The following is a 50,671-nucleotide window of genomic DNA, read 5'->3' on the forward strand; positions in this document are numbered from 1 at the left end:
AGAACTTATCTTTCCAAGCCCTCAAGCTAGCAAACACCTCGGCCCCAGTGCGGTTGTCGCGACCATTCCGTTCGTCCGCTTTTTGTTTAACGGATGTTTCGGCGGTACGCAGAAAAGGGTTAGTACGTTTTTCCAGGGCCAGGTTGGACGGCAGCGTCATCTCGCCACGGGCGCGTAATTGCTTGACGCTTTCGACGCGTTCGGCAATATCGGCGTTGCCCGGCTCCACGGCCTGGGCAAATGTGAGGTTACTTTGCGTGTACTCGTGAGTGCAGTACACCAGCGTGTCGGCGGGCAGGGCGGCCAGGCGCTCAAGGGAGGTGTGCATCTGTTGCGGGGTGCCTTCGAACAGGCGCCCGCAGCCGGCGGCAAACAGGGTGTCGCCACAAAACAGCACGCCCTGGTGGTAGTAGGCGATATGGCCGAGGGTATGGCCGGGCACGCTATAAACGTCGAAGTCCCAGCCGAGTGCGTTGATGCGCTCGTTATCGTGCAGGGCCACGTCGCGTGCCGGGATCTTCTCGTTCGCCGGGCCGTAGACCGTGGCGCCGGTGACCTGTTTGAGCTGTTCGACGCCGCCGACATGATCATGGTGGTGGTGGGTGATCAGGATGTCGCTGAGCCTGTACCCCGGGTTTTGCTTGAGCCAGGCCAGCACCGGCGCGGCATCGCCGGGGTCGACCACGGCGCAGCGTTGGGTATCAGGGTCTTGTAACAACCAGATGTAGTTATCGGTGAAGGCGGGCAGAGCACTGATCTGTATCATTCTTCGATTCGCCAAGCTGAACACATTGGTGCATCTTAGAACGTCTAGGCGAGTTGGAGAATGCAATGACTGATAAAGCGTTCGCCCAGGCTGATCCTGAATGGCTGGCCCTGATCAGCGCAGCCCGTGATTGGCTGTCCGGGCCGATCGGGCAATTTTTGCTGGATGAAGAGCGGCGCATGCTCGAAGACGAGCTGGGCCGGTTCTTTGGTGGCTACCTGGTGCACTACGGCCCGTCGGCCCAGACGCCGCCCGCTGCGCCGCAGGTGCAACGCAATGTGCGCCTGGGCGCGCCGTTGCCTGGGGTAGAGATTGTGTGCGAGGAACAGGCCTGGCCGCTGAGCGAACATGCCGCCGACGTGGTGGTGCTGCAGCATGGCCTGGATTTCTGCCTGTCGCCCCACGGTTTGCTGCGCGAGGCTGCCAGCAGCGTGCGCCCAGGTGGCCATTTGCTGATTATCGGCATCAACCCCTGGAGCAGTTGGGGCCTGCGCCATGTGTTCGCCCATGACGGCCTGCGCCAGGCGCGCTGCATCGCGCCGTCGCGGGTGGGCGACTGGTTGAACCTGCTGGGCTTCGCGCTGGAGAAACGCCGCTTCGGGTGCTATCGTCCGCCGCTTGCGTCTGCCAAGTGGCAAGGTCGTCTGGCCGGCTGGGAACGCCGGGCGGGTGCCTGGCAACTGTCGGGCGGCGGCTTCTATTTATTGGTGGCGCGCAAGATCGTGGTCGGGCTGCGGCCGGTGCGCCAGGTCGCGCGTCAGCCCATGGGCAAGCTGGTGCCGATGCCGATGGCCAAGGTCAACCGCAAGCAAAGCGAACCGTAAAACCCTCTTTTTGATTTAAGACCGAGCAACTGATGACCGATACCGTAGAACTCTTCACCGATGGCGCCTGCAAGGGCAACCCTGGCCCCGGCGGCTGGGGCGCGTTGCTGGTGTGCAAAGGCGTGGAGAAGGAACTGTGGGGCGGCGAAGCCAACACCACCAACAACCGCATGGAGCTGATGGGCGCCATTCGCGGCCTGGAAGAACTCAAGCGTCGCTGTGACGTGCTGTTGGTGACCGACTCGCAGTACGTGATGAAGGGCATCAACGAGTGGATGGTCAACTGGAAGAAGCGCGGCTGGAAAACCGCGGCCAAGGAGCCGGTAAAGAATGCCGACCTGTGGCAACTGCTCGATGAGCAATGCAATCGCCATAACATCACCTGGAAATGGGTACGCGGGCATATCGGCCACCCTGGCAACGAGCGCGCCGACCAGTTGGCCAATCGTGGCGTGGATGAAGTGCGGGGCTACAAACAGAGCTGAGCCGGCTGACGTGTTAACATCGCGCCCCTTGATTCACACCACACTGCACACCACCGTTGAGAGCTGAACCCTGATGGCCATCCGATCTGTTGTACTCGATACCGAAACCACCGGCATGCCGGTGACCGATGGTCACCGGATCATTGAAATCGGCTGTGTCGAATTGATGGGTCGCCGTCTCACCGGGCGTCACTTTCACGTCTACCTGCAACCGGATCGTGACAGTGACGAGGGCGCGATTGGCGTCCACGGTATCACTGATGAATTCCTCAAGGGCAAGCCGCGCTTTGCTGAAGTGGCGGACGAGTTTTTCGAGTTCATCAACGGCGCGCAGCTGATCATTCATAACGCGGCGTTCGACGTCGGCTTCATCAATAACGAGTTTGCCCTGATGGGGCAGACCGAGCGTGCGGATATCTCCCGGCACTGTTCGATCCTCGATACCTTGATGATGGCCCGTGAGCGTCACCCCGGCCAGCGCAACAGCCTGGATGCCTTGTGCAAACGTTATGGCGTCGACAACTCCGGCCGTGAACTGCACGGCGCCTTGCTCGACTCCGAGATTCTTGCCGACGTTTACCTGACCATGACCGGCGGGCAGACCAGCCTGTCCCTGGCCGGTAACGCTTCCGATGGCAGCGGCTCGGCGGAAGGCTCGGGCAACCGGCCTTCGGAAATTCGTCGTTTGGCGGCCGATCGCAAGCCGACCACCATCATCCGTGCCAGCGAGCAGGATCTGGCCGAGCATGCGGCGCGCTTGGAAGCGATTGCCAAGTCGGCGGGTGCGCCGGCGTTGTGGTCGCAACTGACCCAGCAATAATCACGGTCGAGCACGGTTGAACATGTGGGAGCAGGCAAGCCAGCTCCCACAGTTGATTTGCGGTGTCCTACAATCTTCATTCGCCACATCCACTCCCAGCTTCTACCCTGAGTGCATAGCCCTCAGGACTCCAAGCACTCATGTACAAAGACCTGAAGTTCCCTGTTCTGATCGTGCACCGTGACATCAAGGCCGACACCGTTGCCGGTGATCGGGTTCGAGGCATCGCCCACGAGCTGGAACAAGAGGGCTTCAGCATATTTTCCGCGGTGGATTACGCCGAAGGCCGGTTGGTGGCCTCTACCCATCATGGGCTGGCGTGCATGTTGATCGCCGCCGAGGGCGCTGGCGAAAACACCCACCTGCTGCAAAACATGGTCGAGTTGATTCGCCTGGCGCGGGTGAGGGCGCCCAACCTGCCGATCTTTGCCCTGGGCGAGCAGGTCACCCTGGAAAACGCGCCGGCCGACGCCATGAGCGAGCTCAACCAATTGCGCGGCATTTTGTACCTGTTTGAGGACACCGTGCCATTTCTGGCCCGCCAGGTCGCACGCGCCGCGCGCGCCTACCTTGATGGCTTGTTGCCGCCGTTCTTCAAAGCGCTGGTGCAGCACACGGCCGACTCCAACTATTCCTGGCACACCCCTGGCCATGGCGGCGGCGTGGCGTATCGCAAAAGCCCGGTGGGCCAGGCGTTTCACCAGTTCTTCGGTGAAAATACCCTGCGTTCGGACCTGTCCGTGTCGGTGCCGGAACTGGGGTCGCTGCTCGATCATACCGGGCCATTGGCCGAAGCCGAGGCCCGTGCGGCGCGTAATTTCGGTGCCGATCACACGTTCTTCGTGATCAACGGCACCTCGACTGCCAACAAGATTGTCTGGCACTCCATGGTGGCACGCGACGACTTGGTGTTGGTGGATCGAAACTGCCACAAGTCGGTGCTGCATTCGATCATCATGACCGGCGCCATCCCGCTGTATTTGTGCCCCGAACGCAACGAGCTGGGGATTATCGGCCCGATCCCCTTAAGCGAATTCAGCTCTGAATCGATCCGCGCCAAAATCGATGCCAGCCCCTTGACCCGTGGCCGGCCGGCGAAAGTGAAGCTGGCGGTGGTCACCAACTCCACCTATGACGGCCTGTGCTACAACGCCGAGCTGATCAAGCAGCAATTGGGCAACAGTGTCGAGGTGTTGCACTTCGACGAGGCCTGGTACGCCTACGCGGCCTTTCACGAATTCTTCGCCGGGCGTTATGGCATGGGCACTTCGCGCACCCCGGACAGCCCGCTGGTGTTCACCACCCACTCGACCCACAAATTGCTCGCGGCCTTCAGCCAGGCTTCGATGATTCATGTGCAGGATGGCGGCGCGCGCCAGCTGGACCGCGACCGCTTCAACGAAGCCTTCATGATGCACATCTCCACGTCCCCGCAATACAGCATCATCGCCTCGCTGGACGTGGCTTCGGCGATGATGGAAGGCCCGGCCGGGCGCTCGCTGCTGCAGGAGATGTTCGACGAAGCCCTGAGCTTTCGCCGTGCCCTGGCTAACCTGCGCCAGCATATTGCAGCCGAAGACTGGTGGTTCTCGATCTGGCAGCCGCCGTCGGTGGCCGGCATCGACCGCGTCGCCACGGCGGATTGGCTGTTGCACCCGCAGGACGACTGGCATGGCTTTGGCGATGTGGCCGAAGACTATGTGTTGCTGGACCCGATCAAAGTCACCCTGGTAATGCCCGGCCTTAACGCCGGCGGCGCCTTGAGCGACTGCGGGATTCCCGCCGCCGTGGTCAGCAAGTTCCTCTGGGAGCGCGGGCTGGTGGTGGAAAAGACCGGTTTGTATTCCTTCCTCGTGTTGTTTTCCATGGGCATCACCAAGGGCAAATGGAGCACCTTGCTCACCGAATTGCTGGAGTTCAAGCGCAACTACGACGCCAATGCCAGCCTGGCCAGCTGTTTGCCTTCGGTGTTCAAAGAGGGCACGGCGCGCTATCAAGGCCTGGGTTTGCGTGACCTGTGCGATCAGTTGCATAGTTGTTACCGCAGCAACGCCACGGCCAAACACCTCAAGCGCATGTACACGGTGCTGCCGGACATTGCGATGAAACCGGCCGATGCCTACGACCATCTGGTCAGGGGGGAAGTCGAAGCCGTTTCCATTGATGCCTTGCCAGGACGCATCGCAGCCGTAATGCTGGTGCCTTATCCGCCGGGCATCCCGTTGATCATGCCGGGCGAGCGCTTTACCGAATCAACCCGTTCAATCATCGATTACCTGGCATTTGCCCGCACGTTCGATAGCAGTTTCCCCGGTTTTGTCGCTGATGTGCATGGGTTGCAGCACGAAGATGACGGCAGTGGTCGTTGTTACACCGTCGATTGCATCAAGGGTTAAGGATGTTTATGCAAGCTGTAATGAACCCGAAGTATCCGGGGCTCAGCGTTCGAGTCGCCGACGAGGGCTTTGACGCCTATGTGTGGGGCAATGACTTCAGCTTTGAGGTCGGTGCCTACGGCGTGCCGGAGATGGGCAAGCGTGTCGACCAATGGGCGGTGGAGCGCATCCTGCCGTACCGCAAGTGTTATGGCATCGACCCGGAAGAATTCGCCAGTTTTCGCGATGTCCCCGACAGTGCGATTTTTATGGCGTATCTGGATGATCGCGCGGTGGGGCACGTTGTGGTGAGCACCAACTGGAACGGTTTTGCCCATGTCGACGAACTGGCGGTGGCCTTGCCAGCGCGGCGCCATGGCGTGGCCAAGGCGTTGCTGGATGTAGCGCAGTTCTGGGCGCGCAAGAAAAACCTGCCGGGCATGATGCTTGAAACCCAGAACAACAACCTCGGTGCCTGCCGCCTGTATGAGCGGTGCGGGTATGTGATGGGCGGGATCGACCAATTGCGCTATCGCGGGATTGATCCGCAAACCCGTGAAGTGGCGATTTTCTGGTATCGGTTGTTCAAGTCGGAGTTGCAAATGGCCTGAACACCCTGACGGCTGATGTTCAGGCCAAGTTGACGTGCGGCAGGTCAGGTCAGGAATTGATCCACGAATGTTCGGCGCCGATGTTGATCTGTAACTGGTCACGGAGCGCGCGGTAGTGCGCCTTGGCCTGGGCCACACTCTGTTTGAGTCCATCCGGCTCAGCCAGGCCTTTATCGAGATAATACTGGCGAGTGTCGTCTTCCAGTTTGAACGGTTCGCCGGGCAGGAACCTGTTATTGCGCGTTTGCATTTTTTCTTTGCTCATCCCATCAAAGCCGGCATCGTAGATGTCGGGTCGCTTGGTTTTCAGTACATCGTCAAACATGCTCGGGCCGACGGTTTCAAAGACCTTGCCTTCGTATTCCAGAAAATCTTCGGTGTAGGTGAGCCCGCCGTTTGCCTCTCTGGAAAGTGTTGGGCGATGGGCCTCAAAGTACGCTTTGTTTTTAGTGAAGCGCCGGTTCATCTCTGCGATCATTTCGGTCACGACCGGGTTATCGGGTTGCGTGGCGAAGTTACTGGTATTGAAGAAGGGTTTGTAGTCGGTGATTTTGTGCGCGACCGGTTTGCTCACCAACATATCCGAGTCGCCTGCGTTCAAACCGGCGGTTCCCACGGCGCCTTTGATTGTGTCGTCGGTGTCGAGATAAATACCGCCATATTTGTTCATCAACGGATAGCGAGCCACATCAGAAGTGGCGGCAAGGTTTTTTCCCTGGCCCCTGCGGAAGTAGGTGTACAGCTCTGTGTTTTTCAATGGCTGGAAAAAGTCTTCGTCATGCAAGTTCATGACGGTTACGCCGGGTGCATTCTTGTCCAGCTTGAGCTTGATGGCCTGGAGCAACTCTGGAGTGTCGGCGTCAACGTGCACAATGGATGTGAAGCCCGGCATTTTTTCCGCATTGGTCGCGATGTTCTTGACCAGCTTGTCGGGTATTTCGCCGCCGGCCCAGAAGTAGTGAATGTTGGTAGGGATGGGTTTGATATTGCTGGGCATCTGCAAGATGGCCGGCGGGGTTATCTCGATAAACCTGAAATTGTGCTCGGGGATCTTCGGGGCTTTTTTAAGTTCATCCAGTGGTCCCATCTGCCACTTGTTCTTTGCGGTTCTCCAGAAATATTGGGTGTTTATGCCGTTGGCGTTACCCGAACCGGCCATCCAGGCGCCCGTCTTGGGATCAAAGGTGGTGACATAGTTCATGCCTCGGTAGTTGATGGTGTAGGGGTATGAAGGGCCCGAGTTTATTTTTACGTCGTCCACCGGCACGACGTAGGTGTTTTCGTTGAGTTTCCAGGGGGTGAGTGAGTTACCACCCAATAAGCGATTGGCGCTGGCGGAAGGCTCCCAGCCGGCGCTGCCCAGGTCCCTGACCACAATGTCGTCGCGCGCCCCGCCGGGGTGTTGGATAACCCGCTGGCCGTCCTTGACGCTGGACGGGTAGAGCTTGCCATCGACTTTTATATATTCTTTGTTGTTTGGGCCTATGTAGACATTGCCCTGCAAGCCTTTGACCTGCAATAACTCGGGCGATACGACGGCCTCATACTCGCGCAGAATGGGTTTGGTAGTGAGGACTTTGACTTCGCCGTTCGCCGCTGCCACGGTGGGTTGGAAATTTTTCAGCGGCGCGCCATAGGGCACCCCCTTGGCTGCGTCGAAGGCGTGCCAGTTGCCGCCGCGAAATACCGCACCCATTTCCAGGTCGTGACCGGCAACCTTTGAGGTACCCATGGCCGCCAGCCCATGCTGTGTGCTGGCCGTTTTGAGCAGGTCGTAGCTGCCGCTGGCGCCCCTGAGTGCGTTGAATGCTTTGGTGCCCTTGGACCAGGCCCAGCGACTGATGCCTTTTAGCACGTCGCCCGCACCGCCCAACGGATTGAGCGCTTCGATCGCGACGGTCCCCATAAACCGCGCCGTTCTCGCTGCACCCTTCAGGCCGGTCACGCCCTTGGCGAGCAATTTGCTGGCGTGGGCGGCCTTGCCTGCGCCCAGAGTCACCAGGCCTATCACATCCAGCCCGAGGTCAAGCAAACCGTCGCCGATATGGCCCTGCGTGAAGTTAATGATTGCCGACCTGAAGGGGATCATATTCAGGAAAAATTCGCCGATCGCCTTGTCAGCGGCACGGCTGGTGTCATAGGCGGTGGTTCCGCGGGCATGTTCGAGCAGGTCATCGCCGTGCAAATCCAGGCGTTTAGTGAGTACCTTGGCGATGTAGCGGGTGCGCTCGGAATCGAAGACCTGTGGCGTTTCAGCGGTTGCCGGTAGTTCCTTGGCGTGCGCGGTGTGTTCGTCTTCGAAGGGGTTGAATCGCACCGTTCTGTGCAGTGTGTTGTCGTCTCGGCTATCGAGCCGGGTGTAGGGGGGCGAGTAAATGTGGGCCAGGTAGTTGTGTTTGGAAACGGTTCCGGCGCGTGTATCGATGCGGTAAATATTGACCTGCCCTTCACGGGTGATTTTTACATCCAGGGTATGACCCTTTTGCGTCAGGGTTTTTGTCGACAAGTCCAAACCGATGAGGTAGTCATCGGTATGAAAAAATTCGAGTTTTCCGTATTCGAAATTTTTCCGATCCTCGGGTGGCAAGCTTGAGATAAGGTGCTGGGTCATGCCCGCATGGCCTTTCTCCAGCGCCGCTATGGCCGGCGTGTAGCGCTGCGTAAAAGTGTCTGCCACAGACAGTGCGCCGCTATCGGAAAGCGTGCAAAACTCAATGATGGGGATGCGCTTGTCACGGGTGACCCAATGTTCAAGGTCGTCATTTCTGACCTTATCGCCGTGCATCACCACATCCAGCATTGAATACGTCCCGGGGAAGCGGCCAGGTCGCCCGGGGAGCAACCAGGCTTTGGTGAGGTTTTTTGCCCGGAACACCTCGTCCGCAACGCCTGGAAATTTGGTCCTGAGCAATTCCATGCCCATGTCTTCGCGCATCGGGATGGGGGTTGCCAGTGCCAGGGTGGTTGCTTGCAACGCTTCTTGCTGGGCGATAAAGGCGTTCTGCACGGTGCGCATTTGAGCCGCGGTGGGCGTTGTGTCGGCCGCCAGATGGCCATTGACTACCCCCCAGTTGTGCAAGGCTTCGCGTTGGATATGTTGTGCGAGTGAGGCTCCGACATCGGTCGTATCCGCAGCGGCGAGTACTTCGCGATAGCTCATGGTGAGCACGCGGCCGGGTGATTCGACTTCCAGCTTGGCTGCGGCGATCGCCAGTTGGGTCCAGGGGACGCTGCCGTAGGTCACGGTGGGCGGTATGTCTTTGACCAGGTATTCAGGCGCGCTGCGTGCCAGCAACATAAGGGCCGCCAGGTCTGCCGATGCTGCAGAGGCGCGGCCTTCCTTGACCAAGTGGTGGCCTAAACCCTCGATCACGACGCTGGCAGGTTGGTTCCAGTACTGTCGTTGCCCAAGATCAAAGCCGCCCACGCGGTTGCGTGCAGGTGAGCCCATGGAATCCGGGTTCAGCCCCAGATGAATCGCTGCCAGCAAGTAGTCGTTAACACTGGTATTCGTTGCAATGCCACCCAATCGGGTTTGAATGGCCTGGCCCAGCGCTTGCGCCTTGGCCGATCCCAGCAGCGTCTCGACTGCGCTGCTGGTGAATTTAAAGTCGTTGGCGGACAGGCTGCAGGCGGACAACAGATAACCCAGCACGCTGGTTTTATCTGTCAGCGGCAGGTCTGGCAGGGCAGGGTCAGGCGCGTTCAACAGGTCGAGGATGGCTTGTTTGTCCTGCGTCGAGAGCGGAATCGGCCAGGACAGCGCGCCGCTGAAATTCCCCAGCGGCAGGGTCTGCAAGTGTCGGGTTGCCACCTGATAAAGGGCAAGCAGCGCGTCCAGGGTTTTGGGGACAGGCAAACCGCTGCCGTTGAGGAATGTGCCGAGTTTGACGACGCTGGTGGGCGCCAGGTTATGTTTCTGGTAATAGCTGGAGCCTTCGCAGACCGGCACTGAGGTGCTGTTCAAATGCGCTGCCAGTTGCGCTTCCATCAGGTTTTGCTGGTCGCTGGCGGTGTCGTCGGGGAAGGCGGTGTGCAGTGTTTCAATAACCGTGCGCAGTTTTGCAGTCAGGGTTTCCCAGTTACAGCGCTCGGCAAAGGCTTTTTTAAGCGCCGCCGGGTTGTCGAGTTCGTCAGGGGCCGTCGCATCGTTGGCCGGGGCTGCAGTCAGAACCGGTGGGGCACCCTTTAATGCACTGGCGTCCTGTATCGGGGGCAAACTGAAGGGGGGGAGTGCCGGCGGTTGAGTCAGGGTGTGCTGGAGATGGGTCATAAAAATCGCTGTCCTTGATTAGAGTATGTCGTCCGGTAGAAAGCGCGCGGCGGTGCTTTCTGCCTCTGTGAGTGCGACGTCTCTGGAGCAAGGTTCCACGCTGACCTTTAAGGAGTTGTGTCAGTGAACGGGCCATACGAGGGGAGGGGGCGCGATTATTCTGCTGGAGTACCCGGTGCTGTGCCGGTCAGCAAGGCTTGAGCCTTGTGTGCGACGATTTCCAGCAGTGCGTTCAGCGCTGAGCTGGGTTCAGATTCCTTCAACGTCAGTGCGTAAAGGGCTACAGGCACAGGCGGCGATAACGGACACGCATCCAGCCCGGCCTCCCGCGCACCAAAGGCGGTGAACGGGTCGACAATCGCCAAGCCTTCCCCGGCTTCGACCATGCTGCGCATCATTTGATAAGTCTGTACCCGCGTCTGCACCACCGGCAGCGGGCGCAGGGCTTGCAGCTTGCTGTCCAGCTGGCGGCTTAGCGGGTCGTGGCCTTCCAGCCCGATCATCGACTGCCCGGCCAAATCCTGCAGTGCAATGTACTTTTGCTTGGGTTTGAGCCAGCCATGGGGCGCGAGCAGTTGCAACTTGCCCTGGGCCAGTACGGTGCTCTGGATTTGCGGGTGTTGCGGGTCATGCAGGCTCAGGCCCACATCGGCCTCGTGCAACAACAGGCTCCTGACGATCTCCCGGGTCGGCTGGCTCGACAGGTTGCACGGTGTGTCCTGGAAGCGTCGGCGCAGCAGCGCCAGGCTTTGTGGCAAAAGTTGATTGGCCAGCGGCGGCGTGCACAACGCGCGCAGGGTCGGCGCGTGATGGTGTTTGAGGCGGCTGGCCAGGCGCTGCACCGGCTCCAGCGCCTCATAAAGCAGGGCAATACCGGCTTGCAACTCAAGGGTTTCGCGCGTCGCTTGCAAACGCCCGCGCACGCTGGCAAACAGCATGAAGCCCAGTTGCTGCTCGGCCTCCTTGAGGGTTGCGTCCACATCGCCCACGGAGAGTTGCAACCACTCGGCGGCCAAGCCTGGGTTTCCGGTCTGCAAAATGGCCTGAATCACTTCGATATGACGTAAACGCATCGCCGGAGTCTATGTTCAGTGCGGTGGGGTTTCAATGGCTGGGTAAAAAAGAGCACAGGCCTGGGTGAGTGTTGGCTACCGTCAGTGTGTATGTCACTGTCACGGGCAGGTTATACAAAGAATGTATCAATCGAGGGAAAGGGGAGTCTCATCATGCCGGCAAGTCTTATAACCGCAAAAATACCCACCCAGCGTGGCTTTACGCGCTGGGCGGTGCTGGTGGTGCTGGTCATCATCGGCTTGTTGGCCCTGGCATTGGGGCCGCGCCTGTTCGGGGATGTGACGCTGGCAGAGATCGCGACCGCCAAGGCTCAAGTGGCTGAGCTGGGCAAGGCTGTCGAGCAGTTCCATCAGGACACCGGCCGCTATCCTACGGATGAGGAGGGCCTGGAGGTGTTGACCGCGCAATCTGCGCCGTCGGCCAACGGCAAAGGCCCCTATATCAAGGAAGAGCTATTGACCGACCCTTGGGGCATCGCCTATCAGTACCACTACCCGGCGTCCCAGCCCAACACCGCCTTCGATCTGTTTTCATTCGGCAAGGACCGGACCCTGGGCGGCGTCGGCGATAACAAGGATATTACTTACGGCGACCACTGAATCACCTGGCATTCCCCATCGACCCGATTAGAATGACGCAGCTGATCATCAACGACCAATGCCGTTCGCACGGCACTTAAAACAACAACAGGTCTGGTCTCACATGCCTCTACCCTCGACGTTTTTCGGGGTAAGGGCCAAACAACTGCTGGTCTTGGTGACCCTTGGTTGCGTGGCTGCTTATCTCCTCAATAATCAAGACGAACGCACCCCGGAAAACCACGCCCTAGAGGCGTTTATCCGTTCCCAGGAACAGGTGAGCGAGCAGGTGGGGGCGGTGCTGGAGATTGCGCTGGTCAGGCAGGTGGTGGCGTATCCCGCCTACGGCACGCCGGGCTACAAACGTTCGCTGTATGCCGTCGAAGGCGAGCGGGGGCGGTTGCTGGTAACGCTCAAGCAACTGGACGGCGAGCAGGACGTGGAGGTGACGCAAATACGCCGCCCGTGATCCCCCCGGCCCAGTCAACGCCAGTGATGGCCAGGACTGAGCAGGTCGATAAGGCGGGATCTTATGAAGCGAGGATGGTTTGCGATTCGCGGGTGATGATGGTCCCCGACTGGATCAATTTGAATTCATCGCCTTCCAATTTTTCTACACGGTCGCCAATGGCCAGCTTGTAGGTGGTGGTAGGCAGCGAGCCAGCCTGGCTGTCCTGCGCCGGGTTGGATTCCTGGAACTCATGCACGGAATACACGCGTCCTTCCGCGTCTCTGGCATGGAACTGTCCGACAAGTACTGCAGCCATCTGTTTAGAACCTCTGGAGATAAACACTCGATTTGCGGTTCTGTAGACCGTCATGGAGCGGGGTAGTTTACCTATGGAAAAAAAATACTATTCTTTGATGTTTTCCGACGTTTCCTACACTGGTGAGTGCGTGGCAAACGGCGTTGAGATTATCAAAACTCACTGGTGAAGCTGTCGTGAAGTCTCTATAACTACAAGCTCCTTTAGTCAGACGTCGGGAAAACCTCATGAGCAAGGTCTACACGATTGCCGTCCTGGTTGGCAGCCTTAGAAAAGAGTCGATCAACCGTAAGGTCGCGTTGGCACTGGCCGAACTGGCCCCCGCCAATCTCAAGTTGAGCATTGTGGAAATTGGCGATTTGCCGCTCTACAACGAGGACATCGACGGTGCAGCACCGCCGGCAGCCTACAGTACTTTCCGTCAGCAAGTACGTTCATCCGACGCGGTGTTGTTTGTAACCCCGGAATATAACCGTTCCGTGCCCGCCCCGTTGAAGAATGCCATTGACGTTGGGTCGCGTCCTTATGGGCAGAGTGCCTATGGGGGTAAGCCTGGGGCGATCATCAGTGTGTCGCCGGGGGCCATTGGTGGGTTTGGTGCCAACCACCATCTGCGCCAGTCGCTGGTGTTTCTGGATGTGCCTTGCATGCAGCAGCCCGAGGCGTACCTGGGCGGGGCGGGGAGCGTGTTTGATGAGGCGGGTAAGGTGTCGGAGAAGACCCGGCCGTTTTTGCAGGCGTTTATTGATGGGTATGGTAAGTGGGTTGAGAAACAGTTGGGCTGATGGGGGGTAGGGCGTGGTGATTGAGTACATATCCGTTGCTGCGGTAACGGCGGCTTAGGGTTCCGCCCTTACGGCAGGTCACTTTTGGCAAACGCCCGGAATGCCGGCCCAGCCAAAAGTAACCAAAAAGTCTTCGCCCCACCACTCGGCACCTCGCTGTGGCTCGGTGTGCCAGAACGAAGGCTTGAATCCGTGGGCCGCCGCGATGGGCCATCCTTGGCCCAGCGCGGCTAACCCGGCGTCCTGCCGGGTTACCCACGGATTCAAGCCTGCGTTCGGCCATCGTGGTTGACGGGGCGCCTGAGATCAAAAGCAGATCAAGATCAAGATCTACAGCACGGCGGTGTAAGCGCGCGCCGGTTTTGGCACCGCTTCGCACGTTAATTGGCACTGACCATAACAAACAAAGCCGCCGGTTTTCGCAGTCTATTTGGCATCGCGTTACTCGGGGCTAACAGGCCAAGTTATCGCGAAAGGATATCCCTCCTGCTGCTCTATCCGATTCAAGTCCACGCTGTAACGCATCCAGGCAAGTAGAACTGCATTTTCTTGTTCTGTGTCCATCTTTAAGAACGCGGCGTGTTGCAGGGGGGCAATCCGCATTTGGGCGATGACCAGAAGCCCGTCGCGCTCCGCCAGCACCTGGAATACCTTTGCCTGCTTCTGGGCAGCGATATCCAGTTGCCATACTCCGGCGCGAAACACGTGGTAAGGGCCTGGAGGCGGCACGGCGGTGAGTCCTACGGGAACATCCCCAAGGGCTTCCCACTTCTGCTGGGCTCCTGTATCAACGTCATAGACGTCTCCTCGGTAATCCACCACACGCACCGGTGTGCCTTCAGCTAAGGCCCAAGCAAAACCGGGGCCGCACGCTGGCAATTCCTCTGCCAGTTCCACCGCGTCCTCTGGGATCTGTTCACCGTAGCCAGGTACAACTGGCAGTGTAACGGGACCGTAGAGCGCACCTGCCGAATCAACGATATAAACAATGCTCATAAATACCTCAGATCATTTTTATGCGGCCGGGGTAAGCAATATGACGGGGGTAATTCTCACTCCCGCCTTCAAAGCCAACAGCACCGGACGGAAGTTGCGAGCCAATAGTTGTGTTTGTGTAGGCCACCAAGCCGTTGCTGCCTGAAGCGCCGGTAAGACCAAGATAGGTACGTGCGGGATGTTCATGCTCCTTGTTCTGGCTGAGTTTGGAGCTGCCGGGCAAGCGTCCGACGTCTATCCCTCGTGACTCATCAAGAAAGCGTAAGAACTCCGCTCGCGCTTCGGGGCTGCGAAAGGTCGATACGCCGTCCCCGGACGTCCAGCCACCTTCATTGCCCGGCCTTTGCGCTTCGCTTGCGAGCATTCCAGAAGCTTTTGCATGGTCCCAAGCCCACGGCCATTCCACGCGACTGTAGAGCCAGCCGTTCAAACTCGCCCAGCCGCCTGGAGAAAACTCGACAGTGGTTTCAAATACCGGACGCCCTAACGGCGTGCTGTCGAATCGAGCAGTCGGAATCCATCCTCCTGCGCCGTCACTGTAAAGATGCCAATAGTCCCCGGCGCCCATCAGCACAAAAAACGGATACCCCTCTTTGCGTAAGTGCGTATGGAATTTGATTTTGTTGTTTTCCGCCGCCTGGATCACCAAACGGTTCCCCGTGTTGTCAGTTCGGCGTAACACCACCCCGCGAACTCCCAGCGCCGTGTCGGAGGGCGGTAACTCGACAGTTACAGCCGCCGAACTCGCGTCAATCAAAACTAGGCCAAGCTCATCAGCGCTCAGTGTCTTAGACGCCGACACGTTGGTAATGGTGATGTTGAGCGCAGTTGTGATTGCGCTCGCAGTTTCCTCTTTGGTGAAGGTGTTTGCTTTTTCAGCTTTTTCAGACAGAGCCTTAGTCATCGTCGTGGCAAAATTAGGGTCATTACCCAACGCTTGTGCCAGTTCGTTGAGGGTGTCGAGAGCCTCCGGTGAGGATGCAACCAGTTCTGCCAGCGCGGTTTTGACGGTGATTTCTGTTTCGGTTTTGGTGAAAACATCGGAAAGATGAAAGCCATCTCGGGTCGTCGGTTTGTCCTTGATTTGTGACCAGGTACTTTCGGCCTCCACCAACGCCATAACGGCCTTCAGCACCTGGCTGTCATCCGTTGGTGCCAGGGTTTGCCCTGAACCTTCCACCAAATTGCATAGCTCGCGCTGAATAGCGTTCAACCATTGGGCCTTTAGTAATGTAGCTGGCGCGCCTGCCGCTGGGTTGCCTTCCGTGAACTCGCCCGCTGGATTCGCTGTATTGGTGCTATCACTAATTTTTTGCATTAAATGTCTCCGTAACCGAAAAGCAAAATGGACTCTGCGGGTTTCATCTGGCCTAGACGACACTCAAGGGCTTTGTTGCCCCAGGCGGTTAGTGGGTCTCCCGCTCCAGTGATCCCTGCACGCGCATGGCTGGCGGTCACGGCGGGCGCGTTGACGCGCCAGGTGAAGTTCCAGTCGCCGCCGTTGATAGGGTCGCCAGCGCGGGCAACGCCTACCCGAGCGGGCCTAAAGGTGGTGATGGTAATGTCGTAGCCCAGGGACTTAGCCAGGGCGATGAAGAAGGGTTTGCTTTGGCCTGCGCGGCCGGGCAGTTTGCTGATAACAGCTTGCACTCTCTGCCCTACGGTCTGCGCTTGTCCGACCAAGCACGGATCGGGCAGGCCCAGTTCGCGCTCCCAATCGGCAAGGCCTTCGCCTGAGTCAGGAAATATCGTGCTGTAAACCACTCCAGCCTTGGCGTCGGCCAGGTTCAAGGCGTTAGCTTCAGCCTCAATAGTGGCCGAGAGGTAAGGCGCCGAACCGTCATAGGAAACAGGCGGCAGCAGTAGGCGGAGCTGATCGGCAAGCGTAGTCATTCCAGCAGCCCCAATGTGATGGTGCCGGGACGAATCCAGCCAATCAGCGTGGGATCATCTGACGCTTTGACGTTGCCGGTGGGTGCCGTGACGGCGCGGTCTGACACTCCGGCCAGGTTGTTGATCATGGCTTCGATCTGGGAGCGCTTGAGCGTTTCGCCAGGCTTCAAAGCGCCCAGGAGGATGTTGTAGGCCTTTTGCGCGGCGGCCTGCACGTCGGCCAGAATGAAGTCAGGAGCCAGTTCAATTTCGGCAGTGGCGTTAACAGTGCGGATGGTTGGCGCATAAACCCATACGTCAGCGTAAACCGAACACACAGCCTCAATATGCGTTTTGCATGCGGTGATAACTTCGGCTGACGGTGTTCCAGCTGTGCCTGTGATGACGATATCGATGGTCCCGCCGCCTCGGCGTTTTGGAATGACCAATGCGCTGGCAACGCCCTCAACCTCCAGCGCCCAGCGGCGGTAGTCGTAACTTGCTCCCCCGGCCGGAGGCGACTGGATGATGTCCAAGTAACGCGCCCGAAGGGACTCTATTTTTTCCCGGTCTTCGCCACCTGTAGTCTTGTCGATGAATGTGGCGTCAGGGCTCATACCAAGGGGCGGGCTGGTGAGCATTAAAGCACCAGTAAGGTCGTTGAGTGCCGTACCTACGGTTTGTGCCTCGACTAGAACGGAAGTGGTGCCGTCGGTGCCAATCTTCGCGCTAGACTTGGCCGTGAACAGCTCGCCGGTGATGACATGTTTCAGGGTGGCGCCTAGCAGCAGCTCCACACCTACCGTGCCCTTCAAGGCTGCTTTGCCACTGGCTGCAACCGGATTTTTGAGGAACACCCCACGCAGTCCGGCTGTGTGAAGCAGCTCCTCTTCGTCGGCGGTATCAGCGAATATCTGTCGATGTAGCCAGGCCAGTTTCTGATAAAGCCCTTCGATGGCTGATGCCACTGCGGCCGAGCGCACGTAGTTGTCGCTGTCCGGCCCGATATCGGCCTCAGCCTGTAGGTTGCGGATGTCGCGCAGGATGTCCCGCAGAATGACGTCCAGGGACCGACCGGAGTAGGCCATATCAATTCACCCTTACAGGTTGGCGAAACACCTGCGGATTGCCGGTGGTGTCGATGATTTCGATTTGCAGGTTGAGCCAGCCGTAATGCGGCTGATCGACAGTGATGGTGATGTCCTGGGCGCGGCCGTCATCGAGCAGCGGCTGGAGCGCCTGCTGGGCGTATTGCTTGGCGAGTTTGCCGACACGTGGCAGATCTTTGGAGCGTTTCAGCTCATGCAGACGGGAACCCACGCTGGTGTCTTTCCACCAGGTGCCGAGGGGTGTCATAAGGCGTATGTAAACGGCGTTGCTCAGCGTATTGATACGCTGGCCCGTCAAGTCGCCAGTGGTTGGGTTTATGCCTGCGTCCATGGAGATGGATGGTGCAGGCGTAAGCGCTGGGTGTGTGTTTCAGGAGGGTTTAAGGTTTTAGTAAGGTAGAGACTTTGCGGCGGTCAACTGCCTTTCGGAAAGCATAGAAATATGAACAAATCGGCCACCGGAATTTGGAGCGGGCTTCAAGTGAGGATATTCCGGGCTAGCTGAGTCTCGTATCCCATCAACCGGAAGCATACCCAGTACCTCGCCCGCACTAGTAAGTCCCCAAGCTGCAATGGGTCTAACTTTCCACTCTGAGGTGTGCTGGTCCTGTATCAGGTAGAACCAGTCCGTGCATGGTGTGATTTGAACAATTGTGCTCATTGAAGCCTCCGTGTTTGAGCATCCAAGTTACCACAGCTTATTGCTGGGGCGCGGGAGTAGGCCCAGCCCCATGCTTGTGCAAGTTATAGATATCCCGATCCGCCTGCATACTCCTCGCATGGTCGCTAATTTCTCCCATCGCCTTAATGTCTTCGCTCATTTCGACGACGGGTGTTTCAAAGCGGACTTTGGTCTTGGCCTTGACCACCAATGTGTCAGTTTCAATCTCGATCAACCGGCCGCGCTTCATGTGGATATGGTCGCCTTCATCGGTGTACAACGCCACCTCCCCATCCTTGATCACGACCCGATAACGCCCATCTTCACTGGCTACTACGACCGTGTGTTTGCTGTTCCCCCCAACAGGAATTGCGACAAATTCAGCGCCAGGTAATGGCGCCGAAGTGAACCCATAGTGCTGCATCAGCTCACCGGAAACCGACTCGCCCGCCAGGCCTTCCATTTCGATGCCAATTAACGTGCCATGGGTGTTACGTGCCGCCGTCCCCCGAAAGGCCTGGCGAATATTTCTCATAACTCTACGTGCCTCATCGCGCACCAGGCGCGCCATGTTACTCATCAGAGCCCCTTGATCAATTCGATAAACGCCGCATCGGGATTGGCCTTTTTGCCCTTACGTTTCTTGGCAGGGTTGCCATCCAGCACCCACATTTTGTCTTCACGCAGCCGTAACTCGGTGATACGTCCCTCGCTACGAGTCAGGCGCAAAGTGCGAGCCATCAGAAAGTAAGTCGCGTCCAGCCCATGGGGCTCGCTACGCACAATGACGCGCTGGCCAGGGTTCCATACCTGGCCGTTGTCGGCACGATGGCCCATAACTACGGCGCGAATCTCGAAACCTTCCAGGCGACTGTCTGCCAGCAGCTTGCGCGCACGGGTGGTGGCCATGTCCTGGTTCTCGCTGGAGCTGTCGATAATTACCTTCGGCCTGAAGATCCCCCGACGGGCCAGGGTTTCATCCTGGATGACCGAGCGCAGGTGGGCGCGCTTGGTGTCGAGGCCGTCATTGTCGTACTGGCCGTGCTGGCCCAAGACGGTGATTTGGCTGTATCGGTTGGCAATAGAGCGCCGCACGCTGAGGCGCTGCACGTTATTGCCGATGCCGTCTTCCCGCATGATCAGCGTTCCAACAGGTGCGGCGTTGTAGTCCGGCCCGCCAATAATCAGTCGGCCGTCAGGCTCGACCCACGGCCATAAGCCGTTGGCCTCGGCAACCTGGAGCAACGCCTCCCACGCGCTTTGACCTGGTTCAATCTGAACGCGGCGTCTGGTCTTAGCCTGAGCGGCACGAATCTCTATTTGAGTGATGCCCAGCGGCTTTACGACCTGATCCAGGATCTGCGCCAGTGTGGCCTCGCGCATCGAAACGAAGGGCGCGGAACAATCGACCAAGGGCGCCGCGCGGTCCCGGCCGGTGATACGCATAGAGATACCCTGACGCGAGATGTCGTGTTCGAATTCGTCGATTTGGCCCGTCAACACGCGATCCTTGCCCAAGGTCAGCGAGCAAGGCGCGCCCTCGGCCAGCACGCTTGGCAAGCGGGCGGCGTCCTTGGTGTACAACTCCAGCTCGAAACCGTCAGCGGCGGTCAACAGATCCGATTCAACCGACCAGCCATCCCATTCCTCATGGGCCAGGCCACCTATCGACAGGCGTATCGATTCGTCCAGGACACTATTTGGCGTAGGCACGCAGCACCTCACCGGCTTGAATGTTGTGCGGGGTTTTCAGGTCGGGATTCAAACGGATTAGCTCGTTGGCACGGGTATGGTCCCCGTACCAACGGTGGGCCAGCAGGCGCAGACTGGCCGGAGTTTCGACGATACGCTCAAGCATCGGTGGGCTTTGTAGAATGACCTGGCGAGCACGGGCTTGAATCAACGCGGCGACGTTGCGCAACGCGTCAATGATCGGCAAGGCCGTTTCCACGTCGTAGAGGTGTCGTTGCAGCAGGATGGAAGACTGCACCAGGGAGCGCACCAGGCTAACCATGGCTTCTAATTCCAGCGGGCTTAACGTCGGTGTGTCGGCCTCGTCTTCAATCACCAGGGCCACTGCCTGGGCGTGAGACAGCGCCAGTTCGGTGATGACCAGGACAACCAAGGCGAAGCCGCTGGCAGCCACCGGATCGTCCGGCATGCCATCGGGTAACAGCACAAGGCCGCTCGCTGCATGAGTCGGCGCGCCCTCGATCAATGGGCCGACCGCAGGCGCCACACCCTGACGGGCGCCGATCAAAAAGCCCGTGCCCGCACGCGCAGCAGCGGCCGTCAGGCTGGCACTGCCTGGCAAGGCAGCGGGAACGCCAGTACGAGCGAGCAGCGCTGTCGACGAGCTGGGCGTGCTGCCCTGAATAGCGCCTCGGATCTCCGAGGGAGTGCGCATCAGATCAACCAAGGGATCAAACGCCCCAGACGGCCGCCTGGCCATGGACGCGACACCAGACACCACACCCAGAATCTGCGAGCGCAGTTGTTGCAGACGCAGGCCAATGCCAGGCAAGCCAAGGGCCTTTTCGATCAGCCCAACCCAGCCGCCACCGGTCCACGATTGAATTTCTCCGACAAGGGAATCAATACGCCCGAACAGGTCGAAGATGCCATCCTGCCAGGTGTATTCATCCTCAAGCTCAAGCACACCAATATCAACGAACTCAAACTGCCGCTCGAAGAACGGCGCGTCGGGCGTGTCCTCCACAAACACAATGCTAATTTCGGCATAGTCCGGCCGCTCGGCGTGGTGTTTGACCTCGCCGGTGCTGCTGACGACGTTCATGCTGCCGTAGATCGGGTGGATCAACTCCCCCGTACCAGGTGTGTTCAGGGTACGGAGGATGTTCTGGAGTTCGATCTCATAGTTGACGCCGAACACCACCACTTGCATGGGAATACGTCGCGCACCTCGGCCCAGGTCTTTGACCCGGTCGCCATCCTTGAACGGCGTTCCATGTTCGGACAATGCGCGCTGCCATTGCAGGCTTTCACTTTCGACCTGGAGCGGGACGCCACGGAAAGAGGCGTCCAGTAAAGTCTCTGCCCAGCTCATCCGCCGCGCCTCATTTGAATGTCGGTTCGGCGCTCGACCTCGGCCTGGATCATCCGCGAGTCAGTACGCACCTCAATGACCAGAGGCTTTGCGAGCAACGAACGCAGACGTTCTTCGGCGGATTGCGCAGCAGGAGTGGCACCAGGTGCAGAACCGTTGCCGGCAATGCCTGGGAAGCCGGTGGTGTTACCGCCTGATAATGGGTTTGCCAGGCGTTGCGCCAGGGATGCGAACCAGGTGGACGACTGGCCCGTGCCGGATTGCGACATCATGTCCCGCAGACGCTGTTGTGCGGTGAAGGTGTCAGCACCCGCACTCAAGGCGCGATTGGCGATACCCTTCGCCCAGGTGTTGGCGCCGTTGATGGGCAGACCCGCAGCGGTAAGGCCGGTTTCATGGTGTGCCAGACGCCGGGCTTCGGTGGATAGCCAGTCAGATGACTGATCGGGGTTCTTCCCGGCCAAGGCCATACGGTTGCGGTAGAAAGACGTTTGGTACGTGCGCTGGTCATCGTTCAAAAGCTTGTTGCGTTGGGCATCACGCAGCCTGCCTTCGTCGGTACTCGCGCTGTCACCGCCTAATTGGGTGGCGCTTGCACCGAGTGCGACAGGCGCTAGCCAGGGAGCAACAAAACCACCTGGTTTACCCTTGGTTTTGTCACCTGACCCGTTCGGCAAATCCGATCCACCGCCACCAAGAGGAGCACCAGCGGGCCAGTTGGTAACGAATACCGATGTCACGCCTGTTGCTTCTTCCAGGACTTTACCCACAGCGATGCCTTTCAAGGTTTCAGGGCCGCCCAGGAATTTGTTGAGCAACGCACCTGCGCCCGCTTTGGCACCGCGTCCGGCGTAGTAGCCACCAACACCCAGTGCGGCGCCGCCAGCGAGCATTTGTTCGCCGGATAAGTTCAGATCATCAAGTAGATATCGCCCCATGTCGGCGAAGCCTTTATTCAGAGGTGTGGCCATACGGTCTATCGCCTCTGCGAGTGTGGCTTTCATCCTTGATGCGGTGCCGCTGGCGCTGTCGGTGTTTTCTTTTAGGTCTCGTTTGAAGATAGGGTCAGCCGCATCAAGCGTTTTTGATCCCGACTTAAAGTCGTTCAGTCGTTCACCCGTTAACATACTGCGCCAGCCTCGAACCGTGTCCAAGTCCATGCCTTTAAACACAACCCCCATGAACTTGGCGCGCTGCTCGTCAGTTTTCATGGCTTCATACTTGCGCTTCATATCACCGAATACTTCTTCGGCGTTGCGGGTGCTTTCATCTTTATTGAAGAACTTAACGCCAGTGGTTTTAGTAACTTGATCACGGTACTGCTTGTTTCCGAACACCCGTAAAGTCGACTCGGCCAAAGTGCCCAGTCGTTCAGGCTGCATCTCTACCTTGGATAAGCTTTCGGTAAATGCCAACGCTTGAGACAGCGACATGCCTGCTGCGGTCGAGGCACCGCCGATCCGTGGAAACAAGCTGGCCAGGTTTTCCAGTTCGGCACTTCCCAGGCGACCCGCTACTGTCATTTTCTGAAGGAAGTCGAGGGCGGCACCTTTTTTATTCAAATCAATGTTAAACGCAGAAGCACCGGTCATCAGCGCGCCGCCCAGTACACCAGTGCTAGAGCCGGTAACGGCAGAGGCCTGCCCGATGGCGTCCGCCGCTTCCTTTGATGCGTTGTAGTTAACACCCGAAGCAATCAACGTATTGAACCCCACGTCAACACCAGAGCGATCAACGCCATATGCCTTCGCAATTCTAAAACCTTCAGTTTTCCACTCACCTTTTTGTGCGCCCGACATATCGGCCGTTTGCTTTGTTTGGATCAACATTCGCTCAAGTTGAGCGTTGGCCTTGAGGCCAGAAACAACCCCGATACCCACACCCAACCCGGCGAGTTGCCCTTGCATGCTCCCGCCCAGGCCTTTGATGCGGTCGAACTCCTGACGCACACCCATGGCGATGGTTTTCAACGTTCGTAGGCTGCGCCCGCTGTTCTGCGCCATACGCCGGAAAGACGTTTCCGTCTTATCCACGCTCTGACGCAAGGGCTGTACACCTTGTCGGTCGGTACTTATCAGCTCGGTTTTTGCATCACGCGCAGCCTGGCGGGCGGTGGTGGCCATCTTCTTGAGTTCGGCTGAAGTCTTGCTGACCTCGATGCGCGTGCCGGAGCCTGCCTTGGCTGTTTCGCGCATGGCGCTACGGATGGTTTTATAACTGTTGGCCCCGACCTGGCCAACTTTGGAGATGGCCGAGGATGCCTTCCAGCTCTCATCAGCCAGGGATTTAGCGCCTTCCTTACCGGCTTTGCGTAAGTCGCGGTTGACCTGCTCGATCTCTCGACGACTGTTGCCCGCATGGGCTTGGATACGAAGCGCGACGCGTAAATCTGAACTCATTGGATACTCCCGAACGGGGCCTTACAGGTACAGGAAAGGTCCGGTGTTGGGCCTACCGTTTTGGCTTTGGCAACGCCTTGCGCTGGCGCTGACTGACATAACGAGTGCCCTTGACCTTGCCGATGACCAAATCAATGCGCGCATCAAGTTCGGCCCTGGTCATTCGGCGTAGTTCGTCTAGGCGGTAGCCGTATCGGACAAGGGCGTGTTCAATTCGCCGCCAATCCGCGTTTCTGCGCTCGGCGGCCTGAGCTTTTTTCCCAGCTCGATATCGGCATCCGCCAGCACAGCCAGGTCAATCTCGGTCAATGCCTCCCGCAACAGTTCGGTGGTCAGGTTCTCAGCCGGTATTTCGCCGAGAGTCAGTAACTGGCGACGGTACACTTCGAGGGTTTGCAAATGGAAAGGACCGTTGGGGTGTTGCTCCTGCGCGTAGACCCAATCACCTGCAACGCCAACGCGCAGTGTGAAGCGCTTGTGCCGAGTCCCTGCAAAGTAAACACCAATGGCCAAGTCGTCACTGGTGGTCAGTCCGTCCCACTGCTTATTCAATTGTTCAGTCATCGCATTATTCCGTGTAGTAGTTGAGAGCGGCGATGGTCAGGTCGCGAGTGGCTTCACCGTCAACCTGGTATTTGCTGCCCATCTCCATGAGGGAACACCCCGTCCAGGTCTGGCGCTCGCTGCCACCGTCCTGCGGATAAATCGTGAGCTTGGCGTCCATCAGGGCGCGCCAGTCCGGTTCGCCTTTTTTTGGAATAGGTACCGAGATTCTCAACTCATGTTCTTCAATGCCCTTTGCCGTGCCAGAGGGGCGGCCAGTGCGGTTCATGGCCTTGACCACCTTGCGCCCGGTCTTAAGGCTCGGCTCAACGCTGGACACCTCATAATCGGTGCCGTTGATCTCCAGGACGATCAGCCCTACGTAGTTATCAGCCATCTGAAATCACCTCTTACAAGAGCAGGTCAATGCGACCAGCGAACACGTGGAGCCCATTGACCACGTCAGCGGGAATACTGGAGTTGAGTCGGTTTGCATCTTGGGGCGAGCGCTCGACCACCAGCCCATTGGCGTTGGCCTCGACCTCTTCAACGATCTCCAGCTCCTGCGCCTTGAGCAGTACGTCCAACAGCTCACCGCGCACTGCGTCCGGGGTTTTTTTCGAGAGTTTGGAGCGCGGAAAGCGCAGGCGAATGCGCTCACGGCACGCCATGCGGATGTAATACAGAGTGCGGATGGTGGTCAGGTCCAGCAGCGACACATCCGTGGCACCGGCCGCAGATTTTGTGTAGGTGGTTACGGCGCGGACAATCTGGATGACGTCACCGGCTGCGACTTCCAGTGGCGTGACGCCGTTAGCCAGCGCGGTCTCCTGCTCGGTGCGGCCGAGGCGCTGCGAGATGGTCGGGACTTTAATTCCCGCCAACTCCAGCGTATTCAGCGGTCGCGCTGGATCTTCTTCCGAGGCAATCATCGCGGCATAGGCAGCGGCCACCTGGTGTGCTTTCGATGCAGTGCCTGGCAACACCGCCACAGTGATCGCGCCGGAATTCAGCGACGTAGCCAGTGTGGTGGCAGCCGACAGCGTGCTGGTCAAAGCCGCAACGCCGATAATGCCTTGCTGCTCCATAGAGTTGGTGTAGACCTTGATGTGTTCGCGCAACGCGGTCAGTGCTGTAGTGCTGTTCCAGGCCGGGACCAAAATGGTAAATCCACCCAATGCGGTCGCGTCCAGTGCTGCCTTGATGTCTGGCTCTGCATCACCCTCAACAACCACGCCCACGGCCGAGACGGCGGCGTAGCGATAAGCCGTGATAAAGGAGTCTGCCATTTCCCCAGCGATGGTGCCGCCGAACAACACTTCAGCCTCCGGCGTGCTGTAGAACGGCGTGGGCACATGGGCTTCAACGGTTGCACCTTCGCCCAGAGGAACGATAAAGCACACGCTTTGCCTGTTAGTCGGGAGGTTCCGTACTGCCAGGCTGGTGTTGAACTCCATGTAAACGCCAGGCTTACGGATAGACGCCGGGATCGTGTCGAATTCGATGTTCATTCAGCGGATTCCTGTGCGGTTTGTTTGGCACTGGCACGCGTTTTTTTCACGGTCAGCAACTCCTGCGCCGCAACACGGCGCCGGTAGTAAGAGGTGTCCGGCACGTCGACTGCCTTGGTCTCTTCGATGTACGTGTACGGATCATCTTCCGTGGGCACCCGATGACCAGGTGCAGCTTTAACGTGCATTACACGTCCCTCAGTTCGATGTTGTCGGTGGCCACCGGATTGGGGTTGTCCGATGGGGTGTGGTAGTCGAGGCTGATGCCCAGGAAGTCCGGCAGTGCCTCTTTGGGTTTCTCCCAGTCCAGTTCGATAACGAACGATTGGCCCAGGACTGAGAGGTGGTCGCTGGCAAACTTCCCGTTGACCAGGTTGGAAAGCTCAGTGGGTTTAATGGCTGCGCACTCCAACCAGGGTTGCCAGTCCACCAGTTGATGCATGCAGGCTTCCCATAACGCATAGGTGCCAATGTCCGTAGGCGTCGTACCGCGCCGGGTTTCTTTTTCGCCACGTGGGTGACGCGCCGCGATAACCAGTCGAAAGGTGATTGGCAGGGTGTAGCGAACGTTGGTTTTGCGCACGAACGTCACTTTGGGCACCATCAGTAAAATGGCGGGGCAACGTTTAAGCAGACCCGTCAACAATTCGGGGTCGCTTAGCTCGCCGCCGTAGCTGGCGACCGTCAGGCGCGGGAGCTTGGTGTTCAATTCACGCAACCGCGCCTCGATCAAGTCCTCCAGCTCGCCCAGCACTACAGGTTCCTCAAGGTGGTGCGGCTCATCAGCCGAGGCTGGTGGCTGATCTTAAGACCTGACTCGCCACCGTCCGAGGCGCCGCGCTCCTTGTCTTCCTTGGCAAGGGTTTCCAAGCGTCTGATAACGTCCTTGTAAAGCACTCGCACGGTGGACTCTTCCTTGCCTGCGTCGTCGTATAGGTGGTAGCGGGCGATCTCGGCCAGATCGGCAGTCACCCACTCGGGCGCTGCCTCAACCGACGAGCGAAACCGTAGGTAAAAAGACACCTCGCTACGCGCACGGGTTACGGCGTCGGCGATTCTGGCCAACGTCGCGACGGCAACCGCTACGTCCTCGGGCGGCCACTCGTTCAGGGGCTGGCCTGCGGCGGCCGCCACCACCAACGCTGGCTCGATAACACGTTCGGTGTCCGGGACGGCCACTTCGGTAATATCGCGGGCACCAAACCGGACCAGAAGTTGGCTGGCGGACGGTAGCGAGAGGTTCATTTATCGGTTCCCTTCGTCTTGGTGGTACGGGCTTTCTCTGGCTTCGCCACGGGAGTGGGCGTCGGCGATGAAGGCGGCGCAGCGTTTTCCTGGTCCTTCAATGGGCCGGTCTCAACCACGGAAATATCCAGGGATGGTCTTACAAAGCCAGGTCCAGGCTGGCTGTTGGGTTCGACGATGACCACCGGAGCAACCACTGGCGTAATGACTGTTTCAGGCGCTTGCGGCTCGGTGCCTGTAGTGGCATCGGACGCTTGCGGTGGTGGAGTTTGCGAGCGAGTTTCATCAAGCACGTCCTTTACCTGGTCGAATGCTTCCTCCACATAGCCGAGGATCAATTGAGGCTCTTTTCCAAGTGCCTCAAGCTGTTCATCCGTAAAGAAATCATCCGGGTAAGGCGTTGGAGTGCCTGGGTGGGCAATCCCGCAACGGCGGAAACCGTCGCGTTTTGAAGTAATAACGATGGTCATAACGCCCCCTTACGCTTCGCCAGTTGAGCCATAAGCCAGTTGCCAGAAGCCATAACCACCGGCCGCCCGCGCCTCTGCCCCGAACTTGAATTTCTTGCGGTTGAAGACGTCGTCAGCTTCTGGATCGGTCTGCTGGACGAAGTTCGGCGCTTCACGTTCCTGATAGATAAACGGCTTGACCGGCTTGCTGGTGTCCAACAGATACCAGGCGGTGTCCGAGGTGATGCGGGTAGAGACCACCAGCTCGGCGGTGCCTTTGTAGAGGTTGGCCTTGCCGTCCTCCAGGCGGTCACTGGTCAGCAAAGCGCGGGCGGTGTCTTCCAACCCAGGCCCAACCAACAGAACGGTTGGGTTTACGTCCAGCGGGCGGCCGTCGTCGTCCTTGAACTTGCGCATGGCGGTGCGGGCGGCACCGTAGCTGGCCTTCGCTGCGGCCTGTGTTGCTATAGAAAGAGCAGCGGTGCCCTTGTTGCTGACACTGCCCTTGCCGACGGGGTGGTCAGCGTCGAAGAAATATTGTTTGTCGTAGCACAGGTTGCCGAACGCACCGTTCACCAGTTCAAAGACAATTTCGTCTGGCAACTGCTTGGCCGAGAATCCAGCCATCTGCGCTTGGGGCGCATAGATCCCCAGTTGGTCATCCTTGATGTGGTTACGGTCGACCTCGACAGTGGCTTCCCAGTCCTCGTTTTCCACGGTGTAGCTGTAGGCCTTGAGGTTTTTTACATGCTTTTCCCCAACCCAACGGCGCATCTTCGGAAACGCCGACAGCCAGGCATACAGGTTGCTGCCAGTGGTGCTGGGCACCTTCATGGCGATCTTTTCCCAAGTACTGGGTGCCGATGAAAAAGCATTGTTGAACAGTGTTTTCAGCGCGACGAATGCCGCCTGAATAGAGGCTTTGTTGACTAACATGCGCGGTGCGCTCCTATGTATAAAGAGGGTTACTCAACCCACACGCCATCGGTATCAACACCGACGATGCGTCCAGCAGCGGATCGGGTGCCGTCTGCATCCTCTGCGGCGACGGTTTCGTCATCGACGATGTAAGCGGGCTTGAACAGATGCGCCTGGGTGACGGTGCCGTCATTGACCCAGCAGAATGCTTTGCCGTGGCGGATCTCGACCTGGGCACCGCCCGCAGCGCCGCCCCGGTTGTCGACTGATTCTTCGGCGCGGCCCAGGTAAATCAGCTCAAGAGCCGTTGAGCCGGGTGCAGCAAAACCGCTGGCAGTGACTACCACCAAAGAGCCTGCGAAGATGCGGACGTTGGCCGCGACAGGAACCACCAGGACCTCGGTGGCCTTCATGGGAGTGTTGCGATCTTGAGTCAGCGACACGGGCTAGACCTCGCTCTGTTTGGTTTTAGCGAACTCGACCTGATCAACACCCAATTGCAGGCACATGGCTTGCTCTTCAGCATTGAGCGCAGTGGTGGTTTCTTTGGGTTTGCGCTCGCCCAGGTTGGTGGGGTCAGCAACGACCGGAGCGGCGTCGACGAAGGCCTTGAAGCGCGCCAGGCCGGTTTCGTCCTGGCAGGCGGCGCGGTGGTAGTCCACTGTTGCCGGGGTGATTTTTCCGGCCTGGGTGGCCGAGGTAATCAGCGCGTCGACTTGCTTGGTGTGTTCGGTTTTCTTCTGGTCGGCCAGGGCTTGCTCAGCATTGGCGGCACGTTGCAAAACGCTGTCGTAGTCCGCTCGTGGCATGAACTGCTCAAGGTTGGGCTTCTCGGTGTTCACCGCTTGCGCGGTTGCTTTGAGTTGAGCGGTGGCCGCAAGCGCCTGTTCTTCGGTTGCTGTTGCAGGCAAACCGAGTGCAGTCAGAAGCGCAGGTGAAAGCGTCACAGGCGTGACCTCCATGTTTTCTTGATTGAGGGCGGTCAGCAGGAAGTTGGGTTTATTCGTCAGGCCCGCGCTGACCAGGCGAGCAATACGCGTGGTGTCCGGGTCGAAGTCGAAGACAGGGGAAAGGAAGCGGTATTCGCGGTTAACGACTTGCTCAGAGGCCCGAGGGGTCCAGTCAACCAGGCCCCAAAGCGAGCCATTGCGCAGCTCCAATTGCTTGATCCAACCCGCAGCAGGGGCCGACTCGCCTTTGGTGGCGCGGTGCTGGGTGGCGTGCTCCCAATCGATGGGCAGGTCGATGGCACGGCCGAGGAAACTGGATTGGACCAATATCCCGGCTTGCTCATCGAACAGCCATTGCCGACCATCGCGGCCGGTGACGTTGGGACCAGGGGGGATAAGTTCGACCCACTCCGGGGCCTTGCCGTCAGAGACGGTGGCGGAAAGGTCGGTGTTGAGTGCGAGTTGGGTTTTCATGCCGCCAGTGTGTGGGAACTGGCGGGATGAGGGAGTATCAGCGGGGTTTAAGGTTTATGTCGCGAGTTCTTACCAATGCATAGAAACTAGAATGGAATGGGGTCATCCCATTTAGGTGCAGGCACTTGTTTAAGAACGAAATGTTTCTTGTTGTCTATCATCCATTCCCAACCATCATGCGTGAGGCCGTATGTCTGATAGTCACCGTGCATGGTTTGCTCGACCCTGTGATTTGCCAACCCACGTTTCATTAAGGTGCGCAGCGCCATTGACGTTGCAATATTTGTAAAGCCCGCTTTCTCCATATCGCTTTTTATAATGCCGATACTAATGAAGTCATCTGGAGAATCAGCATTGCCGCCAATCGCGGCCATAACCACGACCTCAATTTGATCCAAACCTTCGACTGGCTGAAGGATCGAAGGATTAGCAGCGGTGTGAATTGACTCTTCTTTTTCAAGTAATGCTCTTAACTTCGCTGTAATGCTCTCTCTAAGAGAGACAAAGTCTCTTGGGGCACCTGTTTTATACGTAATAATTGTTCGGTGTTGAATGTCAAACGGGAATCTCGTAGTTCTTTCATCGGAGCAGACTAGGACAACCTCTTTGTTCAGCGCTATCGCGTAGCCTAACTCAAACCATACATTAGGGTTGTCGAGACTGATATCTGCGAGGCAGATGCGCGAGTCCCGAATACCTTTCTCAATGTCATGAATCGGGATAACTACCTGGGGGTCTCGGTCCACCCGGTATGGCTCAAGGTCCGCGTCATTGATGGCATGGGCGAAAATATCCTCGTATCGGCTATCGAATGCGCCGCCATCAAATGGTTGCATCACAAAACAGTGTGGCATCGTCGTCTCTCCCTAGATATTTATTAGCCTGGCGATGCAGCGAGCTTCCGACTTTTGGGCAAAGCGCCATGCGTTACCCGCTAGGATGCTTTATTGCCGGGCCCTGAGCAAATCTAACGCGGGTCTAACGCCTTCTTATTACCTTGGCTGACCATGCGGGCCGATCTGGCACGATCTCCGCCCCTACGAGATTTACGGTGTCATCCTTTTAACGGTTCCGTCAGATAGTTATTGATGATGAACAGCAGTTCGGTTTCATCGTCGGTAGATAGGCCCAAATACTCCCGCGCAGGAATATCACCCCATGGGATAGAGCTGCCCTTACTGGTTTTACCGGACGCACCTTTCTTTTGCCCGAACTGGTGAACCGCACCATAGGGCCGGTCTGTACCGAACGCCAACTCGACACTGGTGACTTGCTTACGCAAAGTGTCCTGGAGAGTGCCTTTCTCCCGAAGGATGCCTGTGCCTTTTTTCCTGGCCAGTGTCACAGGCGAGAGCGGCGCCCAGGGCGTGCCGTCGGGCGCGACCTTTTGGCGGAAGCGCTCGTCAGTGGACTGGTGGAGATATTCACCGATGTCATTAAGCGGTGTGGTGAAGTCGTCCAGACGGCGCGCCAAATCGTCCAGGGCTTTGCCAATCTCGCTGTTATCAATGACGACATCAAGCATTGCACCGGCCATGGTGATCTCCTATTCAGGGCGGCTGTATAGCAGGACGCCAAGGCGAACCTGCTCCATGTATTCGGGGCTGTCTGCCTCTGGCATAAAGGAACTGACTCCGGCCCAGCCATCGTCGCCGACTTCGAACACCGCCAGGGCCGTTGTAGGCTGGCCCTCGACTTTGAAGCGGCGCAGGTAACGGCGCCGGATTACGGCCTTGCTTTGACCCTCAAGCCACTCCAAACGGACCCAGATTTCGTCGGGGGCTTTCAAGGCGTCGGCCAGTAGAGGGAGTTCCCGCGCAATGCCGGAACGCTGTATGAGCAACGGACCCGTGGGAGTGTTGCTGAACAACCCCCGGCCAATCACCACGGCATCGCCAACCACGTCTTTGAACACTGCGGGCGCTGACTCTGTCGCGCCGAACTCGCCAAGGAATTGATCTAGGTACTGTTTGTCAGTTAGGCCTTCGGGTAACACCCGTGTTGCGGGAACTGTTCGAGGCGACGGCATGGCGGTTGATAGTCGACGGTTTGGAAGGCCCGATGTCGTGGCGCTGTATCTGGCACCTGGCACGGGATGGGGTATTGGGTCGTAGGCCCGCAACGGTGGCACGGCTGGAGCCAGGCGCGATTGACCAGGTGCGTACTCAAAGCCTGGGTCGATGCCCTTGGGCACCCGTACTGTGCGCGGACCATTAGGACTGTTTTTGCCGATGACACGATCTTCCCACTCAATAGCTGGCGCGGGACCAATCGTCAGGCCTTGGCGTTCCACATCTCTGGCCGAGGCCATGAACTTCTTGCACTTGCAGCCCCAGCCGTTTTGCGGCGTGTGCGTCGCCCACCATGGATCATCCAGCGGTAGCGTGATTCCGTTCCAGGACAAGTGCATTGGACGCGGGTGTGCGCTGTCACCATGCCGGTAGATGCCGTAGGGACGGCGCTTGCGTAACTCTGGGTCTGCCATCTGTTCTTCACGACCAGCGTTATAGGACTGACGCAAGTTGGTTTCCCAAATGACGTTGGTACGCCAACCATGCTCGCCCTGGTACTGCCAGCCATGTTTGCCCACGACCTTGTCGAAATCTTTTCGGAACTGTTCCAGGGAAGTGCCAGCGGCAATGGACTTTTCTACAGCGCCGCGCAGGTCGGTGAGCAGATCGCGCTTGGCGCCGCCGGCCACGACAAAAGCGTAGTCGTGCTCGGCAGCGTACACGTCCGTCCAGGAACGAGTAGGTAAATCAACTTTTCCACTGAAATAGTTAATTTGTTCTTTGAATGGAAGCGAGCCGTGAGAAACTGCCATTATGGTTACTCGCTCAAATACCTAAAGGAATGGAAAGTGATTACAAAAGACGACATCAAGGTAGCTCACGATTTGTGGTTTCAATCAAAGGAACGCACCCAGCTAGCCCTAGGAAAACTAGAAATTGTTCGGCGTGCCATGCGTGAACTTACTCAAAGCTTCAAGACCAACACCGTTACTGTTTCGTCTGTGAGTACGTTTGAACAGGCACTTGAGGGTGCAACTCAAGAGCTGCATAGTGCTGTCCAAGAACAGGACCGTACCGAGCGTCAATATTCATTGCTGCGTAATGAATTTGATGAGCAATCTAGCAACACGTCACAACCCTCTTAAGATGTCATCACGCCCAGCCAGGCTGGCAGCGGTAAGCCCATCAGCTATGGCATCTGCTAACTGGCTGGTGGTCATCGCCGGATAGGTTTCAATCAACCGATCCCGAAACTCTTCCAGGCTATGAACAGTGTCGAGCAGTTCCTTGATCTGCTCGACCATGTCATCCAGATACACCCCAACAGTTCGTTCCATCGTCCGCACCTGGTTATCCACGATATCCGGTATCACCACCGGCCTGGCGGGCGCCTGCTCTCTGTTGGCCGCCTGCGCGAGTACCGGAGCAGCAACTGGCGCAACAACGCCCAACAGATCAGCACCAGCGGCCGGAGCCGGGATATTCAACTTGTCGCGGATAACCGACTGTTCAACCTTCAACCCCAACGGCACCAGCTTTTCCAGCGCTTCGATCAGGATCTTGGCGTTTTCGGGTTTGGGTACGTCGAGAATCAGTCGTGGATACGGCCGACCTGGTGCAAAGTTCAGATCGCACCAGGGGCGCACAAAATAACGGTTCAGCGTATTGGATTCGGCCTTGGCGTCGGCTTGCAGCAGGTCCAGACGAACCTCGTTATGGATCGTCGCCTGGGCCTGGCTGGAGCCATCGTCAGTAGACATGGTTTGACCGACCACGGCTTTACTAACCTGCTTATCCCACCACTCGGCCAGCCCCTTGAAGAAGTCACCAGCGCCGGTCACGTTCGCCGCCTGGGTGAAGTCGATGCGCATGCTGTCAGGGATTACCGCCGCCGCATCGCTGCCCAGGTTGGCCACCGCCGACATGAGCGTGGCGATATCGTCCTTGCTGGCACCGGGTCCGTAGCGACCTACACGCATGGGCATGCCGAAGATATCGGCGAAGCCCATCCAATCCTTCCAGGTCCAGGCTTTACACATGTAGCCAACCGCTGCCAGGCGCGCCAGGCCGCCCCGGATCGGCAGCCCCGAACGGATGCGCGGCAGGTGGACAATGAACTTGTACGGTGCCAAAGGAACGCCATTGACCATGTCCACTTCATCCAGGAGACGCAGCTCCCGCCCGGTGTCGCGGTCGAATTGGAAGAAGCGCTGGTCCCGTGGTTCAAAGCGCGATGGGTTCCAAGTCTTGCCGCTCCGGTCCCACATGATTTCGGAGACGGCATAGCCTTTGCCCATAGCGTCGGTCAGGTCGGCTTGCAGTTCGCCGAACTCGGGGGAGTCGACTATCTCCTTGAGTTGGTCGGCCCGGCGCACGTCCTCGGCATCGTCGCTGGCGGCTTCCACGCGGATGGCCAAGCCGGACACGGCCAGTTTCCGAGTGCCTAACACTGAGGCGTAATGCAGGTCTCGTTCTTCCATTTCCTCGGCAAGGGTCAAGTAGTCGTGGGCTGAACCTTCGGCGGCCGCCTGCAGGATGGCGGCAAGGCGACCGGGTGTCAGGCCGCTGGCCACCGACTGGTGCCAAACCTGGCGTATGCCAGTAGTGCGGGCTGCGGCCAGCTCTTCGGTGAGTTTGTCGTATTGGATCGGTCGACCGAACTGGTCAACGATTTTAGATTCAGCCATTACCAAATGCCTTTTTTGGAGCGCCAACCGGCGCCGATCTGGATCTCGCGATCATGTTGGGACGCGGGCTGGACTCGGTGATACTCGATGATCTCGACTTCCTGGCGGGACGCGTAGTCGGCCAGTACGGCGGCGATACCGGCGTCGCCGTGGCGCTTGGGGCCAGCCTTTTCGCCTTTCTCGTTGGTGCGCTTTTCCGGGATGCGGGCCACGCCCTTGACCATACGAAAGGCGCGCACGTCGCTGACCACGTCTTTGTCGGCCGGGATGTCGTAGAAGGTGTCGTCTTCCAGGGCCGCCTTGAACGGCGGCATGTTGTCGCGATACCAGCCCTCGGTGAGCATCACCCGTTCAATACGGTTGAAGCCGAATTCGATGGCTGTTTCTTCCGACAATTGCGAGCCGTTACCCCTGGCATCGTCGGCACCCTTACGTAGATTCGGCAGGCGCCGAAGGATGTAGAACTTGATCTGCGACTGTTGCTTGAACGGGACGTTACGCAGCTCGACCACAAAGGGCGTGCGCTTGCGCAGGTTCTGTTCCTTGAGCAGCGGCCAGATGACAGAGAGGTCGCCGGAGCGAGCGAAGTCCATGCCATAGAAGCTCTCAACGTCCAGCGGGATAGCTGAAAGCAGTGGGAGCAAATGCTCCTCGCACCACTCCAGGGACTCGGCGAGCCGCAGGTGTTCAGGGATGGTTTCGTAACCTTGCGGATACGCCAGGCGCAGTACCGGTACGGCGCGGTTACTGCGTTTCTCGACCAGGGCCATGCTGAGAAAGGCGCCGCCGCCCTGGGACGGTACGCAATCAAGCTCCTCATCGGCAGCATCGCCGTAGAAGTCGTAGACGTCCTCAACCCACGCGGCTTCTTCCTCGGGCTTGTATTCAATGCCCTTGCGCAGGCATACCCGGTTGTAGAGCCCATCGGCGACAGCGTCGCGGAACGGACAACGGAACAACATGCCCTTACGCTTGCCTGCCCGGATATCGTTGATCAGTTCATTAAACGCGTTCTCGGTGCCATCGTGGGTGCTGATCACATGGACTTCACCGCCCCAGATCAACAGTGCTAACGCAGCTTTCAGCAGCTCGGCCAAGTCCTGGTGAAACGCCGCTTCATCAATCACGACCACGCCCTGACGCCCCCGAAGGTTGGACGGGCGGCTGGTCAGCGCGACGATGCGGTGGCCGGTGGGAAACGTAATGGTGTAGGTCTTGATGTGCTTGTCGGGGTCGCTGTCGGGCCAGATGCCTTCTTCTATTTCTTCCGCCGCGTAGTTGTAGGCTCGTGCCCACATGGCGCATGCCTGGATGTATTCCACGGTCATGTCCTGGTTGTAGCCCAGGTAGTAGACCGTCTGGCCACCCGCCGATTTTTCGCTGGCAGCCACCAGAACGTTGTCTGCCGCTTCGGCCCAGGTGAGGCCAATACGCCGGGACTTCTCGCCGACCTTGAGCGGGGCGCGGATACCTATCCATTTTTTCTGGTACTTGAGAAGGACTGATGGCGCAATGATGCTTGCAGTGTTTTCAAGCACAACGGGAAGGCTCATGCTATGCACCTTTTAACCCGTTGCACCATTCGGCTGATTAGGCTCAAAGGAGATGACTGATGATTGACTGGGTTGCTGCCGCATTTACAAGCGCGAAAACTGCGGGCGACATAGCCAAAAGCTTGATCACTTTGCGTGATGAAGACCTTGTAAGGGGTCGAGTAATGGATCTGACGAGCACCTTGATGGATCTGCAGCAGCAAATGATGCAGGGTCAGATGGAGCAAATTGAATTGATCAGTAAAATTGCGAGCTTGGAAGAGGAGCTTAGAACAGCCAAGCAAAAATCTGATGTACTCGGCCGCTATGAGTTGTTGGCCCTTAGTCCAGGACAGGTTGTTTACACTCTGAAGCCACAATTTAAAGATGTTGAACCCGACCATTTCTGCTGCACCAATTGCTACGATATGGGGAGAAGGTCTGTTCTCAAACCACAAAACCAACTTGGTGGTACATGGATAAAATACATATGCCCAGCATGTTCCAATGCAATTGGCGTGATTGTCGGAGCCCTGCCAGAATCGATGCGAGGTAAGACGAGATAACAAAATACTCATCCCGCCATCCCCAGAATTTCGCGGCGGATCTCGTCAACCGTCGCTTGATTCAAACCACCTTTCTTAGCGATTTTTTCAATACGAGATGCTGCCGCCTCGGCCTTATCTCGGAACTCGGCTTGCCATTTTTTCTGCACCACCGAGGCCTTGCCCAATTCAGCCACAGCCTTGGCCACCTTGGGCAAGTCCATCTGGTCGCCGTTGCTCATCAGCAGTTTGAACAGATGCTCCTGAACCAAACGCATCAGCGCCTCATTGACGGCGCCTTCCTCATCCGGCGCAGCCGCCACCACAGCACGGGCTTGCTCGCTCGCCATCTTCAAGGCCGAGAGCTTGGACTCGAAGTCCTGGCCATAGCGATGCAGCGCTGACTTGCTGATCGAAAAACCCTGGGTCGACAACTCGTTGGCCAGGGCTTCGTAGTCGCTGAAGTTGTTTTCGGCCAGAGCCTTGTCGAGCCAGTTTTTAACCGACTTAGGCAGACTGGCGACTTTGCTGCGCGGTGGCATGGGGTCAGCTCCAGTATTTTTCTGGGCGGGCAATGCCTGGATTACAGTCGATGGTGTACTCGGCCACGTCGACACCGTAGTGGGTCAAGCCGCAGATCCATGCGCCACTCGACTGCTTCTTCAAGGTTGCCAAGCTGCGGTCGGCCAGGTAGTCCAGTTCGCGTCGCAGTTCCAAGGTGGTGACGTCCGGGATGATTCCCTGGATGGCCGACAACACAAGCGCTTCATGGGGATCAATTGGGCGCGCCGTGTTAAGCGTCAGGATGATGTACCAACGCAGGGATTCCCGGCGCACCTTGGCTGGATCAATGTTCATGGGCGTAGTCCTTTGAGTTGAACGTTTTCTAGCTTGAGCGCCAGGCCATCAAGCTTGGATTCGATAATGGATTGGTTACGTACCCAGTCCTCGCGGCGGACGTAGTGCAAAGGCATATCGCCGCGCAGTCGCTCCATGCCGATCTCGACCTGGCGCAATCGCTCGCTATCCTTGTCCACGATGGCGAAGCGTTGATCCAGGCGCCGCTCCATTTGCACCAAGAGCATTTTCATCACGCCCACAAAGGCGCCGAGGATGGTCACGGCAATACTGATCATCTGCCACACCGGCATCTCTAGTGTCGTCATCAGCGCTTGCTCCTTTCGCGGTGCGTTTGGCACTGCGCGCAACGCTGCACACCTGGGATGGCCTGGCGCCTGCTTTCCGGGATGGGCATGTCGCAATCAGCTACCTGACAGAACTCGGCCGAGGGGCCTTCTAATACTTCTTGCTGTGCCAAATGAATCGCTAAAGCGCTTTCGTTGTGCAGAGCTTCCAGCTTGCTGGCGTAGTCACTTGCTTTCATTGCGGGTCCACTTGATCAGGTTTCTGAGCTGTTCCCGGCAAATCCCATACAGCTCGCCATTGCGCACCTGGTTAGTCAGGAGTTGTTCCTGCGTGATGCCTGAGTCGAGGTCGTCAGCGGTTCCGGGTCCACTGGCAGACGCAGGAGTTCGGCCGGAGCCATTCGGGGTTGGCATTGCGGGGGCGGAGGCGAATCCGTTGGCTGTGTTCCACACGCGGACAAAGCCATTAGTGAACACAGCAACAGGTAGCGGCTGTGGCTTCGCATCCAAGGCCTTGCGATAGAGTTTGGTAACACGGGTGATATCTCCGGTGAGTCGTTCGGTGGTTTGGCGCAGCGCTTCCTTGGCGTCAGCGAGCTGGGTGGCCAGCTCGTTGCCCCGGCCTTGTTCGGTGCGAAGCTGCGTCAGGGCGGCGTCAGAATCGCGCTGATTTTCTTCGGCGTGTTTCCTGCGCAAATCAGCGGCGACGGTTTCACCCTGGGCTTTCGCCAGGCCATAGCCTTCGTCATAACCGTCTTGCCGGATCAGGTGTAGGCCGTACACCACGGTGGCGATCATGGCCATGTACCAGAACAACGGCTTGACCAGGTCGAACAGGGCTTTCATTGACAGACTCCCTGGCCCCAGCCATCAGCGACGTACAGAGCTTCCCAGCGCAACAGAATCAGGCGCGGGTATTGTCGGTTTTCCTTGAAGGCTGCGGCCGAGCGGCCGTTGTTGAACTGCTCTACAGAGTTAAACCAGGTCAGCGGATCGGCCCCCTTAGCCAATGCCAACTTGCGGTCTTTGATCACCCACCCCAAACCGCCGTTGTAGGCTGAAAGGATCAGTGCCCCTTGTTCGCAAGGGCTGCGCGCCTGGATGCGATTCGCCAGCCAGCGGTCATAGCTGACAAGCGCTTGCATGGACCAAACCGGGTTATACGGCTCGACCTTGCCGAGGGCTTTGGGAAACAGCTGGGCAAGCCAGGTGGCGGTCGAGGGCATCACCTGGCCCAAGCCTTGCGCACCGACGGGCGACCTTGCGTCGAACTTCCAGCGGCTTTCCTGGTGGATCTGTGCGGCGAAGGTGGACACCGGGGCGTCCAGGCCCCATTCGGCCTGGGCGATGCGGGTCAAGTCGCGGCGGTAGCGGTCGGCTTGATCCGGGATTTCAGCCTTAGCCGGTGGGCAGAAAGCAGCGATGGCAAGCAAGCCCAGTGCGGCGACAGCCATGTATAGGAGAACACGTGAGCGCATTGTTAGAGCCCCAACGTCAGGCCAAGGACGCAGCCCAGCACGACCAGGGCGCGGCGTATGCCAGCCATGGATTGGTCACAGTTGGGAACCATGTCCGGCCGGGCATAGGGGAACAACGCTCGATCCAGCCAGTAACCCAGCACACAGCCGAGCGTGACCAGGCCGCATTTGTAGAGGACGACGGGTAGCTTGGTTGGGGCGACGATGGCCAGGCTGAATAGCAAGGCGATGCTGATTAACGCCCAAAAGGTCATACGCGGCGTGCGGGGTTGCCGCTTCGGTGCGGTGGAGGTCATTGGGATACTCGCGGTGAGTGATGGATGGCGGCGCGCAGTGCGGCCAGGTGTTGGGCAGCCACCAAGGTGTTGCCGGGCACGTGGGCGGGGGCGCGGTACTCGGCGAACGTTGGCGTGATGGTTCTTACAGCGGGGCGTAACTTTTCCTGTTCACGGACGTGCTGTTCGGTGCGGGCTTCGGCTTGCGAGATATGCGACTGAACCAGTTCCCGCCAGTCGGCTGGCACCTTGGCCCACAGCACTGCGCGTGCAGCGTCGTCCCCAGCGGTTTGAATGAGCTGTGCGAACTGGCGCGGCCGTCGGGGCCGGAAGACTTTCGGGGGCGTGGGAGCGGAATGCATGCTGCGAACCTGCCGTTGGGGGAACGGTGCCAGCTTCGCGTATAGGGGGGATTGGTTGAGTATCAGCGGGGTTAAAGAAAAAGCCCCGCTCGGTGGCGGGGCTTGAATTTTATCTATAGATAAACTGGGGAAGGATAAACAATGAGACCTTACAAATAATCCAGACGATAAGTGGTGCGTAATTCGCTTTTAAACGGCTGGACCTAATGTAAAGGTATACCGGAGGAATAAGGCACCACCAAATACTTGGCGGTTGGTAACCTGCTTGCCGTAGTTTCTGTGCGTCCAGGTTGCACAGAACAACTACCAGAATGATGCCAATGAATACAGCAACACTTGTATTCAGCGATACGTTTACAAAACCAAGCAACGGAGAGAATGCCAGAAGCCAGGCCCATAGATCCGGCACTGAGTCTTTGCTCAAAGGTGGTGGCGCTACTGTTAACTCTGATTTGAGTTCAGTCGCTTCGATTGGAATCCAAGACTCCATTCCCGTTTTCCAAACAAGGGTGCCATGGGTAATTTTGCGGACTTTCAAAAGCTCTTTGATATCATTTTCGGTGATTGGTCCTACACGAGAACCGCCATCGTCATAAAACCATTGCACCTGGGTCATCAGTGAACACTCCTTCCTTGATCGTCTTCGTAGCCAAATAGATCGGGCTCACTCTTGCGATGCAGCGCCCGCTGTCGGCGAATGATGTCATAAATGGTCTGGTTCGCAAGATCGTACTTGCTGACCAGGTTTGGAATTGGGGTGTTGTTATCCTTCCAGTCTCTATAGATCATCGCGTCTCGTAAGGCACGCTTGAGCGCATCCCCCCGTGGCAAGTACACCACTCGACCACCCATCACCGAACAAATCGCAAAGACAACATGCCGGGCCAGTGCTGCGGCTTCCACACCTGGCTTGATCTCAACCAGGAGTTTGGCCTCAGCGATTTCTACCATTTCTCGCAATGAACCTTCCCAGCGGGATAACACTGTAGGGTCCTGCATATTTGCCAGTACCTTCTTGGCGTCGAGTTGATCGATGTCATCGGGAAACAGTTCTTCGTTCATCGCTCTGGCCTCGCGTGGCGGCGGGCATCGTAAGTCAATGCAGCAACCATTTTCTGGAGTTGTTGAGGGGCCAGCCATTCCACACGCTCAACCTTGAACATACGCATGGCCATGCCATCGGCATACGCCCAGGAACGTTTTGCCTCGGCGAGAAAGGCCTCTATTTTGCCCACCAGCTTTACCCGGTCTGGCGCCGCCAATGGTGCTTTGCGGCCTTGCTTTTTCGCCGGTTTAGGCTCCCAGCCCAAACGGGCGAATTCGACCAGTACGGCGGCGGTCTGGCGTGGCGTCAGGTCTTTTGCCGAACGCACACCCGCCACGCGAACCAGCAAGGCGCGGTAGGTTTCGTCATCCAGCCCCAAGTCCTTCTTGGCGATATGGATCTTGCTCAATTGCAGGTTGCGTGTAGTCACTGTCTTCCTCCTTTTATCAGTCGCTGGAACGCTCTCGGGTTGGTTCGGGACAGTGCGGCGACATCATGAATGGTCATCGTGAGTGCATGCTCTGTTTCGTCGAACTGCCCGGCAGTGCGGATGTGTTCCAGCTCGGTTTGGGTGCCGCTGTAGATTTCCATCTTGAGCTTGCTGGCCCCCATAGCCAGGCGCTTGTTGCTGTCGCGCTTACGCTGGGCACGCTTACGCTCGCGTGTCAGGCGGGTTTTCCGCTGTTTGGGTGTTTCGTCTGTCATGGGAGGCTGCTCATCAGTACCGGACAACCACGTCCGGCAGACCGCCCCGGTAGACCAGGGTGGTTTCGCTCAGTGGAGGGTCGTGTTGCTTGATTGCCAACGGCAGGCCGGGATCGTGCCCAACATCTTTTCGCTGACGATCAGATCGAACAGCTTGTAGGAAAGCCGCATGGCTTCCGTCTGCCGAGGTGCGTCTAAAGGGGGAGCCGCTACACCTGTCATATCAACGGTGACGGAAGGCTTGCCGTTGCCTTGGTGGCGGTCTTCCAGGGTGATGGTTATTTTGGCCATGGGGCGTCCTATCGCTGAGTGTGAAAAGTGATGTGGTAATCGCGGGCAACCTGGCGCACGTATTTCTCAGTCATGTGGTGTTTGCGGGCGATCCACTTTGGCGAATTGCCCATGGCTGCATCGACCATGATCAACGCCGCGTGCTTGCCTGCATCAGGCTGGGAGTCGTAAACCTCGGTGGGCAAAACGGACTCCGGTGTTGGCACCGATGGAGTTGCCGCAAACAGGTGGGCATAAACCGGCGAACGCTCCGGGTTAATGGTGAATGTCGCCGGGGCGTTGCTCATCTGGTGGCCGACTTGCTGGACCTTGCCACCACGTCGCAGAAACTCCGCAGTCAGTTGGTCGAGGTTGGCACGCTCGATGTCGTGTTGCGGCGAATGCATCGGCAAGGGATCGTTTCGGGTGTCGTGATAGCGCTGCACAGTTACACCCCCGCAATATCAAGGCTGATGGGCTCGTATTGGTCGGTATCTCCGACACGCTGGTACACACGGATATAGGATTTTGAACCCACCACCTGGCAGGCATCGCCAATAGCTTTCATGGCGCGCTGCCAGCGCTCATCGGTGATTTCCATACGGCGCAGCGCAAGCACGCGGGCGGTGCGAATGTCACCTTTTTGGTCAGTCCGAAAGGCGTCATTTACCAGCGTGACCACTTCGGGACGTGCCCCGGTTGTCCAGTCCCGCAGGCATTCGTCGATCAATGCCCGTGCGGCCTGGAGGCGTTCGTCGAAGGCGATACTTTCCTGGACGGCGCGCATGATCTTGTAACGACCATCAAAGCTGATCAGGCTGACGTTGCCTTTTTTACCGCCGATGTGAGCGCCGTACTGCTCGGCACTGAGTTCTACGAATGCTTCGATATCGCCGAACGCCGCAGCCTTGAACTTAGCAAGTACGGTGCTGGCCGCTCTTGCTTGCTCGACCAGTGCAAGTACCAAGGCGTCTCGCTCCAGGTCGATAGGCTTGATGAGTGCCTCGGGAATCAAGCGCTTTTGCGCGTCTACCCGGTAGCCATCGGGGATGGTTTGTTGGTATGTCATTGCAAGGTTCCTCAGTGGAGAGTCGGACGCGACCAGTCGGCAGGACGGGTGGCGCTGATGGGTTCGCGCCATTCCAGGGTCACGCCCTGGTACTGCACGTTAAAACGGGTGCTACCGGCTGAACCGTGGCGCTGGTAGCCGTCGGTGTGGCCAAGGTTGATCAGGCGCTGGCCTGACTCGGGGCTGATCACCAGCCGGTTTTCGGATGGGTGAAACCCCTGCACACGGATGCCATGCGCCTGCAAGTTGCGAGCGGCGGCGTTGAATACCCGCAGGCGGTCGGCCAGGGTTGGGGTCAGGACTTTCAGCGGGGTGTGGTTAGTGGAGGCGAGCATGGGCGTTCTCCTGGTTGCAGCAGTCGGGGTTGATTGGGCAGTGTTGGCAGGCGCGCCAGTGCTGCATCGCCTGCGGGTTGTGGGTTGGTGCTGGTTTTTCGCGGTAGTTTTGGCACTGCTCGGTGGTGACGGTCTCGCACAGGGCGACACACTCAATGCGGCCGAGGGTTTCCATTACCCGACGCTCGACTCCGGCGGTGCTGGGCGATGCATAGCGGTTGGAAAGGATCAGGCTGACGGCCGTGCGGCTCATGCCGATGCGCTGGCTGGCCTTGGTCTTGTTGGTGGCAGCGACTTCTGCGGCGAGCAAGCGCACGAACAGCGGCGCGTCTTGGCCCCAGGCGGAAAGGTTGAGCTGGTTCATCGCGCCACCTCCTGGTCTGCCTTGCGCCATACCACTTGATCCAGGTTCGGGTCATATACTTGGTCAAAATCACGCTGGTAGATCGGGTGTTTGGGGCCGGTGTAGCGTGCCGAGACCAAGCTGAAGCGGGTTTTAAAGCCCGCTGTACCGCCTCTACGGGTCACGTAGCCAGCCTTTGCCAGACCCGACAAATACACGTGGGCGCCGAACTCACTGATAGAAGCGCCGTTGATGCTGGCGGCAACTGAAGCCTCGGCGGCGGAGAACTCGCCCAGGATGCGCAAAGCCCGCCAGACGTTTTCAACCCCCGCTGCATAGTTCGAAACCTTGCCGTTTTTGGTAACGCGAGGGGCTTCAACGCCTTCATCTTTAAGTAGGAACCATTCGGCATCGAAGCGACCGATGCTTCGTACCTTGCTGACAATCCCGGCCTTTTCCAGGTCGCGAAAATAAGCACGTACAGCTTCATCTTCGTGGTTGGATTTGCGTGCGACGGCATAGGTCGTCAGCTCTTTAGGGCTGGCGTTAACGGCGCGGATGGCTTCCCAAATATGCTGGCGTGGGGACTTGCCGCCCACCATCACCAAGTCAGCTCTGGCTCTTGGCATACCTCAACCCCTCCGCGACGGCGCTTCGCCGGTAAACCAGCTATCGGTGCCCCAGCCAGCAAGATCGATACGGTCAATGCAGCGTGCGCAGGCTTCGCTGTAGACCTTGTAGAGGTTGACCGCCACACGGCGCAGACAGCCATTTACCTTCTTGCGCAAGTCTTCCAGTAAGTCATCGGCGAAGTGCAATTCGGGGTAGCTGGACTCGGCCAAAGCCTGCAAATCTTCGAGGGTGGCGCGCTGTGCAGGCACCCACTCCAGCACCCGGTTATGCAGACGCTCCAGCTTTGCCAGGCTACCGGGCACACGTTCTTCGCCGATCAGGACGATGGTCCCTTCGCTGGCGTTGTAGATGTCGGTCAAAACGTTGGCTACCGCCTTTTCGAGCAGGTATTGCACGTCGTCGATCAACAGCGGGCGTCCGCTTTTGGACAACTGCTCGGCGATCTGGTCAACCATCACTGACAAGGTTGGGGCCGGTTGGATGCTCATTTCGCGCAAGATGGCATGCAGAAAAGCCTTCTTGCTCCAGGTGTCGCGGCACTCGACGTAGTAGGCGCGGTGCTGGTTTGCGGCGAAGGCGGCACCCACGCTTTTACCCAACCCGCTGGCGCCGTACATCACTACCAAGCCAGGCAGTCCGGCTGGGCGATTGTGGCTACGGGCGATAGCGGCGGATAAGAGGCCGACGTTGGTTAAGGGAACGATCTTAGTAACACTCATGATTCAACTCCTAAGGTCTGAGGTTAAGCACGGGCCTGCTCGGCGAACGCGAACATTTGCTGTATCGCGGTGAAGTCCGGGTGCTGCGGGTAACGGGCGTGCCATTGGGTTTCTTCGGGTGTCAGCGTCCCGCCCCTGGTGAGGCGGGCATTGAGCTGGTTCCAAAGGCGGTAGCGGGCGGTGGGGTCGGTTGGCAGATCGAAGGCTTTAGGCTGGGGCGCTGACAGTTCTGCGAAGCGGCGGGCTTCGGCCATTTGTTCAAGGCTGAGCTGAGCCGACGGCGCCGTGGTCGGTGCGATCATTTCCACGCGTTTGCCGGTCAGGGTTTCAAGCTTGTCTACGGCACGCTTCATCTGGCCGCTTTCGCGCTTGTCGTAGGCCTTCTCGATCATGGCTTTCGGCATGTAGTCGCTGGCGTTGCCATCGACGAGGGCTTCGCCGATCAGGTCGCCATCCAGGGTGCGAACCCACACGCGGGACGCGTCACGCACGTCATAGGCGAGGCGTATTTCTTCGCCATGAAAGTTGCGCAACGCATCCAGGAAGTAAGTTTCGCCTGACCAGGTGACTTCCCCACGACGGGTTGGGCGAATGACTTGTGGGCGCGCCAGGTCATTGAGTAGTTCTGCGGGGGCGATAATTGGCTCCCAGCCCTCGGCAAGTGCGGCCTCCCAAGCCTGGTTGGGGCTCATGTGTTTGAACTTGCCAGTCAGAGGGTCGCGCACCTTTGCGAGGCCCCGGTGGGGGCGTGCGTTGTAGGCTTCTATTTCGTAGTCGATGCCTTCCATGAACTCGGCAAAGGTTGGAATCAGTCGAGTTCGCCCCGTTTGCCGCAACTCTTTGCGGCCGACTCGATGCACTTTTGTCCCGGCCTGCTTATCCATGTCTGCACCGATATAGCTGGTCAGCTTCTTGGCAGCGTTGACCCATATAGTTTGGTGCGAGCGTTCGATAAGGCCGCGTGCCTGGCTGTTGTAAGGCAGCGCGTGGATCATGGACCCACCCAGGCGGTCGACCACTTCCCGTACTGTGTCGTTGGCAAACCCTGAGCCATTGTCGACATAAAACATCGCGAACATGCCCTGTTGCATGGCGACACGCAGTGCGTCCATAACGCCGATGGTGGATTCCGCCTCACCAATCGAGATGCCGATGGCTTTGCGGGTGGCGATGTCCAAAACGGTTGTGATTTCGGGGCGGTACGGCTTGCCGGTACGTGGGTTCAATACTTCGGCGTCGAACTTGTGGCCGTCAGCGGTGAACACATCGCACGGATATAGGTTTTTGGTGGAGCGCCGCTTGAACGGTTGCAGGGCTTTGAGTTCTTGCGGTGTACGGCGGCCACGCTCGCGGGCCTCGGCACTCAGCTTATTAAGGAAGCGACGAACCACGTGGATGCTGGGCCGTTCGACGGGATTCTTGAGGGCGAACTCCGCATAGGCCGACTCTACGCTGGGCTTGGTCGGGCGCTGGTAGCAGGCGAGGAATGCGGCCGACCATGCAGGTAGGCTCAAGTCCTTTTGACGGCGAGCAGGTGCCAGGCCGGTTTCACCCTGTTTGCGATAGTCGGCCAGCCAGCGCTTGAGCGTGCGCTCGCTTAGAGAGCGGTTGTCGGTCTTGCGGTCGTTGGCGCGCTGGACAAGGCCCGTCAGGTACGGGCTGAGCTGAGCAGCTTTTGCCAAGGAGACAATGCTGTCGATGGCGCGCTGCTGACTGATTGTCTGGCTCATGCGTTCGACTTCACGCACAAAGGCCAGGCGAGCCGTCATCACTGAGCGTTGATCTTCGTTCAAGCGTGACGCTGAAACCGTGTCACGCTGAGCAGATATTAAGTCTGGACCAGGCGCAGATTCCGACGCGGCATCGCGTACAGATGCCGCAATTAAGGCAGCTTGAGTTTCTGGCGGCAGTGTCGCAAAGCGGTACTCAACGGCCTTACTACCGAGACGGCCTTGACCTTCCCATCGTTCGCGTTTGGCGCGCAATTGAATTGCGCGCTCTGTTCCCGGCATGCCGGGTAGGCCAGCCAGTTCGCGGGCGGAGTACCAATTATGCATGGCCTTCACCCAGCATCTTTTTTAGCTCTCTGGCCTGTCGGGTCGCATCAGCTGCAACCCGTGACAAACGGCCAAGTTCTGCATTGAGTGCATCGCGACCGTAAGCCACACGCCCGCCGCGCTGCTCAACCAACCAGTCTGTTAGGACGTGACTGCTGCACACTTCCTCAAGTAGCGGCGCTCTATAGAAAGGTAGGTTGTGGTCTGTCCGGGCCGGGCTCGACCACGCGTCCAGCATATGTTTGCTAACGTCATCACCAGATAAACGCGACATGCGCGCACCGATCTCGTAACGGTCCAGATCGGAACCTTTCAGAATCTCGCTGATCAGTTCACTGACCTGCGCGGCATTGTTGCCATTCCCTGGGATAGCCAGAACTGGCTGTGGGACAGAGAAGATATCTAGCGTACGATCATCCCTTATACGGCGCATGTTTATATTCCTGTGCCGGTTTTACGGTGTCGAAGGGCATAAGCTGAGTTATGCTCTTGGCTAGAAGTTGCGTTGTGTTCTGCGCGCTGCGTCCTAATACGATGTGGGGTGCCATTGGCATTCCAACGCTCGGGCCATAGGTCAATTGGTTTAAGACCTAAAGCACGAGCGATGGCACGTTCCATTCGTGGGTATGCAGTGCGCTTGGCGTTCTTGACTGCAGTGTCTGAAACGTCCAGCTCACGCGCCAGCATCGCGAGTGAACTGCCTCGGGTGCGAAGTTGGTACTTGATCCATTCCCATCGCTGGGTTGGATCAAGGGGGATTTCGGTTTTGTTCATGCCTGGCGTCCATTCATAACCACCGGCAAGGGTGGTTTTTTTGGGATGTCTAACGTCACCTACGGCACAAACATAGCCATTAATAGCTACGTCGTAAAGCGAAAAATAGCGTTTCGCTTGTCGAATTTGACCTTATGGTGGTTGATTTTGTCTATCTCTTTGATCTGTATGGCTTTATCGAAGAAGCGAAATTTCGCTTTAACCAGGGATGGTGTTTCGGATAGATCGAGGGAGAAAGCGAAATGAGCGAGGGTCTTGCAGAGCGTATTCGGCAATGCGCCGACATAGCGGGAAGTGGCGATGAGTTAGCGCGGCTTACAGCGATACCCCGGCGTACCCTGGAGTATTACCTGACGGGGCAGAGCGAACCCAAGGTGGCGCGGTGTGTAGACATCGCCAAAGCTGTTGGCGTCAGTATCGGCTGGCTTGCATCGGGCGAGGGGGAGAAGCTGAATGGCGATGCGGCCCAGTCTGCCCAAGATGATAAATACGCCTATGTACCGCTTTACGATGCCCACTGTGATGCGGGGCATGGAGCCTGGAGTGAACGCGCAACCGTACTAAACCTGCTTGCGTTTACGGCGGATTCGCTTCGCAAGCAAGGCCTGGACACTACGAGGCTGTCGGCAATCCGGGTGGACGGCGATTCAATGGAGGGGCTGCTAAGCGATGGCGATACCGTGATGATCGATCACGGCCGCAGCTCGCTTGAGGGGGAGGCTGTCTATGTCATCCGCCTGGATGACCATCTCTATGCGAAAAGGCTTCAGAGGCAATTCGATGGCTCTGTTCACATCATCAGTGAGAACAAGGCCTACCGCGACATGATCGTCCCCAAGGATCAACTGAGCAACCTGGAGATAATCGGCCGCGTCGTATGGGCTGGCGGCTGGATCTGATAAGCAGGGTGTAATGTCACTCTACCGAGGTGTTGGTGATGTCCTGTGCCAAAGGTTTCGCTAAATTGGCACCGGCTCTACGCTTGGGCTGCATTTGATCTGTTTATTTCTTGGCAGCGCTTTGGCATTGGTTTGAGGCGCGGCTCTTTCCCCCAAACCCTTAGCCAGTCTGGCTCGTCGCACAATCTCCCGCTATATCCCGGTTCATCCCACCGACTTCCTGCCAGTGCCATATCTAGAACCTCCTCACAGGCGGCCTGAAAGCCGACCTGAGTGGTTGAAGCAAAAGCCAGATCAAGTGCAAAGCAACAGCCTATCTACCTGATGCCGCGGGGTCTAAATGTGGGAGCGGGCTTGCTCGCGAATACGGTGTGTCAGTCAATTTATCTGTCACTGGCCCACCGCATTCGCGAGCAAGCCCGCTCCCACCTTTGACCGAGTATGGCTTTGCTGGCGCTGTTGCTGTTGCTCCGGCTCTTACATCCTTTTCGATGACGAAGTCAGCGGTCTTTTGATCTGCGCTTTTGATCTTGATCTTGATCTGAAATCGCCCCGTCAAACACGATGGCCGGAATCTGACAGTGATTTGGGGGGTAAACCGGCAGGGATGCCGGTTTAGCCGCCCCGCGCCATGGATGGCGCGTGGCGGCGGCCCCCCAAATCAGTGTCGGATTGCGGGCATGCCGAGCCACAGCGAGGCACCGAGTGTTGGGGCGAGGACCTTTTGCTTACTTTTCGGTCCTTCGAAAAGTGAGTCGCTGTAAGAGCCATGCCTTTCAAGGTCTGCGTTTAAGAACTCATTTAAAGCAGTGTTTAAGTCTGTTTATCCGACTTGGCAGCCTTGAGCACCCGAGCTGTTGAGACATGGACCCGTGCAGCCTTACCTTCCAGCCACTCCTTAGGTTTTGCGACCTTAGGACCGCGAGGACTTTTTGCGACGGCCTTGGGTTTGATCAACCTCGCCAGGGCCAACAACCGCTCTGCCAGCCCTTGCGAGGTCTTTTCAATAGGGAAATTTTCCGTAGGCAATGCGATCTGCATTCCCTGATAATCACTGCGAACATGCACCGCCAAGTGGAAAATCGAAACTTCCCAACCCTGTGGCTGTGTATCTCGGTGCGCCTGCTCAACGCTACGCTTTAGAACCGACAAAACGTTGTAAGCCAGAACCGCCGAGGCGAAGCCCAGTAGCGCGGCTTTCGGGCTACCAAGGCTTGTAATTTCACTGTCCAGTACCGACTCAAGGCGCTGAAACATCCCCTCAATACTCCAGCGACGACGGTATAAATCGGCTATCTGCTGGGCACTAATGGTGTCAGGCAAATTGCTCCAGAACCACATCACTGATTCACCTGAGTCATTTGCCGTTTGCAGGCTTAACTCAACGCGCCGCCAGCGGCGGCCACCTTTCACTTCGATGATTTGTTCGCGAACGGTGCCGCTATCGACGATTCCTGACTCTTGCCAGTCGCTTTCCTGGATCAAGCGTGGATGCTTGCTGGGTTGGCGAACAATGAACGAAGCCCCTGTGTCCTCGCAGGCTTGTAGGACGGGCAGCGTGCAGTAAAGTCGATCAGCCATCCACAGCTGGCCCGCGCAAGCGCGGGCCAGCAACGGAAGAACACTGACCCGTTCGCTGGCATAGGCATCTTCCCAGGGCTGGAGATCAACGACTAAATCCAGATCAGGATCGTAGGCCACCACTGAAAACCCTGGGCGCGCTGCGCCGCGCTCAGTGCGCAAAGGGCCGAGGCGTTTTTGTGTGGCTGGCAGGTGATTGCCATCGACAATACGTAACTGCCAGCCGGGGAGAATCGATGAATGGCCGAGTGTTTTGACAGTGGGTTCCAAACGCTCCGCGCTGCCTGAAATCAGGGCCCGAAGCAGCTCGGGTTCGGTTCGATTGATCTTGTCATAGAGCGCTGTAAGGCTGACCGAAAGCCCCTCAGCCTTGCGCGCCGCTGCATGCAAGGATGGCCTCAAGCCCAATGAAACCAGGGACATCAACTCAACAACAGATGAAAACAGAAGCTCACGGGAGTACTGCCGTTGACGGTGATCATCGAACACCTTATCAACCCATTCGGCAGGTACGGCCTGCTCCAATACCAGCTTGGTCATGACACTGGCTGGTGCTTGTTTTTCGAACCGCTCTAGAACCTTTTCCCACATCGTTTCGTCATCCTGACTGAAGTTTTGGGGGATTTTAAACCAAGACCTTGAAAGGCATGGCT

Annotated in this window: 62 protein-coding genes and 1 other RNA gene (1 of these 63 cut by a window edge); 11 read left to right on the plus strand and 52 right to left on the minus strand. The window is 58.0% G+C overall.

Features of this window, described 5'->3' with window-relative positions:
- Window positions 1-766: the 5' portion of a hydroxyacylglutathione hydrolase gene (gene gloB, locus BLV67_RS21525; RefSeq protein WP_069788423.1), read on the minus strand. The gene continues 2 nt to the left of window position 1, outside the view; only the first 766 of its 768 coding nucleotides appear in the window; its start codon is at window positions 764-766; its stop codon straddles the left edge of the window (only 1 of its three bases is visible, at window position 1).
- Window positions 767-831: 65 nt separating this feature from the next.
- Here gloB and BLV67_RS21530 point away from each other — a divergent pair, with 65 nt between their 5' ends.
- From BLV67_RS21530 to BLV67_RS21550, 5 genes are all read left to right on the plus strand, one after another.
- The gene (locus BLV67_RS21530; RefSeq protein WP_017136933.1) at window positions 832-1,590 is read left to right on the plus strand and encodes a class I SAM-dependent methyltransferase; all 759 of its coding nucleotides are present in this window, start codon (window positions 832-834) and stop codon (window positions 1,588-1,590) included.
- A gap of 32 nt (window positions 1,591-1,622) precedes the next feature.
- Window positions 1,623-2,075, plus strand: coding sequence for a ribonuclease HI (rnhA, locus tag BLV67_RS21535; protein ID WP_003207474.1), 453 nt, complete (start codon window positions 1,623-1,625; stop codon window positions 2,073-2,075).
- A gap of 79 nt (window positions 2,076-2,154) precedes the next feature.
- The gene (gene dnaQ / locus BLV67_RS21540; RefSeq protein WP_163005484.1) at window positions 2,155-2,895 is read left to right on the plus strand and encodes a DNA polymerase III subunit epsilon; all 741 of its coding nucleotides are present in this window, start codon (window positions 2,155-2,157) and stop codon (window positions 2,893-2,895) included.
- Between the two features lie 140 nt (window positions 2,896-3,035).
- Window positions 3,036-5,291 carry an Orn/Lys/Arg family decarboxylase gene (locus tag BLV67_RS21545; RefSeq protein WP_069788422.1) on the plus strand — a complete coding sequence of 752 codons (2,256 nt, stop codon included), beginning with the start codon at window positions 3,036-3,038 and terminating at the stop codon, window positions 5,289-5,291.
- Window positions 5,292-5,299: 8 nt separating this feature from the next.
- The gene (locus BLV67_RS21550; RefSeq protein ID WP_074854517.1) at window positions 5,300-5,881 is read left to right on the plus strand and encodes a GNAT family N-acetyltransferase; all 582 of its coding nucleotides are present in this window, start codon (window positions 5,300-5,302) and stop codon (window positions 5,879-5,881) included.
- Window positions 5,882-5,930: 49 nt separating this feature from the next.
- Here the strand turns inward: BLV67_RS21550 and BLV67_RS21555 are convergent, their stop codons facing one another.
- Entirely contained in the window at window positions 5,931-10,154 is a 4,224-nt protein-coding gene (locus BLV67_RS21555; protein ID WP_069788421.1) for a glycosyltransferase, read from the minus strand.
- A 155-nt stretch (window positions 10,155-10,309) separates the two neighbouring features.
- Window positions 10,310-11,227 carry a LysR substrate-binding domain-containing protein gene (locus tag BLV67_RS21560; protein WP_069788420.1) on the minus strand — a complete coding sequence of 306 codons (918 nt, stop codon included), beginning with the start codon at window positions 11,225-11,227 and terminating at the stop codon, window positions 10,310-10,312.
- Window positions 11,228-11,380: 153 nt separating this feature from the next.
- Here BLV67_RS21560 and gspG point away from each other — a divergent pair, with 153 nt between their 5' ends.
- Both gspG and BLV67_RS21570 read left to right on the plus strand, forming a co-directional pair.
- Window positions 11,381-11,827 (plus strand): type II secretion system major pseudopilin GspG, encoded by a 447-nt coding sequence (gspG, locus tag BLV67_RS21565; protein WP_065931799.1) that lies wholly within the window; start codon window positions 11,381-11,383, stop codon window positions 11,825-11,827.
- 103 nt (window positions 11,828-11,930) lie between these two features.
- A complete protein-coding gene (locus tag BLV67_RS21570; protein ID WP_069788453.1) occupies window positions 11,931-12,275 on the plus strand; it encodes a hypothetical protein in 345 nt (114 codons plus the stop codon).
- A 61-nt stretch (window positions 12,276-12,336) separates the two neighbouring features.
- Here BLV67_RS21570 and BLV67_RS21575 read toward each other — a convergent pair whose 3' ends face one another.
- Complete coding sequence (locus BLV67_RS21575) at window positions 12,337-12,573, minus strand: hypothetical protein (protein WP_056859483.1); 237 nt, start codon at window positions 12,571-12,573, stop codon at window positions 12,337-12,339.
- A gap of 227 nt (window positions 12,574-12,800) precedes the next feature.
- Here BLV67_RS21575 and BLV67_RS21580 point away from each other — a divergent pair, with 227 nt between their 5' ends.
- On the plus strand, window positions 12,801-13,358 hold the full coding sequence (locus tag BLV67_RS21580; RefSeq protein WP_069788419.1) for an NADPH-dependent FMN reductase: 558 nt from the start codon (window positions 12,801-12,803) through the stop codon (window positions 13,356-13,358).
- 441 nt (window positions 13,359-13,799) lie between these two features.
- On the opposite strand, the gene BLV67_RS21590 is transcribed toward BLV67_RS21580, so the two are convergent.
- From BLV67_RS21590 to BLV67_RS21695, 22 genes are all read right to left on the minus strand, one after another.
- Window positions 13,800-14,354 carry a tail fiber assembly protein gene (locus BLV67_RS21590; RefSeq protein WP_069788418.1) on the minus strand — a complete coding sequence of 185 codons (555 nt, stop codon included), beginning with the start codon at window positions 14,352-14,354 and terminating at the stop codon, window positions 13,800-13,802.
- 7 nt (window positions 14,355-14,361) lie between these two features.
- Window positions 14,362-15,672, minus strand: a complete 1,311-nt coding sequence (locus BLV67_RS33155) for a hypothetical protein (protein WP_069788417.1) — start codon at window positions 15,670-15,672, stop codon at window positions 14,362-14,364.
- Window positions 15,672-16,247, minus strand: a complete 576-nt coding sequence (locus BLV67_RS21600) for a YmfQ family protein (protein ID WP_069788416.1) — start codon at window positions 16,245-16,247, stop codon at window positions 15,672-15,674. Before BLV67_RS21600 ends, BLV67_RS33155 begins: the two co-directional genes overlap by 1 nt.
- Complete coding sequence (locus BLV67_RS21605; protein ID WP_069788415.1) at window positions 16,244-17,314, minus strand: baseplate J/gp47 family protein; 1,071 nt, start codon at window positions 17,312-17,314, stop codon at window positions 16,244-16,246. The genes BLV67_RS21600 and BLV67_RS21605 overlap by 4 nt, the downstream gene beginning before the upstream one ends.
- A gap of 1 nt (window position 17,315) precedes the next feature.
- Window positions 17,316-17,666: a phage GP46 family protein gene (locus BLV67_RS21610; protein WP_069788414.1), complete on the minus strand. Its 351-nt coding sequence runs from the start codon at window positions 17,664-17,666 to the stop codon at window positions 17,316-17,318.
- A 367-nt stretch (window positions 17,667-18,033) separates the two neighbouring features.
- Window positions 18,034-18,576: a phage baseplate assembly protein domain-containing protein gene (locus BLV67_RS21615; protein WP_069788413.1), complete on the minus strand. Its 543-nt coding sequence runs from the start codon at window positions 18,574-18,576 to the stop codon at window positions 18,034-18,036.
- Entirely contained in the window at window positions 18,576-19,709 is a 1,134-nt protein-coding gene (locus tag BLV67_RS21620) for a phage baseplate assembly protein (RefSeq protein ID WP_244160744.1), read from the minus strand. The genes BLV67_RS21615 and BLV67_RS21620 overlap by 1 nt, the downstream gene beginning before the upstream one ends.
- Window positions 19,693-21,063 carry a DNA circularization protein gene (locus BLV67_RS21625; RefSeq protein WP_069788412.1) on the minus strand — a complete coding sequence of 457 codons (1,371 nt, stop codon included), beginning with the start codon at window positions 21,061-21,063 and terminating at the stop codon, window positions 19,693-19,695. Before BLV67_RS21625 ends, BLV67_RS21620 begins: the two co-directional genes overlap by 17 nt.
- On the minus strand, window positions 21,060-23,462 hold the full coding sequence (locus tag BLV67_RS21630; protein WP_083269441.1) for a phage tail tape measure protein: 2,403 nt from the start codon (window positions 23,460-23,462) through the stop codon (window positions 21,060-21,062). Before BLV67_RS21630 ends, BLV67_RS21625 begins: the two co-directional genes overlap by 4 nt.
- Before the next feature lie 177 nt (window positions 23,463-23,639).
- A complete protein-coding gene (locus BLV67_RS21635; RefSeq protein ID WP_069788411.1) occupies window positions 23,640-24,026 on the minus strand; it encodes a hypothetical protein in 387 nt (128 codons plus the stop codon).
- 4 nt (window positions 24,027-24,030) lie between these two features.
- Window positions 24,031-24,402, minus strand: a complete 372-nt coding sequence (locus tag BLV67_RS21640; RefSeq protein ID WP_069788410.1) for a phage tail protein — start codon at window positions 24,400-24,402, stop codon at window positions 24,031-24,033.
- Window positions 24,403-24,415: 13 nt separating this feature from the next.
- Window positions 24,416-25,516: a phage tail sheath C-terminal domain-containing protein gene (locus BLV67_RS21645; protein WP_069788409.1), complete on the minus strand. Its 1,101-nt coding sequence runs from the start codon at window positions 25,514-25,516 to the stop codon at window positions 24,416-24,418.
- Window positions 25,513-25,704 carry a hypothetical protein gene (locus tag BLV67_RS21650; RefSeq protein ID WP_069788408.1) on the minus strand — a complete coding sequence of 64 codons (192 nt, stop codon included), beginning with the start codon at window positions 25,702-25,704 and terminating at the stop codon, window positions 25,513-25,515. Before BLV67_RS21650 ends, BLV67_RS21645 begins: the two co-directional genes overlap by 4 nt.
- On the minus strand, window positions 25,704-26,270 hold the full coding sequence (locus tag BLV67_RS21655; protein WP_069788407.1) for a phage protein Gp37: 567 nt from the start codon (window positions 26,268-26,270) through the stop codon (window positions 25,704-25,706). Before BLV67_RS21655 ends, BLV67_RS21650 begins: the two co-directional genes overlap by 1 nt.
- Complete coding sequence (locus tag BLV67_RS21660; protein WP_069788406.1) at window positions 26,270-26,761, minus strand: phage protein Gp36 family protein; 492 nt, start codon at window positions 26,759-26,761, stop codon at window positions 26,270-26,272. Before BLV67_RS21660 ends, BLV67_RS21655 begins: the two co-directional genes overlap by 1 nt.
- Window positions 26,758-27,231 (minus strand): HI1506-related protein, encoded by a 474-nt coding sequence (locus BLV67_RS21665; RefSeq protein WP_069788405.1) that lies wholly within the window; start codon window positions 27,229-27,231, stop codon window positions 26,758-26,760. The genes BLV67_RS21660 and BLV67_RS21665 overlap by 4 nt, the downstream gene beginning before the upstream one ends.
- Window positions 27,232-27,240: 9 nt before the next feature.
- Window positions 27,241-28,146: a Mu-like prophage major head subunit gpT family protein gene (locus BLV67_RS21670; protein ID WP_069788404.1), complete on the minus strand. Its 906-nt coding sequence runs from the start codon at window positions 28,144-28,146 to the stop codon at window positions 27,241-27,243.
- Window positions 28,147-28,175: 29 nt separating this feature from the next.
- Window positions 28,176-28,571 carry a hypothetical protein gene (locus BLV67_RS21675; RefSeq protein ID WP_244160747.1) on the minus strand — a complete coding sequence of 132 codons (396 nt, stop codon included), beginning with the start codon at window positions 28,569-28,571 and terminating at the stop codon, window positions 28,176-28,178.
- A 3-nt stretch (window positions 28,572-28,574) separates the two neighbouring features.
- Window positions 28,575-29,552 (minus strand): phage protease, encoded by a 978-nt coding sequence (locus tag BLV67_RS21680; RefSeq protein ID WP_069788402.1) that lies wholly within the window; start codon window positions 29,550-29,552, stop codon window positions 28,575-28,577.
- A gap of 86 nt (window positions 29,553-29,638) precedes the next feature.
- On the minus strand, window positions 29,639-30,406 hold the full coding sequence (locus BLV67_RS21685; protein ID WP_069788401.1) for a TIR domain-containing protein: 768 nt from the start codon (window positions 30,404-30,406) through the stop codon (window positions 29,639-29,641).
- A gap of 200 nt (window positions 30,407-30,606) precedes the next feature.
- On the minus strand, window positions 30,607-31,089 hold the full coding sequence (locus BLV67_RS21690; protein WP_069788400.1) for a phage virion morphogenesis protein: 483 nt from the start codon (window positions 31,087-31,089) through the stop codon (window positions 30,607-30,609).
- 9 nt (window positions 31,090-31,098) lie between these two features.
- Window positions 31,099-32,376 (minus strand): PBECR2 nuclease fold domain-containing protein, encoded by a 1,278-nt coding sequence (locus BLV67_RS21695; protein ID WP_069788399.1) that lies wholly within the window; start codon window positions 32,374-32,376, stop codon window positions 31,099-31,101.
- A gap of 36 nt (window positions 32,377-32,412) precedes the next feature.
- Here BLV67_RS21695 and BLV67_RS21700 point away from each other — a divergent pair, with 36 nt between their 5' ends.
- Window positions 32,413-32,709 carry a hypothetical protein gene (locus BLV67_RS21700; protein ID WP_074854519.1) on the plus strand — a complete coding sequence of 99 codons (297 nt, stop codon included), beginning with the start codon at window positions 32,413-32,415 and terminating at the stop codon, window positions 32,707-32,709.
- Here BLV67_RS21700 and BLV67_RS21705 read toward each other — a convergent pair.
- Together BLV67_RS21705 and BLV67_RS21710 are read right to left on the minus strand one after the other, a co-directional pair.
- On the minus strand, window positions 32,695-34,251 hold the full coding sequence (locus tag BLV67_RS21705) for a DUF935 domain-containing protein (protein WP_069788398.1): 1,557 nt from the start codon (window positions 34,249-34,251) through the stop codon (window positions 32,695-32,697). The two genes, BLV67_RS21700 and BLV67_RS21705, sit on opposite strands and share 15 nt — an antisense overlap.
- On the minus strand, window positions 34,251-35,804 hold the full coding sequence (locus BLV67_RS21710) for a hypothetical protein (protein WP_069788397.1): 1,554 nt from the start codon (window positions 35,802-35,804) through the stop codon (window positions 34,251-34,253). Before BLV67_RS21710 ends, BLV67_RS21705 begins: the two co-directional genes overlap by 1 nt.
- A 59-nt stretch (window positions 35,805-35,863) precedes the next feature.
- Here BLV67_RS21710 and BLV67_RS21715 point away from each other — a divergent pair, with 59 nt between their 5' ends.
- A complete protein-coding gene (locus tag BLV67_RS21715) occupies window positions 35,864-36,349 on the plus strand; it encodes a hypothetical protein (RefSeq protein WP_069788396.1) in 486 nt (161 codons plus the stop codon).
- 8 nt (window positions 36,350-36,357) lie between these two features.
- Here the strand turns inward: BLV67_RS21715 and BLV67_RS21720 are convergent, their stop codons facing one another.
- The 23 genes from BLV67_RS21720 to BLV67_RS21830 form a co-directional block, all read right to left on the minus strand.
- Entirely contained in the window at window positions 36,358-36,870 is a 513-nt protein-coding gene (locus BLV67_RS21720; RefSeq protein WP_069788395.1) for a DUF3486 family protein, read from the minus strand.
- Window positions 36,871-36,874: 4 nt separating this feature from the next.
- Window positions 36,875-37,186: a hypothetical protein gene (locus BLV67_RS21725; protein WP_069788394.1), complete on the minus strand. Its 312-nt coding sequence runs from the start codon at window positions 37,184-37,186 to the stop codon at window positions 36,875-36,877.
- Complete coding sequence (locus BLV67_RS21730) at window positions 37,183-37,494, minus strand: hypothetical protein (RefSeq protein WP_069788393.1); 312 nt, start codon at window positions 37,492-37,494, stop codon at window positions 37,183-37,185. Before BLV67_RS21730 ends, BLV67_RS21725 begins: the two co-directional genes overlap by 4 nt.
- Window positions 37,494-37,712, minus strand: a complete 219-nt coding sequence (locus BLV67_RS21735) for a TraR/DksA C4-type zinc finger protein (RefSeq protein ID WP_069788392.1) — start codon at window positions 37,710-37,712, stop codon at window positions 37,494-37,496. The genes BLV67_RS21730 and BLV67_RS21735 overlap by 1 nt, the downstream gene beginning before the upstream one ends.
- Complete coding sequence (locus BLV67_RS21740) at window positions 37,699-38,319, minus strand: hypothetical protein (protein ID WP_069788391.1); 621 nt, start codon at window positions 38,317-38,319, stop codon at window positions 37,699-37,701. The genes BLV67_RS21735 and BLV67_RS21740 overlap by 14 nt, the downstream gene beginning before the upstream one ends.
- Window positions 38,316-38,927 (minus strand): transglycosylase SLT domain-containing protein, encoded by a 612-nt coding sequence (locus BLV67_RS21745; RefSeq protein WP_069788390.1) that lies wholly within the window; start codon window positions 38,925-38,927, stop codon window positions 38,316-38,318. Before BLV67_RS21745 ends, BLV67_RS21740 begins: the two co-directional genes overlap by 4 nt.
- A 26-nt stretch (window positions 38,928-38,953) precedes the next feature.
- Entirely contained in the window at window positions 38,954-39,247 is a 294-nt protein-coding gene (locus BLV67_RS21750; protein ID WP_069788389.1) for a putative holin, read from the minus strand.
- Complete coding sequence (locus tag BLV67_RS21755) at window positions 39,244-39,474, minus strand: hypothetical protein (RefSeq protein ID WP_141722768.1); 231 nt, start codon at window positions 39,472-39,474, stop codon at window positions 39,244-39,246. Before BLV67_RS21755 ends, BLV67_RS21750 begins: the two co-directional genes overlap by 4 nt.
- Window positions 39,475-39,697: 223 nt before the next feature.
- The gene (locus BLV67_RS21760; RefSeq protein ID WP_069788387.1) at window positions 39,698-40,204 is read right to left on the minus strand and encodes a DUF4339 domain-containing protein; all 507 of its coding nucleotides are present in this window, start codon (window positions 40,202-40,204) and stop codon (window positions 39,698-39,700) included.
- Window positions 40,204-40,650 carry a Mor transcription activator family protein gene (locus BLV67_RS21765; RefSeq protein WP_069788386.1) on the minus strand — a complete coding sequence of 149 codons (447 nt, stop codon included), beginning with the start codon at window positions 40,648-40,650 and terminating at the stop codon, window positions 40,204-40,206. Before BLV67_RS21765 ends, BLV67_RS21760 begins: the two co-directional genes overlap by 1 nt.
- Complete coding sequence (locus tag BLV67_RS21770) at window positions 40,647-41,063, minus strand: gp16 family protein (protein WP_069788385.1); 417 nt, start codon at window positions 41,061-41,063, stop codon at window positions 40,647-40,649. The genes BLV67_RS21765 and BLV67_RS21770 overlap by 4 nt, the downstream gene beginning before the upstream one ends.
- Window positions 41,060-41,338: a hypothetical protein gene (locus BLV67_RS21775; protein ID WP_069788384.1), complete on the minus strand. Its 279-nt coding sequence runs from the start codon at window positions 41,336-41,338 to the stop codon at window positions 41,060-41,062. Before BLV67_RS21775 ends, BLV67_RS21770 begins: the two co-directional genes overlap by 4 nt.
- Window positions 41,339-41,409, minus strand: an RNA gene (locus BLV67_RS21780) — hammerhead ribozyme type II. It lies immediately after the preceding gene.
- Window positions 41,408-41,629, minus strand: coding sequence for a hypothetical protein (locus BLV67_RS21785; protein ID WP_069788383.1), 222 nt, complete (start codon window positions 41,627-41,629; stop codon window positions 41,408-41,410). The genes BLV67_RS21780 and BLV67_RS21785 overlap by 2 nt, the downstream gene beginning before the upstream one ends.
- 8 nt (window positions 41,630-41,637) lie before the next feature.
- Window positions 41,638-42,015, minus strand: coding sequence for a hypothetical protein (locus tag BLV67_RS21790; RefSeq protein ID WP_083269440.1), 378 nt, complete (start codon window positions 42,013-42,015; stop codon window positions 41,638-41,640).
- 41 nt (window positions 42,016-42,056) lie between these two features.
- A complete protein-coding gene (locus BLV67_RS21795) occupies window positions 42,057-42,677 on the minus strand; it encodes a DUF3164 family protein (RefSeq protein ID WP_069788381.1) in 621 nt (206 codons plus the stop codon).
- Between the two features lie 11 nt (window positions 42,678-42,688).
- Window positions 42,689-43,012, minus strand: coding sequence for a hypothetical protein (locus tag BLV67_RS21800; protein WP_069788380.1), 324 nt, complete (start codon window positions 43,010-43,012; stop codon window positions 42,689-42,691).
- Window positions 42,996-43,376 carry a hypothetical protein gene (locus tag BLV67_RS21805; protein WP_069788379.1) on the minus strand — a complete coding sequence of 127 codons (381 nt, stop codon included), beginning with the start codon at window positions 43,374-43,376 and terminating at the stop codon, window positions 42,996-42,998. Before BLV67_RS21805 ends, BLV67_RS21800 begins: the two co-directional genes overlap by 17 nt.
- A complete protein-coding gene (locus BLV67_RS21810) occupies window positions 43,373-43,984 on the minus strand; it encodes a hypothetical protein (RefSeq protein WP_244160749.1) in 612 nt (203 codons plus the stop codon). The genes BLV67_RS21805 and BLV67_RS21810 overlap by 4 nt, the downstream gene beginning before the upstream one ends.
- A 3-nt stretch (window positions 43,985-43,987) precedes the next feature.
- A complete protein-coding gene (locus BLV67_RS21815; RefSeq protein ID WP_069788377.1) occupies window positions 43,988-44,707 on the minus strand; it encodes an AAA family ATPase in 720 nt (239 codons plus the stop codon).
- Between the two features lie 23 nt (window positions 44,708-44,730).
- Entirely contained in the window at window positions 44,731-46,764 is a 2,034-nt protein-coding gene (locus BLV67_RS21820) for a DNA-binding protein (protein ID WP_069788451.1), read from the minus strand.
- Complete coding sequence (locus BLV67_RS21825) at window positions 46,757-47,197, minus strand: hypothetical protein (RefSeq protein ID WP_069788376.1); 441 nt, start codon at window positions 47,195-47,197, stop codon at window positions 46,757-46,759. The genes BLV67_RS21820 and BLV67_RS21825 overlap by 8 nt, the downstream gene beginning before the upstream one ends.
- Before the next feature lie 2 nt (window positions 47,198-47,199).
- The gene (locus BLV67_RS21830; RefSeq protein ID WP_074854521.1) at window positions 47,200-47,538 is read right to left on the minus strand and encodes a helix-turn-helix domain-containing protein; all 339 of its coding nucleotides are present in this window, start codon (window positions 47,536-47,538) and stop codon (window positions 47,200-47,202) included.
- 242 nt (window positions 47,539-47,780) lie between these two features.
- Here BLV67_RS21830 and BLV67_RS21835 point away from each other — a divergent pair, with 242 nt between their 5' ends.
- Entirely contained in the window at window positions 47,781-48,437 is a 657-nt protein-coding gene (locus tag BLV67_RS21835) for an XRE family transcriptional regulator (RefSeq protein ID WP_069788375.1), read from the plus strand.
- A gap of 813 nt (window positions 48,438-49,250) precedes the next feature.
- Here the strand turns inward: BLV67_RS21835 and BLV67_RS21845 are convergent.
- Entirely contained in the window at window positions 49,251-50,558 is a 1,308-nt protein-coding gene (locus tag BLV67_RS21845; protein WP_083269288.1) for an IS4 family transposase, read from the minus strand.
- Window positions 50,559-50,671: the final 113 nt, after the last annotated feature.

Origin of the sequence: Pseudomonas salomonii (assembly GCF_900107155.1) — a bacterium.
Taxonomy (GTDB): Bacteria; Pseudomonadota; Gammaproteobacteria; order Pseudomonadales; family Pseudomonadaceae; genus Aquipseudomonas; species Aquipseudomonas salomonii.

Coding starts and splice junctions, on each gene's coding strand:
- BLV67_RS21760 (WP_069788387.1), bottom strand. CDS start 40,204: ATGACCCAGGTGCAATGGTTTTATGACGATGGCGGTTCTCGTGTAGGA.
- BLV67_RS21785 (WP_069788383.1), bottom strand. CDS start 41,629: ATGGCCAAAATAACCATCACCCTGGAAGACCGCCACCAAGGCAACGGC.
- BLV67_RS21690 (WP_069788400.1), bottom strand. CDS start 31,089: ATGGCCGGTGCAATGCTTGATGTCGTCATTGATAACAGCGAGATTGGC.
- BLV67_RS21720 (WP_069788395.1), bottom strand. CDS start 36,870: ATGCCACCGCGCAGCAAAGTCGCCAGTCTGCCTAAGTCGGTTAAAAAC.
- BLV67_RS21725 (WP_069788394.1), bottom strand. CDS start 37,186: ATGAACATTGATCCAGCCAAGGTGCGCCGGGAATCCCTGCGTTGGTAC.
- BLV67_RS21545 (WP_069788422.1), top strand. CDS start 3,036: ATGTACAAAGACCTGAAGTTCCCTGTTCTGATCGTGCACCGTGACATC.
- BLV67_RS21530 (WP_017136933.1), top strand. CDS start 832: ATGACTGATAAAGCGTTCGCCCAGGCTGATCCTGAATGGCTGGCCCTG.
- BLV67_RS21685 (WP_069788401.1), bottom strand. CDS start 30,406: ATGCCACACTGTTTTGTGATGCAACCATTTGATGGCGGCGCATTCGAT.
- BLV67_RS21795 (WP_069788381.1), bottom strand. CDS start 42,677: ATGACATACCAACAAACCATCCCCGATGGCTACCGGGTAGACGCGCAA.
- BLV67_RS21745 (WP_069788390.1), bottom strand. CDS start 38,927: ATGGCTGTCGCCGCACTGGGCTTGCTTGCCATCGCTGCTTTCTGCCCA.
- BLV67_RS21810 (WP_244160749.1), bottom strand. CDS start 43,984: ATGCCAAGAGCCAGAGCTGACTTGGTGATGGTGGGCGGCAAGTCCCCA.
- BLV67_RS21580 (WP_069788419.1), top strand. CDS start 12,801: ATGAGCAAGGTCTACACGATTGCCGTCCTGGTTGGCAGCCTTAGAAAA.
- BLV67_RS21560 (WP_069788420.1), bottom strand. CDS start 11,227: ATGCGTTTACGTCATATCGAAGTGATTCAGGCCATTTTGCAGACCGGA.
- BLV67_RS21550 (WP_074854517.1), top strand. CDS start 5,300: ATGCAAGCTGTAATGAACCCGAAGTATCCGGGGCTCAGCGTTCGAGTC.
- BLV67_RS21605 (WP_069788415.1), bottom strand. CDS start 17,314: ATGGCCTACTCCGGTCGGTCCCTGGACGTCATTCTGCGGGACATCCTG.
- BLV67_RS21680 (WP_069788402.1), bottom strand. CDS start 29,552: ATGAAAACCCAACTCGCACTCAACACCGACCTTTCCGCCACCGTCTCT.
- BLV67_RS21650 (WP_069788408.1), bottom strand. CDS start 25,704: ATGCACGTTAAAGCTGCACCTGGTCATCGGGTGCCCACGGAAGATGAT.
- BLV67_RS21825 (WP_069788376.1), bottom strand. CDS start 47,197: ATGCGCCGTATAAGGGATGATCGTACGCTAGATATCTTCTCTGTCCCA.
- BLV67_RS21845 (WP_083269288.1), bottom strand. CDS start 50,558: ATGACCAAGCTGGTATTGGAGCAGGCCGTACCTGCCGAATGGGTTGAT.
- BLV67_RS21750 (WP_069788389.1), bottom strand. CDS start 39,247: ATGACCTCCACCGCACCGAAGCGGCAACCCCGCACGCCGCGTATGACC.
- BLV67_RS21800 (WP_069788380.1), bottom strand. CDS start 43,012: ATGCTCGCCTCCACTAACCACACCCCGCTGAAAGTCCTGACCCCAACC.
- BLV67_RS21740 (WP_069788391.1), bottom strand. CDS start 38,319: ATGAAAGCCCTGTTCGACCTGGTCAAGCCGTTGTTCTGGTACATGGCC.
- BLV67_RS21640 (WP_069788410.1), bottom strand. CDS start 24,402: ATGGCTGATAACTACGTAGGGCTGATCGTCCTGGAGATCAACGGCACC.
- BLV67_RS21730 (WP_069788393.1), bottom strand. CDS start 37,494: ATGACGACACTAGAGATGCCGGTGTGGCAGATGATCAGTATTGCCGTG.
- BLV67_RS21600 (WP_069788416.1), bottom strand. CDS start 16,247: ATGACTACGCTTGCCGATCAGCTCCGCCTACTGCTGCCGCCTGTTTCC.
- gspG (WP_065931799.1), top strand. CDS start 11,381: ATGCCGGCAAGTCTTATAACCGCAAAAATACCCACCCAGCGTGGCTTT.
- BLV67_RS21625 (WP_069788412.1), bottom strand. CDS start 21,063: ATGAGCTGGGCAGAGACTTTACTGGACGCCTCTTTCCGTGGCGTCCCG.
- BLV67_RS21715 (WP_069788396.1), top strand. CDS start 35,864: ATGATTGACTGGGTTGCTGCCGCATTTACAAGCGCGAAAACTGCGGGC.
- BLV67_RS21665 (WP_069788405.1), bottom strand. CDS start 27,231: ATGACCATCGTTATTACTTCAAAACGCGACGGTTTCCGCCGTTGCGGG.
- BLV67_RS21815 (WP_069788377.1), bottom strand. CDS start 44,707: ATGAGTGTTACTAAGATCGTTCCCTTAACCAACGTCGGCCTCTTATCC.
- BLV67_RS21820 (WP_069788451.1), bottom strand. CDS start 46,764: ATGCATAATTGGTACTCCGCCCGCGAACTGGCTGGCCTACCCGGCATG.
- BLV67_RS21590 (WP_069788418.1), bottom strand. CDS start 14,354: ATGAGCATTGTTTATATCGTTGATTCGGCAGGTGCGCTCTACGGTCCC.
- BLV67_RS21635 (WP_069788411.1), bottom strand. CDS start 24,026: ATGACTGAACAATTGAATAAGCAGTGGGACGGACTGACCACCAGTGAC.
- BLV67_RS21570 (WP_069788453.1), top strand. CDS start 11,931: ATGCCTCTACCCTCGACGTTTTTCGGGGTAAGGGCCAAACAACTGCTG.
- BLV67_RS21835 (WP_069788375.1), top strand. CDS start 47,781: ATGAGCGAGGGTCTTGCAGAGCGTATTCGGCAATGCGCCGACATAGCG.
- BLV67_RS21775 (WP_069788384.1), bottom strand. CDS start 41,338: ATGACAGACGAAACACCCAAACAGCGGAAAACCCGCCTGACACGCGAG.
- BLV67_RS21660 (WP_069788406.1), bottom strand. CDS start 26,761: ATGAACCTCTCGCTACCGTCCGCCAGCCAACTTCTGGTCCGGTTTGGT.
- BLV67_RS21670 (WP_069788404.1), bottom strand. CDS start 28,146: ATGTTAGTCAACAAAGCCTCTATTCAGGCGGCATTCGTCGCGCTGAAA.
- BLV67_RS33155 (WP_069788417.1), bottom strand. CDS start 15,672: ATGCAAAAAATTAGTGATAGCACCAATACAGCGAATCCAGCGGGCGAG.
- BLV67_RS21765 (WP_069788386.1), bottom strand. CDS start 40,650: ATGAACGAAGAACTGTTTCCCGATGACATCGATCAACTCGACGCCAAG.
- BLV67_RS21645 (WP_069788409.1), bottom strand. CDS start 25,516: ATGAACATCGAATTCGACACGATCCCGGCGTCTATCCGTAAGCCTGGC.
- BLV67_RS21630 (WP_083269441.1), bottom strand. CDS start 23,462: ATGAGTTCAGATTTACGCGTCGCGCTTCGTATCCAAGCCCATGCGGGC.
- rnhA (WP_003207474.1), top strand. CDS start 1,623: ATGACCGATACCGTAGAACTCTTCACCGATGGCGCCTGCAAGGGCAAC.
- BLV67_RS21790 (WP_083269440.1), bottom strand. CDS start 42,015: ATGCATTCGCCGCAACACGACATCGAGCGTGCCAACCTCGACCAACTG.
- BLV67_RS21830 (WP_074854521.1), bottom strand. CDS start 47,538: ATGAACAAAACCGAAATCCCCCTTGATCCAACCCAGCGATGGGAATGG.
- BLV67_RS21615 (WP_069788413.1), bottom strand. CDS start 18,576: ATGAGTAACATGGCGCGCCTGGTGCGCGATGAGGCACGTAGAGTTATG.
- BLV67_RS21610 (WP_069788414.1), bottom strand. CDS start 17,666: ATGGACGCAGGCATAAACCCAACCACTGGCGACTTGACGGGCCAGCGT.
- BLV67_RS21710 (WP_069788397.1), bottom strand. CDS start 35,804: ATGAGCCTTCCCGTTGTGCTTGAAAACACTGCAAGCATCATTGCGCCA.
- BLV67_RS21695 (WP_069788399.1), bottom strand. CDS start 32,376: ATGGCAGTTTCTCACGGCTCGCTTCCATTCAAAGAACAAATTAACTAT.
- BLV67_RS21805 (WP_069788379.1), bottom strand. CDS start 43,376: ATGAACCAGCTCAACCTTTCCGCCTGGGGCCAAGACGCGCCGCTGTTC.
- BLV67_RS21705 (WP_069788398.1), bottom strand. CDS start 34,251: ATGGCTGAATCTAAAATCGTTGACCAGTTCGGTCGACCGATCCAATAC.
- BLV67_RS21575 (WP_056859483.1), bottom strand. CDS start 12,573: ATGGCTGCAGTACTTGTCGGACAGTTCCATGCCAGAGACGCGGAAGGA.
- BLV67_RS21555 (WP_069788421.1), bottom strand. CDS start 10,154: ATGACCCATCTCCAGCACACCCTGACTCAACCGCCGGCACTCCCCCCC.
- BLV67_RS21735 (WP_069788392.1), bottom strand. CDS start 37,712: ATGAAAGCAAGTGACTACGCCAGCAAGCTGGAAGCTCTGCACAACGAA.